The sequence below is a fragment of the Pseudomonas sp. NFACC56-3 genome, from assembly GCF_900100025.1.
Lineage (GTDB): Bacteria > Pseudomonadota > Gammaproteobacteria > Pseudomonadales > Pseudomonadaceae > Aquipseudomonas > Aquipseudomonas fluorescens_AA.
The window spans coordinates 76,414-121,389 of record NZ_FMTK01000021.1 but is presented as its reverse complement, the minus strand read 5'-3'; the positions used below and the strand labels follow the sequence as shown (position 1 = coordinate 121,389).

Annotated in this window: 44 protein-coding genes; 26 read left to right on the top strand and 18 right to left on the bottom strand. The window is 59.9% G+C overall.

The window, feature by feature from the left end; all coding sequences use genetic code 11:
- The 4 genes from BLO80_RS23525 to BLO80_RS23510 form a co-directional block, all read left to right on the top strand.
- The coding region (locus BLO80_RS23525; protein ID WP_175459542.1) for an RHS repeat-associated core domain-containing protein at positions 1-1,218 on the top strand (1,218 nt) is incomplete at its 5' end.
- Positions 1,215-1,610 carry a hypothetical protein gene (locus BLO80_RS23520; RefSeq protein WP_092333822.1) on the top strand — a complete coding sequence of 132 codons (396 nt, stop codon included), beginning with the start codon at positions 1,215-1,217 and terminating at the stop codon, positions 1,608-1,610. The genes BLO80_RS23525 and BLO80_RS23520, both read left to right, overlap by 4 nt.
- 216 nt (positions 1,611-1,826) lie before the next feature.
- The gene (locus tag BLO80_RS23515) at positions 1,827-2,225 is read left to right on the top strand and encodes a hypothetical protein (protein WP_092333820.1); all 399 of its coding nucleotides are present in this window, start codon (positions 1,827-1,829) and stop codon (positions 2,223-2,225) included.
- Between the two features lie 528 nt (positions 2,226-2,753).
- Complete coding sequence (locus tag BLO80_RS23510; RefSeq protein ID WP_092333818.1) at positions 2,754-4,028, top strand: glycoside hydrolase family 68 protein; 1,275 nt, start codon at positions 2,754-2,756, stop codon at positions 4,026-4,028.
- 17 nt (positions 4,029-4,045) lie between these two features.
- Here the strand turns inward: BLO80_RS23510 and BLO80_RS23505 are convergent, their stop codons facing one another.
- Positions 4,046-4,264 carry a hypothetical protein gene (locus BLO80_RS23505; protein ID WP_092333816.1) on the bottom strand — a complete coding sequence of 73 codons (219 nt, stop codon included), beginning with the start codon at positions 4,262-4,264 and terminating at the stop codon, positions 4,046-4,048.
- 361 nt (positions 4,265-4,625) lie between these two features.
- Here BLO80_RS23505 and BLO80_RS23500 point away from each other — a divergent pair, with 361 nt between their 5' ends.
- Positions 4,626-4,985 carry a DUF6124 family protein gene (locus BLO80_RS23500; protein WP_092333814.1) on the top strand — a complete coding sequence of 120 codons (360 nt, stop codon included), beginning with the start codon at positions 4,626-4,628 and terminating at the stop codon, positions 4,983-4,985.
- 128 nt (positions 4,986-5,113) lie between these two features.
- Here the strand turns inward: BLO80_RS23500 and BLO80_RS23495 are convergent, their stop codons facing one another.
- The 3 genes from BLO80_RS23495 to BLO80_RS23485 are packed head-to-tail and all read right to left on the bottom strand — an operon-like array spanning position 5,114 to position 7,416.
- Entirely contained in the window at positions 5,114-5,887 is a 774-nt protein-coding gene (locus BLO80_RS23495; RefSeq protein WP_092333812.1) for a GIY-YIG nuclease family protein, read from the bottom strand.
- A 55-nt stretch (positions 5,888-5,942) separates the two neighbouring features.
- On the bottom strand, positions 5,943-7,112 hold the full coding sequence (locus tag BLO80_RS23490; protein WP_072345454.1) for a DNA cytosine methyltransferase: 1,170 nt from the start codon (positions 7,110-7,112) through the stop codon (positions 5,943-5,945).
- On the bottom strand, positions 7,105-7,416 hold the full coding sequence (locus tag BLO80_RS23485) for a hypothetical protein (RefSeq protein WP_063324206.1): 312 nt from the start codon (positions 7,414-7,416) through the stop codon (positions 7,105-7,107). The genes BLO80_RS23490 and BLO80_RS23485 overlap by 8 nt, the downstream gene beginning before the upstream one ends.
- A 296-nt stretch (positions 7,417-7,712) precedes the next feature.
- On the opposite strand from BLO80_RS23485, the gene BLO80_RS23480 reads away from it, so the two are divergent.
- Together BLO80_RS23480 and BLO80_RS23475 are read left to right on the top strand one after the other, a co-directional pair.
- Positions 7,713-9,944 (top strand): Z1 domain-containing protein, encoded by a 2,232-nt coding sequence (locus tag BLO80_RS23480; RefSeq protein WP_175459541.1) that lies wholly within the window; start codon positions 7,713-7,715, stop codon positions 9,942-9,944.
- Between the two features lie 119 nt (positions 9,945-10,063).
- Complete coding sequence (locus BLO80_RS23475) at positions 10,064-10,477, top strand: very short patch repair endonuclease (RefSeq protein ID WP_371914589.1); 414 nt, start codon at positions 10,064-10,066, stop codon at positions 10,475-10,477.
- A gap of 581 nt (positions 10,478-11,058) precedes the next feature.
- Here the strand turns inward: BLO80_RS23475 and BLO80_RS23470 are convergent.
- From BLO80_RS23470 to BLO80_RS23425, 9 genes are all read right to left on the bottom strand, one after another.
- Positions 11,059-11,790 carry a LexA family transcriptional regulator gene (locus BLO80_RS23470; protein ID WP_092333808.1) on the bottom strand — a complete coding sequence of 244 codons (732 nt, stop codon included), beginning with the start codon at positions 11,788-11,790 and terminating at the stop codon, positions 11,059-11,061.
- A gap of 194 nt (positions 11,791-11,984) precedes the next feature.
- Positions 11,985-12,512, bottom strand: a complete 528-nt coding sequence (ppa, locus tag BLO80_RS23465) for an inorganic diphosphatase (RefSeq protein ID WP_092176062.1) — start codon at positions 12,510-12,512, stop codon at positions 11,985-11,987.
- A 112-nt stretch (positions 12,513-12,624) separates the two neighbouring features.
- Positions 12,625-13,437, bottom strand: coding sequence for a M90 family metallopeptidase (locus tag BLO80_RS23460; RefSeq protein ID WP_092333806.1), 813 nt, complete (start codon positions 13,435-13,437; stop codon positions 12,625-12,627).
- A gap of 6 nt (positions 13,438-13,443) precedes the next feature.
- A complete protein-coding gene (locus BLO80_RS23455; RefSeq protein ID WP_092333804.1) occupies positions 13,444-14,091 on the bottom strand; it encodes a DedA family protein in 648 nt (215 codons plus the stop codon).
- A 362-nt stretch (positions 14,092-14,453) separates the two neighbouring features.
- Positions 14,454-14,915 carry a GNAT family N-acetyltransferase gene (locus tag BLO80_RS23450; RefSeq protein WP_092333802.1) on the bottom strand — a complete coding sequence of 154 codons (462 nt, stop codon included), beginning with the start codon at positions 14,913-14,915 and terminating at the stop codon, positions 14,454-14,456.
- Positions 14,916-15,023: 108 nt separating this feature from the next.
- A complete protein-coding gene (eutC, locus tag BLO80_RS23445; RefSeq protein WP_092333800.1) occupies positions 15,024-15,848 on the bottom strand; it encodes an ethanolamine ammonia-lyase subunit EutC in 825 nt (274 codons plus the stop codon).
- Between the two features lie 11 nt (positions 15,849-15,859).
- On the bottom strand, positions 15,860-17,254 hold the full coding sequence (locus BLO80_RS23440) for an ethanolamine ammonia-lyase subunit EutB (protein ID WP_092333798.1): 1,395 nt from the start codon (positions 17,252-17,254) through the stop codon (positions 15,860-15,862).
- Between the two features lie 205 nt (positions 17,255-17,459).
- Positions 17,460-18,830, bottom strand: coding sequence for an ethanolamine permease (gene eat, locus BLO80_RS23430; RefSeq protein WP_092333794.1), 1,371 nt, complete (start codon positions 18,828-18,830; stop codon positions 17,460-17,462).
- A gap of 258 nt (positions 18,831-19,088) precedes the next feature.
- Entirely contained in the window at positions 19,089-20,609 is a 1,521-nt protein-coding gene (locus tag BLO80_RS23425) for an acetaldehyde dehydrogenase ExaC (protein WP_092333792.1), read from the bottom strand.
- Positions 20,610-21,102: 493 nt separating this feature from the next.
- Here BLO80_RS23425 and BLO80_RS23420 point away from each other — a divergent pair, with 493 nt between their 5' ends.
- The 4 genes from BLO80_RS23420 to BLO80_RS23405 all read left to right on the top strand — a co-directional run bounded on the left by BLO80_RS23420 (position 21,103) and on the right by BLO80_RS23405 (position 25,519).
- Positions 21,103-23,010 (top strand): sigma-54-dependent Fis family transcriptional regulator, encoded by a 1,908-nt coding sequence (locus tag BLO80_RS23420; protein WP_092333790.1) that lies wholly within the window; start codon positions 21,103-21,105, stop codon positions 23,008-23,010.
- Between the two features lie 253 nt (positions 23,011-23,263).
- Positions 23,264-24,613 (top strand): UDP-N-acetylmuramate:L-alanyl-gamma-D-glutamyl-meso-diaminopimelate ligase, encoded by a 1,350-nt coding sequence (gene mpl / locus BLO80_RS23415; protein ID WP_092333788.1) that lies wholly within the window; start codon positions 23,264-23,266, stop codon positions 24,611-24,613.
- A complete protein-coding gene (gene ubiX / locus BLO80_RS23410) occupies positions 24,610-25,242 on the top strand; it encodes a flavin prenyltransferase UbiX (protein ID WP_092205237.1) in 633 nt (210 codons plus the stop codon). Before mpl ends, ubiX begins: the two co-directional genes overlap by 4 nt.
- Positions 25,235-25,519 carry a YceK/YidQ family lipoprotein gene (locus tag BLO80_RS23405; RefSeq protein WP_072411944.1) on the top strand — a complete coding sequence of 95 codons (285 nt, stop codon included), beginning with the start codon at positions 25,235-25,237 and terminating at the stop codon, positions 25,517-25,519. The genes ubiX and BLO80_RS23405 overlap by 8 nt, the downstream gene beginning before the upstream one ends.
- A 151-nt stretch (positions 25,520-25,670) precedes the next feature.
- Here BLO80_RS23405 and BLO80_RS23400 read toward each other — a convergent pair whose 3' ends face one another.
- The 3 genes from BLO80_RS23400 to BLO80_RS23390 form a co-directional block, all read right to left on the bottom strand.
- The gene (locus BLO80_RS23400) at positions 25,671-26,312 is read right to left on the bottom strand and encodes an oxidoreductase (RefSeq protein WP_092333786.1); all 642 of its coding nucleotides are present in this window, start codon (positions 26,310-26,312) and stop codon (positions 25,671-25,673) included.
- Positions 26,313-26,339: 27 nt separating this feature from the next.
- On the bottom strand, positions 26,340-28,058 hold the full coding sequence (locus BLO80_RS23395) for a C13 family peptidase (protein ID WP_092333784.1): 1,719 nt from the start codon (positions 28,056-28,058) through the stop codon (positions 26,340-26,342).
- A gap of 102 nt (positions 28,059-28,160) precedes the next feature.
- Positions 28,161-28,616, bottom strand: coding sequence for a MaoC family dehydratase (locus BLO80_RS23390; RefSeq protein ID WP_092333782.1), 456 nt, complete (start codon positions 28,614-28,616; stop codon positions 28,161-28,163).
- 360 nt (positions 28,617-28,976) lie between these two features.
- On the opposite strand from BLO80_RS23390, the gene BLO80_RS23385 reads away from it, so the two are divergent.
- Genes BLO80_RS23385 through BLO80_RS23375 form a run of 3 tightly spaced genes read left to right on the top strand, consistent with a single transcriptional unit; the run spans position 28,977 to position 30,656 of the window.
- A complete protein-coding gene (locus tag BLO80_RS23385; protein WP_060740472.1) occupies positions 28,977-29,342 on the top strand; it encodes a CidA/LrgA family protein in 366 nt (121 codons plus the stop codon).
- Positions 29,339-30,055 carry an LrgB family protein gene (locus tag BLO80_RS23380; RefSeq protein ID WP_060740473.1) on the top strand — a complete coding sequence of 239 codons (717 nt, stop codon included), beginning with the start codon at positions 29,339-29,341 and terminating at the stop codon, positions 30,053-30,055. The genes BLO80_RS23385 and BLO80_RS23380 overlap by 4 nt, the downstream gene beginning before the upstream one ends.
- A 10-nt stretch (positions 30,056-30,065) precedes the next feature.
- Positions 30,066-30,656 carry an LON peptidase substrate-binding domain-containing protein gene (locus tag BLO80_RS23375; protein WP_092333781.1) on the top strand — a complete coding sequence of 197 codons (591 nt, stop codon included), beginning with the start codon at positions 30,066-30,068 and terminating at the stop codon, positions 30,654-30,656.
- Between the two features lie 154 nt (positions 30,657-30,810).
- Here the strand turns inward: BLO80_RS23375 and BLO80_RS23370 are convergent, their stop codons facing one another.
- The gene (locus BLO80_RS23370) at positions 30,811-32,127 is read right to left on the bottom strand and encodes a bifunctional DedA family/phosphatase PAP2 family protein (protein ID WP_092333779.1); all 1,317 of its coding nucleotides are present in this window, start codon (positions 32,125-32,127) and stop codon (positions 30,811-30,813) included.
- Between the two features lie 197 nt (positions 32,128-32,324).
- Positions 32,325-33,002: a DNA-3-methyladenine glycosylase gene (locus BLO80_RS23365; protein ID WP_092333777.1), complete on the bottom strand. Its 678-nt coding sequence runs from the start codon at positions 33,000-33,002 to the stop codon at positions 32,325-32,327.
- Positions 33,003-33,198: 196 nt separating this feature from the next.
- Between BLO80_RS23365 and BLO80_RS23360 the strand changes: the two genes are divergently transcribed.
- The 12 genes from BLO80_RS23360 to lipA all read left to right on the top strand — a co-directional run bounded on the left by BLO80_RS23360 (position 33,199) and on the right by lipA (position 44,633).
- A complete protein-coding gene (locus BLO80_RS23360; protein WP_092333775.1) occupies positions 33,199-34,470 on the top strand; it encodes a glutamate-5-semialdehyde dehydrogenase in 1,272 nt (423 codons plus the stop codon).
- A 1-nt stretch (position 34,471) separates the two neighbouring features.
- The gene (gene nadD / locus BLO80_RS23355) at positions 34,472-35,158 is read left to right on the top strand and encodes a nicotinate-nucleotide adenylyltransferase (protein WP_092333773.1); all 687 of its coding nucleotides are present in this window, start codon (positions 34,472-34,474) and stop codon (positions 35,156-35,158) included.
- Positions 35,159-35,229: 71 nt separating this feature from the next.
- On the top strand, positions 35,230-35,724 hold the full coding sequence (rsfS, locus tag BLO80_RS23350; protein ID WP_092333771.1) for a ribosome silencing factor: 495 nt from the start codon (positions 35,230-35,232) through the stop codon (positions 35,722-35,724).
- A gap of 9 nt (positions 35,725-35,733) precedes the next feature.
- Positions 35,734-36,201 carry a 23S rRNA (pseudouridine(1915)-N(3))-methyltransferase RlmH gene (gene rlmH, locus BLO80_RS23345; protein ID WP_047229490.1) on the top strand — a complete coding sequence of 156 codons (468 nt, stop codon included), beginning with the start codon at positions 35,734-35,736 and terminating at the stop codon, positions 36,199-36,201.
- 9 nt (positions 36,202-36,210) lie between these two features.
- Positions 36,211-38,106 carry a penicillin-binding protein 2 gene (gene mrdA / locus BLO80_RS23340; RefSeq protein ID WP_092333769.1) on the top strand — a complete coding sequence of 632 codons (1,896 nt, stop codon included), beginning with the start codon at positions 36,211-36,213 and terminating at the stop codon, positions 38,104-38,106.
- Positions 38,107-38,137: 31 nt separating this feature from the next.
- A complete protein-coding gene (gene rodA / locus BLO80_RS23335; RefSeq protein WP_170847670.1) occupies positions 38,138-39,241 on the top strand; it encodes a rod shape-determining protein RodA in 1,104 nt (367 codons plus the stop codon).
- 17 nt (positions 39,242-39,258) lie between these two features.
- On the top strand, positions 39,259-40,269 hold the full coding sequence (mltB, locus tag BLO80_RS23330; RefSeq protein ID WP_092205227.1) for a lytic murein transglycosylase B: 1,011 nt from the start codon (positions 39,259-39,261) through the stop codon (positions 40,267-40,269).
- Entirely contained in the window at positions 40,269-41,279 is a 1,011-nt protein-coding gene (locus BLO80_RS23325) for a septal ring lytic transglycosylase RlpA family protein (RefSeq protein ID WP_092333767.1), read from the top strand. The genes mltB and BLO80_RS23325 overlap by 1 nt, the downstream gene beginning before the upstream one ends.
- A gap of 168 nt (positions 41,280-41,447) precedes the next feature.
- Positions 41,448-42,605 carry a D-alanyl-D-alanine carboxypeptidase family protein gene (locus BLO80_RS23320; protein ID WP_092333765.1) on the top strand — a complete coding sequence of 386 codons (1,158 nt, stop codon included), beginning with the start codon at positions 41,448-41,450 and terminating at the stop codon, positions 42,603-42,605.
- An 81-nt stretch (positions 42,606-42,686) separates the two neighbouring features.
- A complete protein-coding gene (locus BLO80_RS23315; protein WP_053125656.1) occupies positions 42,687-42,962 on the top strand; it encodes a DUF493 domain-containing protein in 276 nt (91 codons plus the stop codon).
- Positions 42,962-43,609, top strand: coding sequence for a lipoyl(octanoyl) transferase LipB (lipB, locus tag BLO80_RS23310; protein WP_072411918.1), 648 nt, complete (start codon positions 42,962-42,964; stop codon positions 43,607-43,609). The genes BLO80_RS23315 and lipB overlap by 1 nt, the downstream gene beginning before the upstream one ends.
- 1 nt (position 43,610) lies before the next feature.
- A complete protein-coding gene (lipA, locus tag BLO80_RS23305; RefSeq protein ID WP_014340371.1) occupies positions 43,611-44,633 on the top strand; it encodes a lipoyl synthase in 1,023 nt (340 codons plus the stop codon).
- Positions 44,634-44,976 lie beyond the last annotated feature (343 nt).

Genomic DNA, 44,976 nt, shown 5'->3' with positions numbered 1-44,976 from the left:
GCCGGCAACCTGCTGATGCAGGACCGCCCCGGCCCGACCACCCTCAAGGGCAACCGCCTGCTGAGGGAGGGCGACCGCCACTACGACTACGATGCCTTCGGCAACCTGATCCGCGAACGCCGCGGCCAGGCCCTGGTCCGCGCCTACCGCTACGACAGCCAACACCGCCTGATCGGCGTCACCGACGCCGACGGCCGCGAAACGTCCTACCGCTACGACGCCTTCGGCCGACGCATCAGCAAGACCGTAGACGGCCTGACCACGGAATTTTTCTGGCAGGGCGACCAGCTCGTCGCCGAAAACAGCCCGCGCCACCACCGCAGCTACGTCTACGAACCGGGCACTTTCCGCCCCCTGGCCCTGCTCGACGGCGAAGGCCCCGACGCCCGCCCGTTCTACTACCACCTCGACCACCTGGGCACGCCCCAGGAACTGACCAACCCCGCCGGCCAGATCGTCTGGACGGCGCGCTACAACGGCTACGGCACACTCACCGAACTCACCCACGGCGGCGGCGAACAGTTGGAACAACCGCTGCGGTTCCAGGGCCAATACTTCGACCCGGAAAGCGGCCTGCACTACAACCGGCACCGCTACTACAATCCCGAGACCGGCCGCTATTTGACGCCTGATCCGAGCAAGTTGGCGGGTGGGCTCAATGGGTACCGCTACACGGTGAACCCGACGGGGTGGGTGGATCCGTTGGGGTTGGTGGATTGTCCGGGGCAGGGTGGGTGTCGACCGGCGGTTGGGGGGCAGGATCCGGCGGGGAAGGCAGCTGTTAGTCAAACGGAACCTAAGCTACCTACTCCTAAAAAAGAAGAGGATTTTCTGTATCGCGGTGATGAGCGAGATCCAGAAGATGTTTTTGAAAGTGGTTTTAAAAGTAAAGGTAAAAGCAAGAATCTGTTTTTACACTCTATGGATAGTGATTGGCCTCCTAGCTATTATATTAGTACCTCTTATTCAAGGGAGGTAGGGAAGAAGTTTGCTACCGGCGACTACACAAGAATAGGGTATTTGTACACGTTGCAAAAAATTCCAGGGCATGACCTGGCAAAGGAGTTGGGGGCTGCATACTTGTTCGGAGCAGAAAAAGAGATTGCGATTCCAGATCGCATAAGTAATGAAGATGTGCTTGGTGCAACCTTGATACTTGATAATGGGAAGGAGTTTGGTTATTCCATACCTAATCCTAATAGGAGGATAAAAAAATGATTTCTAAGGTTGAGGTGCATGTATCAAGAGGAGGAAAAAAAGAAATTGCCTGTCTCGTATGTGATTCTAGCAAAATTGCAATCACTTTCTGTACGGCAGATGGTGTCGAAAGAACTTATGTGGGTAGTAATTTTTATAAGTGCTTTGCGAGTCTTCGACGAGACAATCCAGATGTCACCTTTTTTTGTAAAGGTGCTAAGAAAAATGTTCATCCGTCCGGTATGGCGGCACAGATGTCGCTTGGGCTAAAAGCATATGAGCTGAGTATGGGGGGCACACCATCGCTCGATGATATTGTCTATATATTTGAATATGATGATAGTGACTTGGCTGGCGATCCAGATGAGCAAGAAGCTTTCTTTAAAGAATGGGTTGAGTCTCGTTTGATATAGCTGTGAACATGAGATGACAATTTTCTATCAACTCGGCTCATCAGTGATCGGGTTTAGTCGCCCGTCGTTGCTGAGTCGCTCAAGCCTCCATCAGTCAGGTATTCCCATCCCTGGAGAATTCCAGGGGACAGACCACGATTAAGAGAGCTTGTCACCAGTCAATTTCTAATCGTGGTCTGTCCCCGGTATTCGTGCCCAATTTTAATAGGTGATGACATGGATGTAAGAAAAGTTAATGTTGAAATTGATGGTGTTATGGATGATGCGTTTTTTGAGTGCGGCAAGAACCGCATTACTATGAAAGTTACCATGCCGGATGGTGTTATAAAAGATTATGCAGGGATGGATTATTATGTGTGTCTGGGAGAGGTTAGAAAGGATTTTCCTAACGTAAGATTTTTATGTAAGGGCGCGAAAATTAATGTATATCCTTCGCGAATGTGTTCGCAAATGGCTGGAGGAATAGTTGCCTACGAAGTTTGCTGGGGTGAGCCTGCGGATAACAACAATATAGTGAATATTTTTGACTATGAAGATCAAAACCTAACCCATGATATCAATGAGCAGGCAGATTACTACAGGCGATGGATGGGGTCTCTTGGATGTAAAGGCTGACGATATTGTTGGAGTGGCATCATTGAAGGGGATTGTACCTGCGTAGGTTATTTTTTTGTGCACCAGCGTTTTCGGAATCAGCCTCATCAAAACAACTGACCCAGCGCCACAGCAGACACTTCGCACATCCCCTGTGGGAGCGAGCTTGCTCGCGATAGCGATACACCAGCCAACCTCAGAACCGCTGACTCCCCGCCTTATGTTGAGCTTTGCACAGAACCCGCAGACTCAATTGACCAATCCCTCCATGCACTGCTTTCGCCCGTTGACCAGTTACGCGCGCTTTCCAAGAGTAGCGGCTCAGAGCACCAAGTGTGCACGCAACGTCGTCGATCTCCCCATGAATTAACTTCTGCAAACGTTCAAGGCTGAAACGTATCAGCTTCAAGAAAAAACTAAAATATGCACAAATGCATTTTTTCCTTGACCCGCAGGGGTGCGTCTCTATAAGGTGATTTCACTGTATGCGCATCCAGTATTCCTCAAGCATTATTTTTTTGAATCCATTCATGGACGAGGTATTACCTTATGAAAACCACCACTGAAAAATTCGGTGTAACCCCCCATCAACCCAGCCTGTGGACCCGCGCTGATGCGTTGAAAGTCCGAGCGGACGATCCCACCACCACTCAGCCGCTGGTCCGCGCGGATTTCCCGGTATTGAGCGACGACGTGTTCATCTGGGACACCATGCCCCTGCGCGACTTGGACGGTAACGTGACGTCCGTCGATGGCTGGTCGGTGATCTTCACGCTGACGGCCGATCGTCATCCAAACGACCCGCAGTACCTAGACGAGGACGGCAACTATGACATCCTCCGCGATTGGAACGATCGTCACGGTCGGGCAAAGATGTACTACTGGTTTTCTCGTACCGGCAAGAACTGGGAGCTCGGTGGCCGTGTGATGGCCGAAGGGGTTTCGCCGACCGCTCGCGAATGGGCTGGCACGCCGATTCTGTTGAACGACCGAGGTGAAGTGGACCTGTATTACACCGCCGTCACCCCAGGCGCGACCATCGTCAAGGTGCGCGGTCGGGTCGTGACCACTGAACACGGTGTCAGCATGGTCGGCTTCGAGAAGGTCAAGCCGCTGTTCGAGGCTGACGGCAAGATGTACCAGACCGAAGCCCAAAACGCCTTCTGGGGTTTTCGTGACCCATGGCCATTCCGCGACCCGAACGACGGCAAACTGTACATGCTGTTCGAGGGTAACGTGGCCGGCGAGCGCGGCTCGCACAAAGTGAGCGAGGCCGAAATCGGCGACGTGCCACCGGGTTATGAAGATGTCGGCAACTCGCGCTTCCAGACCGCCTGTGTCGGCATCGCCGTCGCCCGTGACGCAGACGGTGACGACTGGGAAATGCTGCCACCCCTGCTGACGGCCGTGGGCGTCAACGACCAGACCGAACGCCCGCACTTCGTATTCCAGGATGGCAAGTACTACCTGTTCACGATCAGCCACACCTTCACCTATGGCGACGGTGTGACCGGGCCGGACGGCGTGTACGGTTTTGTCGCGGACTCGCTGTTCGGCCCCTACGTGCCGCTCAACGGTTCCGGCCTGGTGCTGGGCAACCCGTCCTCCCAGCCATTCCAGACCTACTCGCACTACGTCATGCCCAACGGCCTGGTGACCTCCTTCATCGACAGCGTACCGACCGACGAAACCGGCACGCAGATTCGTGTGGGTGGCACCGAGGCACCCACGGTGGGCATGAAGATAAAAGGGCAGCAGACGTTCGTGGTGGCTGAGTACGACTATGGGTACATCCCGCCGATGCTCGATGTCACGCTTAAGTAATAGCTATACAGGGGTTTTCAGGCAGCGGGTTTGAGGTCGATGACAAAACCGTTGTGGATATGATCGAGATATCCCGTCTGATTTATTGCGATGTTGGTCGCAAGCCCATTGAACAACGAGTCGTAATCTTCTTCGCGACTGGCCGCAAGGACGCAGCCAGTCGCGAATGCATTTCCCTGCAACGTACGTACACAAGCGCCTCTGTGGGAGCGAGCTTGCTCGCGATAGCGGTGCATCCGCAACCTTCCAGCCGGCTGTTTATCGTGACTCCACGAGACTAGCCACGACCGACATCGCCTTGCGCCATTGCCTACAACTACGCCAGAATCCGCCGGCTTGTGCGTCTTGGGTCACGTCGGTAGTTTGGGTCCTGTCACTGCTCATCAGTGATCGGGTTTAGTCGCCCGTCTCAACCTAAGGCGTACCAAGTCCCCGTCGGACAGGCTTTGCTGTTCCTGTATTGATGGTGGCTGTGCGCAGGGCGCCCCCGGGCGCGCCGGGATTCTTAGGTTCACCGGTCGACTAACCTGCGCACAGCTGCCGCCCTCTCGTTTAGTCGCGAGGTGGTTGCAGCCTCACTTACAGGAACCTAAGTCGATGGCAAAAATTACACCGAACCCTCCAACTGCAGATGAGCATGTATCTCGCGCTCAGTCTGCTCGTAACAACAAGCTTGATGACGCTGCCAACCGGGCGTTGGATTACTACCTGAAGCCTACGCCGAAGAACGAAACGTCTGACAAACCCAACACCATCTTTCGTATCGCACCGGATGTTGATTCGGAATGTCTGCTTGCCAACCTCAGCGAAAACCTGGCTTCGGCCACTGCCATGATCAATGATTTGGCGTTTGGTCTTGAGGGATCACGACGGCATTTTGCGTTGGGGATTTTGCAGGTGATTGAGGTGAGTGAGCTGTTGGCGAATCGGGCTTTGGATATTGTTGAGGTGAGGTAGAGCGGGGCGTTGGCTTCCAACCTGGCGTAAAAAAGGTCTTGCTTGGCAAGACCTTTTTTACGGGGGAGGTGAAATAGCGGTGACATGTAAATGTATGCACCTTAAAGATTAGTCCATCCTATTCTCAGTTATAGGGGTTCAATAGTGATCCCTTCCTTGTAATTCGTTTTTTCGCGGTAAGCGATGACGTAGCCCGGAAGAGCTGTGATTTGCCAGTTGGGGCCGAGCGCTGTCTTGACCCTCCGAAGAATGTTCAAAACAGTGTCCGAGTCGTTGGGTAGATGCACCTGTGCGGCGACTAGGTCAGGATGTGGGCTTTTTGATTTAGCAGTTTCGCCTTCAAATCTAATATTGTAAGCAAGCTGCTCCTTTAGCTGGCTTAGCACTTCTGCTGCTGAGGCCATTCCATTTTTTGTGCCCAGATCAACTACCAAATCGAGATCAATGGGGTAGCTCTTATCGAAATGACCAGCTTTAAGTACTGTATGGTCACGGTTTCGGCCCGGGTCATTAGAGCCGAAGCCGCTAAGATTCCAGATTGGTGGGGTAAGCCCATTCTTGTAGTGTTTGATCAGCAGCTCTTCGAGATCCATTGCTGTGAATACAAAGACCCGCACAGCCTTGAATCCGATGGTGTCATGAGAAAGGTTGCGTCGTGATTGAATCTTATTTGCGTGACGTAGCAATCGCGCACGAAGCCCTGCTTGAGCATCGGTTTTCCCGATGTATACCAGCGATCCATTAAAAAAAAGCTGATATACGCCTTGGGCGTCATCAATACTTTGGACAGTGGCTGCATCCAGGGGCCCTTCGGGCATGTCGTCGAATAGCTTCACTAGCTGGCTAAGTAGCGCAGATGGCAGGTCGAATTCCAATTCTTCGAAGCATTGACGAGTAGGCATAAGCTCTCCATGTTTCGAGAGATTATGCCTATTTCTTTTGCGTATCGAAAGGTTGCTAGCCTTGTCCTGCTAATGCCGCAGCTACAGATGAAGCTACGACCTCAGCTAACCGAACCGGTACGGCATTTCCTAGTTGCTTCATCGTGTCGGACCACGATCCGTGGAAAACATAGTCGTCCGGAAATGTCTGGATCCTTGCTGCCTCCCGAACGGTGAAGTAGCGTACGCTGCCGTCGGTACGAACTAGCATGTTTTCGCCGCCAGGGACGCCATGATTACCCGCCTTTAGGGTTTTGGCTGGCTCATCTAAAGGGCTGCCAGTATGACCTGGATATGACCTGGCGCCAGGGTTGAATGTGTGGTTTGGCACCGGCAGCAGAGTTGGTTGCTCCGGGTCCGGAAGGCCTGCGATTGCGTCTCGCACCGTCGTCCATCGACGCAGCCTAGCCCGAGTTTCCAAAGACGCTGCTAGTAGAGATATGCGCTTGGCAAGTTTCTCTGGAGGGCGAGGCCTACCGCGTGACCGTATTCTGTGCTCTTCCCAATATGTACCTGTGACCCATTTTGAGATGAGCAGCTCATCTTCGGAGTGCGTAGGCTCAGGAAAGGACCATTGAATCCCTAAGTCAGCCCTGAACCCTACGAGGAATACCCGTTCTCGCTTTTGAGGAACACCGTAGTCGGCAGCGTTCAGAAGTCGAAACACCACGTGATAGGTGGGTTTCACTTTTCCTGATGTGTGCAGCCCTTCCAGGCGCGAAAGATGTTCGGTCCAAGTTTCGCCATGTCGTCTAGCAATTTCTGGGTAGCTGAGCTGAAGGTAAACGTATTCAAAGTAGCTAGCAAAGCTCTGACGTAAGAGTCCTTTTACATTTTCGAAAATGAAAGCGCGTGGCTTGGTCTCACGAACTGCCTGAACTGCTGTGGGGAACATGTCCCTTTCATCCAGGTTGCCTGCGTGTTTTCCACCAAGAGAGAAAGGCTGGCAAGGTGGGCCGCCGGAGATTACCTCTACGCCACCGGCGTATGGTGTGAAATCGAATGTCCGCGCATCCCCTTCATAAAGAAGGAAATCCTGACCCGCCTCGACGTAGTGAGCCTGGTTGTCGCGAATGGTTTGGCAGGCATCGTCATTCCATTCAATAACGGCCGAATGCTGGAAACCCGCCCGGGTCATGCCCATGGCAAGCCCGCCTGCGCCAGCAAATAATTCGATGCTACTCATTCGGGTCCTCGATGGTCTGGCTGAAGGCAAGAGGGGCTTGAGGGCTTCCGCCAAATTTGCCTTCTACCCCAGCGCCCCGTGGCTTCTTGGGCGCGATATCAATGCGCGAAAGCGCTTTTTTGAAGTCCAATTGGTATTCCGCCATCTCTGCCATCAAGGCTGCTATGACTGCTAGATGAGATGGGACTCCACCGCGTATTGAGCAGTTTGTGATCGAGTTAGGGTTCATTCCCAGTAACCCGGCAAACTCTTTTACGCTGATAGCGGCCTTCCCTAGCTGGCGTTGAAATTCTTCATAGGTCATGGCGGCGTAGGATACAGGTAATCAGCAGGAATCACACATTTATATTCTTGTAGCACATTAATATGTGTGTTTCGTGTTCTGTCAGTTTTCCGGCTGATCGGGTGCCTTACTTAAGCTCGGCGGCAGTGCTTGTGTCTGTAGGAAATGAGGCGCTGCCTTCGAAAACAAAATGCCCTTTGGCGTGGCCAGCGTCATAAGCAACCTCCGCCCCGGATAGGTAGATCACAAGTGGTCTGGTCTAGGCGGGGCGAAGGTGACAAGCGCTGCTATTGCTGAGACCCGAAATGCGTTCTTCCATGAAAGCGCTATCCTTTGCGAACAGCTTTGTTTTGATGGCAACATGCCATTTAACTATGTCCCACCACGGAAAGAGGGTATGTATGAGTCTTTATCCACGTCTCAGGGATCGCAGGGGAGATGATGAGCTTTTACAGCAGTGCGTCGAGAGCGTTGTTGATCAGCTAGACACCGCTGATGATCCAAATCGACCAGGCATGCTTCTGGGGAAAATCCAATCCGGTAAAACACGTGCGTTCCTTGGCGTCATTGCAAGGGCTTTTGACCGTGGGTATGACATTGCCATCGTCCTGACGAAGGGTACTAAAACTCTTGCAAAGCAAACGGTTAAACGGATTGGTCTGGATTTTAAAGAGTTCATAGAACAGGATGAAATTTTTCTGTTTGATATTATGTCCGCGCCAGATCGGCTGACTAACTCTGAGCTGCGCAGGAAGATCGTTATTGTCGCAAAGAAACAGTCGCAAAATCTCGCTAGAATTGAAGATTTATTTAATGCATATCCCTCGTTGAAGCAGAGAAGGGTGTTGTTGGTTGACGATGAGGCGGATATGGCTAGCGTTAGGTTTTCCAAGAAAAAAGGAAGCCGTGAAGTCGCCCAAGGAACAATAGCTAGCCAAATGGATGCACTTCGTGCGGGCTTATCTCGAATTTCTTTCCTTCAAGTTACAGCTACGCCGTATGCTCTTTATCTTCAGCCTGAAAGTTATGAGCAGGTTAATGAATCGCAAGAAGTCTTTTACCCTAAAAGGCCAATGTTTACTGAGGTTTTGCCTATTCATGGGGCATATATAGGAGGTGATGCCTATTTTGGCGGGCATGGGCCTGAAGATCCGAGGCACTATTTATTTATTGAGGTTGATGAGAAAGAGCATGATGCGCTAAGGTCAAGTGATGGGCGGGTGATCAGAAGTGACCGACTTTGGATAAGTGAAAATATTAAAACATTAAGGCTGAGTCTGATTACATTTATATTGGCGGTGGCCATACGTCGTGAGCAACAACAAGAGTTGGACCTTCCGCTGTTGAAATATGCAATGATTATTCATAATGATACACAGCGGGCTGCGCATAGCTGGCAGTGGGATACGGTTTTAAAGTTAATAACGGTGTTTGAAGACGCTGCAGTGAGCGCTGACGAAAGGCTGAAAACATTATTTGACGAGGCTTATGCGGACTTGAAAAGATCTGTGCATGCAAATCGAGGGCATTTACCTACTTCTCGAAAAGCCTTTAAAGCAGTATGCGAGCTTATTTCTGACGGGGAAGTGAACGTACAAAAAGTTAACTCCGATGTTGAACTTGAGTCTTTGCTAAATCAGGAGACTGCTGAGTTGCAGCTTCGGACAAAGGTTAATATCTTTATTGGGGGGAGTATCCTGGATCGTGGTATAACAGTGCCTAATCTCTTGGCATTTTATTACGGTAGAAATCCCAAGCGAATGCAAGCAGATACGGTGCTTCAGCACTCCCGTATGTATGGCGCTAGGCCAATCGCTGATTTGGCAGTAACTCGATTCTATACTTCACAAGGGGTCTACGCTCGCTTAGGTGTTATCCATGATTTGGAGACTGCTCTTCGGCAGGCCTTTGAGGGTGGCGCTCATGATAGGGGGGTTGTATTCATTCAGCGTAACGCGCAAGGCGGAGTTATTCCGTGTTCTCCAAGCAAAGTCTCATTAAGTGATCTAGTCGCGATTCGGCCGAACGTGATGCACCTTCCCATTAATTTTGACACAGTTGCTCAGTCAAAGCTGAATGTGGTCATGAAAAAAATTGAGGCATTAATACCTTTAGGTTGTGTAGGGACCAAAGCTTTTGTGAAGGTTCCTTTGGTGCAAGCACTTGAGCTAATTGATCTTATATCTAAAACTCTTGTGTCGGATGGCCGTAGCCCTTTTGATTGGGAGGCTATGAAGGGGTTGCTTGAATATTATGTAAGCAAGGCTGATGAAAAAGATCAGTATGTGCTGATAATGGCTGAAAAAGGTAGGCGTCTATCGAAGGATAAGTCGGGAGATCGCTCGGGCCTTTCTATTCTAGGTACTGATGAGTTTCGGAAAATAGCGCTGGCTCCGACTCGAAGGGCTCCAGCTATTATTCTTCTTAAACAGGAAGGTACTCCTGCGCTGGGTTGGAAGGCTGGGCCGTTTTGGTGGCCAATGCTTGCGAGTCCTCCGCAGGCTAAGGCTTGTGTTTTTGCAACAAAATACCCCGTTAGTCAGGCGTAAGTGAGGTGCGGAGTTTTTTGAGACTCCGCATTATTTAGTCTAGGGGGGAAAGTCACTCGGGCAGTATTCCAAGATTGGTTGTTTGGGTTGGAGCCTTATTGGTGATTGGCTATTGGTAGATGTTTATGATTGATACTGTGAGCTCGGCGAAGCGAAGCCACATAATGTCGCTCGTGAAAGGAAAAAATACGCGTCCAGAGATGACTGTGCGTCGTGTTTTGCATGCGGCAGGGTTTCGTTATCGGTTGCACGACAATAGTTTGCCGGGAAAGCCAGACATAGTTTTCGCCAAGAAGCGAAAGGTGATTTTTGTGCATGGCTGTTTTTGGCATAGGCATGTCGGATGTCATCTATGCAGGATGCCAAAAACAAATCAGCTGTTTTGGAGTGAAAAATTTGAAGCGAACGTTATTAGAGATAGTTTAAATAATAATCTCTTGATAGCGAGTGGATGGAGCGTACTTACAGTTTGGGAGTGCGAAATATCCGATTTAGAGCATCTCGAAAAGCGTCTTCATGATTTTTTGAGTTGATTTGGTTTTTGTAGGCGCCAAGTCATGTTTGCGAAATGTTTGCGAAATGTTTGCGAAATGTTTGCGACAGTTTGCCTGTATTTTTCCGCCCTCTGGGTTCCAGACTTGATTCTCCGCTGGACTCTAGAAATGGCGGATGGAAAAAGAAGGCTAAACCCTGATCTAGTGAGGCTCTAACGGATTTCAGTAGATGAGAGTTTGTTTCAAAAAGACATTAAAAAGCCGGCTTATGGCCGGCTTCTCGTTGACTAACTCAGTTCGTTTTTGACAAACCTCACCAGCCTTCAAAACGTACATCCGGCTCTTGCGGCCGGCTGTGGGACTTGGTCAGAAAGTGATCTGCCTTGTCGGTGCGAGGTGTGGGCTCGCAAATGTGGGGCGGAGGATACGCGGGTTTTTGGCAGAATCCCAGTGGTAAGTGGTGTGGAATCATTGGGTTAGAGTGATTCGGGTAAAAGCAGGGGCTGCTTCGCAGCCCAGCGGGAGCAAGCTCCCTCGCCACAAAAGCTCCTCATCACAAGCTCCTCAGTACAGAAGCTCCTCGCCACGAGGAGCTTTGCCTGTCTGCCCGTTCGGGTGGGTCAGTCGCACACCGGCGGCCTCTGTTTGTTAAGAGTGGACCACCAGAACACCCAGCCGATCACCCGTATGTTCTGCGCCTCGATCTGTTCGGCGCTGAAGACTTCGTCCGGGTAGGCCGCGCTGTTGTGGCTGCGCAGGCGCAGTCGGTTGCCGGGGATGCGGTGCAGGTATTTGATGCGGAGCATGCCGTCGTGTTCGAGGGCGTAGATTTGGCCGTCGACGATTTGGGTCAGGCCGCGGTCGATGGCGAGGGTGGAGCCGTCTTCGATGCGTTCGGCCATGCTGTCGCCGACCATGGTGAGGCAGATGGCGTCGTTGGGGTTTATTTCCAGGGTTTCGAGGTGGCTGCGGGGCAGGCGGATGGATTGGTCGGGGATTTCGACGATGTGGGTTTTGGTTTCGCCGGGGGCGATGGGGACCTCCTTATAGAAAGGCAGTTCGATGTCCGTGGGTTCCAGCACGCTGTAGACACCATCGTTTTCGGCCGCCTCGTAGGTGGTGCCGGGGCCGAGGCCCAATGGGGTTTGCGGGCCTTCGCCGTGGGCGAGCCACTCCGGGCTGACGGTCAGCAGGCTGGCGATGGAGTGGATGCGCCCTGGCGGGATGCCACGGTTGAACCAGTTGTTCACGTGTTGGGATTTCACGCCGTATAACTTCGCGAAGTCGGCGGATCGGATGTTCGCTTCTTTTAGAAGGGCTCGGAAGCGGTCGCCACTGGAAAGTATTTTCATAAACGGAAAGTTTAGGGGCGACTGTGTTTTCGGCAATAAACATGTCGTGCAAATATATAAGACGATCTTTCCGTTTTTGGGATTTGAAAGGCGCGGGCTAAACGTGGGTAAACGGTGTTAATACAGCTTCGTATTAGAAACCATTAAGGCATAAAAAAACCCCGGGGCAAACCGGGGTTCTTTTCAAGTTTGTTTCAGCCTTTGTAGGCGGCAACCGACTTGGTGATCGCTTCGCGGGCGGCGTCTGCGCCGGCCCAGCCTTCGATCTTGACCCACTTGCCTTTTTCGAGGTCTTTGTAGTTCTCGAAGAAGTGCTCGATCTGCTGGATCAGCAGTGGCGGCAGGTCGGTGTATTCCTTCACGTCGACGTACAGTTGCGACAGTTTGTCGTGTGGTACTGCGATGACTTTGGCATCGCCGCCGCCGTCGTCGGTCATGTTCAGGATGCCGACTGGACGGGCGCGGATGACCGAGCCAGGGGCAACCGGGTATGGGGTCACGACCAGCACGTCGAGGGGGTCGCCGTCGTCGGCCAGGGTGTTGGGGATGAAGCCGTAGTTGGCCGGGTAGAACATGGGGGTGGCCATGAAACGGTCAACGAACAGGCAGTCGCTGTCTTTGTCGATTTCGTATTTGATCGGGGCGTGGTTGGCCGGGATTTCGATCGCGACGTAGATGTCGTTCGGCAGGTCTTTGCCAGCCGGAATCTTGCTGTAGCTCATTGGGCGGTGCCCCCGTTAGTTGACCAAATGACTTGGTCGGATTGACCAAAAAGTGGCGGCGATTATAGGCATATTCGGCCGCTGTTGCCACGTTACCAGGGTCTTAGAGACCTTAGTATGACGCCTGATAGACCGGATCTTCGGCTTGAAGTTGCCGCAGCCGGGCCAAAGGATCCTGGCGGTAGAAGGCCTTGAGTTGTTCATAGACCCGTGGATAGGCCTGGTGCAGCAGGTCCGGGGCGCTGAAGAAGTATTCGCTGGTGACGGCGAAGAACTCCGCCGGGTTTTCCGCGGCGTAGGGATCGATGAGGGTTTCTGCGTCGGGGTTCTGGTCCAGTTGGCGGTCGAGGTCGTCGAAGGCCTGTTGCATGGCTTCGGCCCAGTCGCTGACGCGCATGCCGGGGTGCAGCGGTGGCAGGCCGTTGGCGTCGCCGTTGAGCATGTCGAGTTTGTGCGCCAGTTCGTGAATCACCAGGTTGTAGCCGTCCCAGCCGCCGCTGGCCATCACGCCGTCCCAGGCCAGGATGATCGGGCCCTGGGGCCAGGCTTCGCCGCTGTGTTCGCCGTCCCATTCGTGCTCGATGCCGCTGGCGTCGCGGTAGCGCTGGGGGCTGAGGAAGTCGTCGGGGTAGAGGACGATTTCGTGGAAGCCCTGGTACCAGTTCAGCTCGCCGAGGTGCATCAACGGCAATTGGGCCTGGGCGGCGAGGAGCAGGCGTTGTTCCTGGTGCAGTTCGACGCCGGGCAGGGCGGTGAGGTGTTTGTCATGCAGGAACAGCACGCAGGCTTCCCGCAGCCACTGGTCCTCGGCGGCGCTGATGCCGTCGAGGAAGCTCAGTTGATGGCGCACCCGCTGCCAGGTTTCGTCGGGGACGGGGTGTTTGGCGAGGGTGCGTTGGCGGCGCCAGCTGCTCAGGGACCACATGGGCGATCAGGCTTTCGAAGCGCGTTGGCCCATTTTGCTGCGGACCAGGCTGATGATCATCGGCAGCAGCGACAGCAGGATGATGCCGACCACCAGCAGCGACAGGTTCTGCTTGATGAAGGGTACGTTGCCGAAGAAGTAACCGAGGGTCACCAGGCCGCCGACCCACAGGACGGTGCCGAGGACGCTGAAGCCGAAGAAGCGCAGGTAGTTCATTTTGCCCACGCCAGCGACGAAGGGGGCGAAGGTGCGGATGATCGGCAGGAAGCGCGCCAGGGTCACGGTTTTGCCGCCGTGCTTGTCGTAGAAGTCGTGGGTTTGCTGCAGGTAGTCGCGGCGGAAGATTTTCGAGTTGGGGTTGCTGAACAGTTTTTCGCCGGCGGTGCGGCCGATGAGGTAGTTGGTGCTGTCGCCGAGGATGGCCGCGAGCATCAGCAGGCCGGCCAGCAGCAGTGGGTCCATGGCGCCACCGGCGGCGACGGCGCCGGCGATGAACAGCAGGGAGTCGCCGGGCAGGAACGGCATGACCACCAAGCCGGTTTCACAGAAGATCACCAGGAACAGGATGGCGTAGACCCAGGTGCCGTAGTTGGTCACCAGCAGGTCGAGGTACACATCGAGGTGCAGGATGAGGTCGAGGGGATTGAAATCCATGCATAACACCTGTGGTGGTGGCCTGGCTCGGCAGGCTTTGGGTCGGGCTTGGAGTATGGCTACAGAGTGTGTAGCTTTTTCTTACAAGCCGGGAAGAGCGGCATTATACGGGGTGGAGGGTAGGGAGCGGGGTGAGTTTGTAGCTAGGGATTTCGGTGGTGTTGTGGTTGGGTGCAGGCTGGGTGAAGGCTCTTGTGGTGAGGGAGCTTGCTCCCGCTGGGGCGCGAAGCGGCCCTGAAGCAGGCGACTCGGTCGGGCTGATACACCGCGTGCTCAGGTTTTGGAGCTGCTGCGCAGCCCAGCGGGAGCAAGCTCCCTCGCCACGGGGTTGGTGGTGTGTCAGGGGGACTCAGCCACAGGGATCAGATCCCTTCACTGATCGGCAACACGTAGTTCTTGAACTCGGTGTCTTCCTTGAAGCCGATCGATTCGTAGGTTTTCTGCGCCACTTCGTTGTTGCTGCTGGTGGAGACGCGCATGCGCACGGCGTTGGTTTCCTTGGCCATTTTTTTCGCGGTGCGGATCAGGTTGTCGGCCACCAGTTGGCGGCGGGCGTCTTCGGCGACGTAGATGTCGTTGAGGATCCATACGCGCTTGAGGGACAGGGATGAGTAGCTCGGGTAGAGCTGGCAGAACCCCAGCAACCGGCTGTTATCGTCGTCGGGCAAGGCCAGGTAGATCACCGATTCCTTGCGGCGCAGGCGCTTTTCGAGGAAGGCTCGGGACGAATCCGGGTAAGGCAATGAGCCGTAGAATTCCCGGTACTTGACGAACAATGGGGTCAGCAGGTCCAGGTGTTCCAGCGAGGCTTGAATAATCCGCATGGTAGGTCTCGTCTGCAAAGGTCGACAGATACTCTGACAACAACGTCGCGCTGCCGTGTTTTTTGATGCTGCCTGAAAGCGGATCAAAAACGCAATCGGATAAACGGATCAGTTTCGGGGCGGCGCCAGTAGGAAATTACCTTTCATATCGGCTCCGTTTTCCGTCTCTAGAGTGTTCACCTGGGCTTCGTCCTTCAGATTGACGCCCGAAAGCTGCCGGCGGCAGGCCTCGCGCATCAGGTAGATCAAGCGATGGGCCGCCATGCCGTAGCTCAGGCCTTCGAGGCGGACATTGGAGATGCAGTTGCGATAGGCGTCGGTCAGGCCGACCTTGGGCGCGTAGGTGAAATACAGCCCCAGGCTGTCGGGGGAGCTGAGGCCGGGGCGTTCGCCGATGAGGATCACCGACATTTTCGCGCCGAGCCGCTGCGCCACTTCATCGGCCACGGCGACGCGGCCCTGTTCCACCAGGATCACCGGCGACGTCGACCAGCCTTCAGTGCTGATCTGTTCTTCCAGCCGTGCCAGGAATGGCAAGGTATGGCGATGCACCGCCAGTGCCGACAGGCCGTCAGCCACGACGATGGCCAGGTCTACGCCGCCGGGATGGGCCGCGGCGTAGTCCTGCAGGACTTGCGCGGAGGCGTCGTCGAGCCGGCGGCCCAGGTCCGGGCGCTGTAGATAACTGTGCCGGTCAGCCGCGGCGCTGTGGAGCAACAGGCTTTCACGGCCGCGCTCGGTCAGCTGTGCGCGAATGCCCTGGTGATCGAAGGCCAGGTGCACGGCATCGCGGGCCTGGGCGTGGGCGTACTGGAAATCCAGTTGCGCCTGGGTCGGCAGGCTGGTGCCGGTGCGGCCCAGGGCGATGCGCGCCGGGGTGAGGTTGCGTAGATTCAGCCAAGGGTTTTGCGGGTCGACAGGTTTTTTATCCATGGGCAGTTCACTCATCCCAGATGTGCGAGGGCGTGACGGAACGCCGGTGGCAGGTTGTCGCCAAATCGCACCCGGCCATCGGCCTGGGTGAAGATGCCCATGTTCGCCAGCCAGGTTTCGAACTCCGGCGCCGGCTTCAGGCCCAGGGTCTGGCGGGCGTAGAGGGCGTCGTGGAACGAGGTGGTCTGGTAGTTGAGCATGATGTCGTCGGAGCCGGGGATGCCCATGATGAAGTTGATCCCGGCCACGCCCAGCAGGGTCAGCAGGGTGTCCATGTCGTCCTGGTCGGCTTCGGCGTGGTTGGTGTAGCAGATGTCGCAGCCCATCGGCACGCCCAGCAGCTTGCCGCAGAAGTGGTCTTCGAGGCCGGCGCGGATGATCTGTTTGCCGTTGTACAGGTATTCCGGGCCGATGAAGCCTACAACCGTGTTCACCAAAAACGGGTTGAAATGCCGTGCGACGGCGTAGGCTCGGGTCTCGCAGGTCTGTTGATCGACGCCGTGGTGGGCGTTGGCCGACAGCGCGCTGCCCTGGCCGGTTTCGAAATACATCAGGTTGTTGCCGAGGGTGCCGCGATTCAGGCTGAGCCCGGCGTCGTAGCCTTCCTTCAAGATGCTCAGGCTGATGCCGAAACTGGCGTTGGCCGCTTCGGTGCCGGCGATGGACTGGAACACCAGGTCCAAAGGCACGCCGCGGTTCGCCGCTTCGATGGAGGTGGTGACGTGGGTCAGCACGCAGCCTTGGGTGGGAATGTCGTAGCGCTGGATGATGGCGTCGAGCATTTCCAGCATGGCGCAGATCGAGGCGGTGCTGTCGGTGGCCGGGTTGATGCCGATCATGGCGTCGCCGTTGCCGAAGAGCAGGCCGTCGAGGATGCTCGCGGCGATCCCGGCGGGTTCGTCGGTGGGGTGGTTGGGTTGCAGTCGGGTGGACAGCCGCCCGCGCAGGCCGAGAGTGCCGCGGAATTTGGTGACCACGCGGATTTTCTGCGCCACCAGCACCAAATCCTGCACGCGCATGATTTTCGACACGGCGGCGACCATCTCCGGCGTCAGGCCGGGGGCCAGTGCCCGCAGGCTCTGTTCATCGGCGGCATCGCTGAGCAGCCAGTCGCGAAAACCGCCGACCGTGAGGTGGCTGACGGTGGCGAAGGCTTGTTTGTCGTGGGTGTCGACGATCAACCGGGTGACTTCGTCGGCCTCGTAAGGAATCAGCATTTCCTGCAGGAAATGGCTGAGGGGCAGGTCGGCCAAGGCCATTTGCGCGGCTACTCGCTCGCCATCGTTGAGCGCGGCGATTTCGGCGAGGAAATCCCCGGAGCGCGCCGGGCTGGCCTTGGCCATCAGGTCCTTGAGGCTGTCGAAGCGATAGGTCTGGGCGCCGACGGAATGGGCGAATGCGGCCATGGGCGGTGTCCTCCTGGTTCTAAATTACCTAAACACCGCAGATCCAACCTGTGGGAGCGGGCTTGCTTGCGAATGCGGTGTGTCATCCGATACATGTGCTGAATGACACACCGCATTCGCGAGCAAGCCCGCTCCCACAAGGGCGGAGCTGCGTGCACTTTTAAATGGCAGGCGCCAGGCCCTCAGCCCGGCGCCGGTGCAACGTTCAGATACCTGTGAGCATAGCGTCCGCCGGCGCATCGGAGCGTTGCTTGGCGGTCAGTTGGAAATACAGGTAGCCGACAATCATGAAGCCGAGGAACACCAAGCCAATCACCGTGTTGAACCACGCCATCGCCACCAGGCACACCACCGCCAGGAACAGCGCAATGCCCGGCACGATCGGGTAGCCCGGGGCGCGGAAGGTGCGTTCCAGGTTCGGTTCGGTCTTACGCAATCTGAACAGGCTGAGCATGCTGATGATGTACATCACGATGGCGCCGAACACCGACATGGTGATCATCGCCGCCGTCAGGCTCATGCCTTGCAGGTTCACCAGGCCATCGCTGTAGATCGCCGCGATGCCGATGACGCCGCCGGCCAGGATCGCCCGGTGCGGGGTCTGGAAGCGCGACAGTTTCGCCAGGCCACGGGGCAGGTAGCCGGCTCGGGCCAGGGCGAAGAACTGCCGCGAGTAGCCGAGGATGATCCCGTGGAAACTCGCCACCAGACCGAACAGGCCGATCCATACCAACATGTGCATCCAGGTTGAATTGTTGCCGACCACCGCCTTCATGGCCTGGGGCAGCGGGTCGTTGATGTTCGACAGGGTGCGCCAGTCACCCACGCCGCCGGCCATGATCATCACGCCGATGGCGAGGAACACCAGGGTCAGGATGCCGCTGACATAGGCGCGAGGAATGGTGCGTTTCGGGTCCTTGGCTTCTTCGGCGGCCATGGCCGCGCCTTCAATGGCGAGGAAGAACCAGATGGCGAAGGGGATCGCCGCGAAAATGCCCGGGATCGAGGCGAGGCTGAACTCGTTGGAGCCGGCCCAGCCATTGAGCACGAAGTTACTGAAGCTGAAGCCCGGCGCGACCACGCCCATGAACACCAGCAATTCGGCGACCGCCAGCACGGTGACCACCAGCTCGAACGCGGCGGCGATGCTGACGCCGAGGATGTTCAGGGTCATGAACACGATGTACGCGCCGACCGCCGCGAGCTTGGGGTCCAGTTCGGGAAATTGCACGTTGAGGTAGGCGCCAATCGCCATGGCGATGGCCGGGGGCGCAAAGACGAATTCGATCAGGGTGGCGATCCCGGCGATCAACCCGCCTTTCTCGCCAAAGGCCCGTCGGCTGTAGGCAAACGGCCCGCCGGCGTGGGGAATCGCGGTGGTCAGTTCGGTGAAACTGAAGATGAAGCAGGTGTACATCAGCGCCACCATGAGGGCGGTGACGAGAAAGCCCAGGGTCCCGGCGGTGCCCCAGCCGTAGCTCCAGCCGAAGTATTCGCCGGAAATCACCAGGCCGACGGCGATGCCCCATAAATGCAGGGTGCCGAGTGTGGGTTTGAGTTGGGTGGTAGAAGTCATAAGTCCTCTCTGTCTTTTTTATTGTTTGATCTATTGGACTTTCGGGTTTGCTGTGGAGCGGGCACGCAAGGCTCGTGCCAGAGCGGTGGGGCGGTGTTTTGATGTTGTCAGTGAGGGCGTCATCGCGAGCAAGCTCGCTCCCACAGTGGATCTATGCCAACCCAGAAAAAGAGTTATCCACAGACCCCTGTGGGAGCGAGCTTGCTCGCGATGGCTATCTAAAGGGCAAAGCAGGAGGCCCTGCCTCGCCCCAATGGCTTAGAAGAACCCCAACGGATTTATGTCGTAGCTCACCAGCAGGTTCTTGGTCTGCTGGTAATGGTCGAGCATCATCTTGTGGGTTTCACGGCCGACACCGGATTTCTTGTAGCCACCGAACGCGGCATGGGCCGGGTACAGGTGGTAGCAGTTGGTCCAGACGCGCCCGGCCTTGATCGCCCGGCCCATGCGGTAGGCGCGGTTGATGTCGCGGGTCCACAGGCCGGCGCCGAGGCCGAACTCGGTGTCGTTGGCGATCGCCAGGGCTTCGGCTTCGTCCTTGAAGGTGGTGATGCTCACCACCGGGCCGAAGATCTCTTCCTGGAACACGCGCATCTTGTTGGTGCCCTTGAGCAGGGTCGGCTGGATGTAGTACCCGGTCGCCAGGTTGCCCTCGAGTTTTTCCACTTTGCCGCCGGTCAGCAGCTCGGCGCCTTCGCCCTTGGCGATTTCCAGGTACGAAAGAATCTTGTCGAATTGCTGCTCGGACGCCTGGGCGCCGACCATGGTGTCGGTGTCCAGGGGGTCGCCGCGTTTGATCTGCAGGACTTTCTTCATCACCACTTGCATGAATTCGTCGTAGATCGATTCCTGCACCAGGGCGCGGGATGGGCAGGTGCAGACTTCGCCCTGGTTGAAGAACGCCAGCACCAGGCCTTCAGCGGCTTTCTCGATGAAGCTCGGTTCAGCCTGCATGATGTCTTCGAAGAAGATGTTCGGCGACTTGCCGCCCAGTTCCACGGTGGACGGGATGATGTTTTCGGCCGCGCATTTCATGATGTGCGAGCCCACCGGGGTGGAGCCGGTGAAGGCGATCTTGGCGATGCGCTTGCTGGTGGCCAGGGCTTCGCCGGCTTCCTTGCCGAAGCCTTGCACCACGTTCAGCACGCCGGGCGGCAGCAGGTCGCCGATCAGCTCCATGAGCACGCAGATGCCCAGCGGCGTTTGCTCGGCCGGCTTGAGCACCACGCAGTTACCGGCGGCCAGGGCCGGGGCGAGTTTCCAGGCGGCCATCAGCAGCGGGAAGTTCCACGGGATGATCTGCCCGACCACGCCCAGGGGTTCATGGATGTGGTAGGCCACGGTGTTGCCATCGATCTCGGCGGCCGCGCCTTCCTGGGCCCGCAGGCAGCCGGCGAAGTAGCGGAAGTGGTCGGCGGCCAGGGGGATGTCGGCGTTGAGGGTTTCGCGCACGGCCTTGCCGTTGTCCCAGGACTCGGTGATCGCCAGCAGTTCGAGGTTCTGCTCGATGCGGTCGGCAATTTTCAGCAGGACCAGCGAACGGGCCTGGGCCGACGTGGCCCCCCAGGCATCGGCAGCGGCGTGGGCGGCGTCCAGGGCTTTTTCGATGTCTTCGGCCGTGGAGCGCGGGAATTCGGCAATGGGCTGGCCATTGACCGGGGAAGTATTGGTGAAGTACTGACCTTTGACCGGCGCGACGAACTCGCCGCCGATGTAGTTACCGTATTTGCTCTTGAACGAAACGATAGCGCCTTCAGTACCGGGGTGAGCGTAACGCATGATGAGTTCTCCTTGGCTTTTGTGCTTATACGGGAGGCCGCGCAAAATCGAGCGCTGGTAGTAAAGCCTAGAGCAAAGGTCGGGCCATTGCCTTGCAGGGCCCGGAAATCAAGACTTTAGGAGGAGTTGGTCGGACAAACGGAGGGGGTGTGTGACGCTTGCGATACAGCGGGTGTGACAGTTTGTGCCAGATGCGAGACAGTCTGTGACTGGCAGGTCGCGCCAGCATTGCAAAGGCGGTTGGGCTGGAGGATGCTGGGCTTCGATCCTGGAATCTCTGGCAACTGTATTTTTGTGACAGGACAGCTTTTGTGGCGAGGGAGCTTGCTCCCGCTGGGCTGCGCAGCAGACCCAAAAGTGTTCACATCAGATCGAAGGCGACTGCTGCGCAGTCGAGCGGGAGCAAGCTCCCTCGCCACGGGGTTCAGTGTTCACAGTTGGATATTCGCCAGTTGCTCCAGTGAGGCAGGTCCTTCGGGGAGAATAATAAGAAATGCACAGCAACCATTTGAGTCGCCATGCCCAGCAAGTCCTCACGGTCACCCAGGGCAAGGCCCATTTGCAGGGCCCTGGCAGCGATCCGTCGATTGCCCGTTCCTGGCTGCGCTGCCTCGAGGACTATCACCTCGACCCGGCCCAGAACCTGGCGCCGACGGTGCTCGAGCATGGCCGGGTGCTGGAGAGCCGCGAGCGCTTGCAACAGGTGCTGCACATCGCCGGCAATGAAATGACCAGCCTGCACCAGCAACTGTCCGGCGCCGGCCACGCGGTGTTGCTGACCGACGCCCGGGGCGTGATCCTCAACTGCGTCACCGCCCCCAGCGAACGGAAGATTTTCGAACGGGCTGGCCTCTGGCTCGGCGCAGACTGGAGCGAAGCTTGCGAAGGCACCAACGGCATCGGCACCTGCCTGGTGGAACGCCAGGCCCTGACCATCCACCAGGAAGAACACTTTCGCGGCCGCCACACCGGCCTGACCTGTTCGGCCAGCCCGGTGTTCGATCCCCAGGGCGAATTGCTGGCGGTGCTCGACGTGTCCTCGGCGCGGCCGGACGTGTCGCGCCAGAGCCAGTTCCACACCATGGCCCTGGTCAATCTCTCGGCGAAGATGATCGAGAGCTGCTATTTCCTCCGTTGCTTCGACAATCAATGGCTGCTGCGCTTTCATTTGCAGGCCGAATCCGTAGGGCTGTTCAGCGAAGGCTTGCTGGCGTTCGACGGCGAAGGGCGGATCTGCGCGGTCAACCAGAGCGCCCTCAACCTGTTGGGGCATATTCGCGGCAGCTTGCTGGGCCAGCGGGTGGAAGACTTTTTCGACTGTTCACTGGACGAGTTGCTGGGGCGGGCCAGCCCCCAGGCCAGCGCCAGTTGGCCGCTGCGCACCCGTGATGGACGGCATTTGTTCGCGGTGTTGCGTGGGCAGCCGCGCAGTGTGCCGGTGCCGGTCGCGCCGGCGCTGCTCAAGGCCATCGAGCCCGCGCGGCTGCCGGGTATCTGCCTGGGGGACGCGGCGTTGCAGGAGCATTTTCGCAAGGCGCTGCGGGTGTTCGAACGCGATGTGCCGTTGCTGATCCATGGCGAAACCGGCTCCGGCAAGGAGGCGTTCGCTAAGGCCGTGCACCACGCCAGCCAGCGCGCCGGCAAGCACTTCGTCGCCCTCAACTGCGCGGCCATCCCCGAAAGCCTGATCGAGAGCGAGCTGTTCGGTTATCGCGGCGGCAGCTTCACCGGCGCACGCAAGGAAGGCATGCGCGGCAAGCTGCAACAGGCCGACGGCGGCACGCTGTTCCTCGATGAAATCGGCGACATGCCCCTGGCCTTGCAGACCCGTTTGCTGCGGGTGCTGGAAGATCGCCAGGTGGTGCCCATCGGCGGCGAGCCCGAGGCGGTGAACGTGCGCATCATCAGTGCCACCCACCGGCAGTTGCTCGACCGGGTGCGGGACGGCAGTTTCCGCGAGGATTTGTACTACCGCCTCAATGGCTTGGAAATCCCCCTCCCGCCGTTGCGCGAGCGCAGTGACAAGTCGCAGTTGCTGGACTTCCTGTTGGCTGAGGAGAGCGGGGCCGAGACGGTGCTCATCGACGAGCCGGCGCGCCAGGCGTTGCTGGGGTTCGACTGGCCGGGCAACGTGCGGCAACTGCGCAATGTACTGCGCACCCTGGCCGCGTTGTGTGACGGTGGGCGGATCGGGCTGGAGGACTTGCCGGCGATGATCCGCCAGCGCCCGGTGGCTGTGGTTGAAGCGGTGGCAGAACGGCCACTGGAAGATGCCGAGCGGCTGGCGTTGCTCGATGCACTGGAGCGCCAGCGCTGGCACATGACCCACACGGCGGAACAACTGGGGATCAGCCGCAATACCCTTTACCGAAAGTTGCGTAAACACGCTATCGCCCGATAAAGCACTGACTGCCTTTGTGGCGAGGGAATAAATCCCCTCGCCACAAAAGCCGGGTAGTACATTCAACTGTGGGAGCGAGCTTGCTCGCGATGGCAGTGTGTCATTCAACACCTGTGTTGGCGGTAAGACCGCTATCGCGAGCAAGCTCGCTCCCACAGGGTATTTGCGGTGTCCTGATGGCTGGCGTTCGAAACACAAGGTGCGATTTCCCCCTCCCTACGCTAACCTGCGGCCATGTTTTACGAGGTCGACTATGCACATCCATATTCTCGGTATTTGCGGCACTTTCATGGGTTCGATGGCGGTCCTGGCCAAGGAGCTGGGCCATCACGTGACCGGTTCCGACGCCAACGTCTATCCGCCGATGAGCACCCAGCTGGAAGCCCAGGGCATCGAACTGACCCAAGGCTACGACCCGGCGCAACTGGACCCGGCGCCGGACCTGGTGGTCATCGGCAACGCCATGTCCCGGGGCAACCCGGCGGTGGAGTACGTGCTCAACAAAGGCCTGCCGTACGTGTCCGGGCCGCAGTGGCTGGCCGATCACGTGTTGCAGGGCCGTTGGGTCCTGGCCGTGGCCGGCACCCACGGCAAGACCACCACCAGCAGCATGCTCGCCTGGGTCCTGGAACACGCCGGCATGAGCCCGGGTTTCCTGATCGGTGGCGTGCCGCAGAATTTCTCGGTGTCGGCGCGCCTGGGTGGCACGCCGTTCTTCGTGATCGAGGCGGATGAATACGACAGCGCGTTTTTCGATAAACGCTCGAAATTCGTCCATTACCGTCCACGCACAGCGATTCTCAACAACCTTGAGTTCGATCACGCCGACATCTTCCCTGATCTGTCGGCTATCGAACGGCAGTTCCACCATTTGGTGCGCATCATTCCGAGCGAAGGCCTGGTGATCCATCCGACCACCGAACCGGCCTTGCAGCGCGTCATTGAAATGGGCTGCTGGACCCCGGTGCAAACCACCGGTGCGGGCGGTCAATGGCAGGTGAAGTTGCTCAAGGATGACGGTTCGCAATTTGAAGTCATGTTCGAAGGCCAGTCCCAAGGCGTGGTCGAGTGGGACATGACCGGCCAGCACAACGTCGCCAACGCCCTGGCGACGTTGGCGGCGGCCCGGCATGTCGGCGTGGTGCCGTCCATGGGCATCGCCGCGTTGAGCGCGTTCAAGAGCGTGAAGCGGCGGATGGAGAAAGTCGCCGAGGTCAACGGCATCACCATTTATGACGACTTCGCCCACCACCCGACCGCCATCGCCACCACCCTCGACGGTTTGCGCAAGCGCATCGGCGAGGCGCCGCTGATCGCGATCATCGAGCCGCGCTCCAACTCCATGAAGCTCGGCGCTCACCGCGATGGCCTGCCGGAAAGCGTGGTCGATGCCGACCAGGTGATCTGGTACGCACCGGCCAACCTGGGCTGGGACCTCGGCGCCACCGCCGCGCTGTGCACGGTGCCGTCGATTGTCAGCGATTCCCTGGAGGGCATCATCGAACGCGTGAAGAGCCAGGCCCAGCCCGGTACCCACGTGGTGATCATGAGCAACGGCGGCTTCGGCGGCCTGCACGGCAAACTGGCCGAGGCGCTGCGATGAACAACAGTCCGGAACGCATCACCCTGGCGATGACCGGCGCTTCCGGCGCCCAGTACGGCTTGCGCCTGCTCGATTGCCTGGTGCGCGAAGACCGCGAGGTGCACTTCCTGATCTCCAAGGCCGCGCAACTGGTGATGGCCACCGAGACCGACGTGACCCTGCCGGCCAAGACCCAGATGATGCAGGCCTTCCTCACCGAATACACCGGTGCGGCGGCGGGGCAGATTCGCGTGTATGGCAAGGAAGACTGGATGTCACCGGTGGCCTCGGGCTCCGGCGCGCCGGCGGCCATGGTGGTGGTGCCGTGTTCCACCGGGACGCTGTCGGCGATTGCCACCGGGGCCTGCAACAACCTGATCGAACGGGCGGCGGACGTCACGCTCAAGGAGCGCCGCTCGTTGATCCTGGTGCCGCGGGAAGCGCCGTATTCGAGTATTCACCTGGAGCACATGCTCAAGCTGTCGAACATGGGCGTGACCATCCTGCCGGCCTCGCCGGGTTTCTATCACCAGCCGCAGACCATCGACGACCTGATCGATTTCGTCGTCGCGCGGATTCTCAACCTGCTGAACATCCCCCAGGACATGCTGCCGCGCTGGGGCGAGCATCATTTGAGCAGCGATGAATAAGCTGCTGATCGTGCTGCTGGCGCTGCAACTGACCGGCTGCGCCACCGCCCGCACCCTCGACGCGGCCAAGCCCGGTGCGCCGGTGGTGTATGCGGGCACGCGCCTGGATCTTTACGCGCTCAACGGCGGCTGCTGCGCCAAGGACCGCTTCGGGGCCGAGGCGCCGAGCTATCCTGGCGTCGATCTGCCGGGCAGTGCGCTGCTGGATACCTTGCTGTTGCCGTTGTCGTTGTTCACCGCAATCGGCGTGGGGTTCCGGGCGACTGGGGGGATGTAGCAAACACCGGAATGGGGGCTTGGCTTTGGGGCGGTGGTGCGCCCATCGCGAGCAAGCTCGCTCCCACATTCGACCTCATTCTTCCTGGCGAAACTCGGTCAACTGTGGGAGCGAGCTTGCTCGCGATGAGGCCCGGTCAGGCGCTGCAGAATCATTTGCCGAGCCTACGCAACTCATCCGACTCCACCACCCTCACCCCATCCTGCTCTTCCAGCGCCAGGCGCCACATGGCCCAGGCCAGTTGGCAGGCTTCGATGCCGTGGTACTTGCCTGGGATCAGCTTCGACAACGGCCCGGCCAGTTGCTCGGCCAGGCGCGGTTCGACGCGGTCGCCCAGCAGCAGGGAAGGGCGGCAGAGGGTCAATTGCGGCCAGTCCTGGGCCCTGAGGGCCGCCTCCATCTCACCCTTGACCCGGTTGTAGAAGATCGATGACTTGGCGTCGGCCCCCAGGGCACTGATGACCACCAGGTGCCGCGCGCCCAGTTCCCGGGCGCGCTTGGCGAACGCCACCACCAGGTCCAGGTCCACCGCGCGAAAGGCCGCTTCGGAGCCGGCTTTCTTGATAGTGGTGCCGAGACAGCAAAAGGCGATGTCGACCTGGCCGCTGAGCTGCGGCAACACCTGGGCCGGCTCCCCCACCGGGTTTTCCAGGCGCGAGTGTTCGGCCAGTGGCCGGCGGGTGGGGGCCAGGACCCGGGTGATGGTCGGCTCGTTGAGCAGCCGGTCCAGTAGATGTTCCCCGGTCAGCCCGGTAGCTCCGGCGAGCAAAACATGCTGAGGCGTCAAGTACATAGTGTTCCCCCCTTGATACGGTTCAGCTTAGTTGCTCTTTGTGGCCCCGTCGTTCAATGCAGTACTTTGCAATGCTTTTCGGGCCTGCTGTTTGCGCAGCAGTTGCCAGTGGGAAAGGACCGTCCTGGGCGCCCACATCTGCGGTTCGGAGGCTTCGAAATTGTCCGCCTGTTCCCGCTCGGCCACGGTGGCCTTGGCCCGCTTGAACGCCTGTTCCAGGTCGTCGGTCTGGTTCAAGGCCTGGGCGAACAGCGCATCGCCGAAGTAGGTGAAGTTGGCTTCCTCGGAGCAGCCGAAGGACACCCGGTCGGCCCGGGAGGCGGTCATGATCAAGGTGCGTTCATCCTTGAGCGCCGGGATGAAGCCGCCGGAGTAGCAGGCCGAGATCACCACGATCTTGTCGCGGTTCTTCAGCGGCGCCAGGACCACGGCCAGTTCATCGGCGGGCAGGTCGGCCAGTTCCATGCGCGGCTGATCCAGCACCAGTTCATGCTCGCTGGTACCGTGGCTGGTCAGGTAGATGAAAATCAGGTCTTCCGGGCCACTGCGCTCGGCCAGGGTCGCGGCGGCGCGGCGCAGGCTTTCGCGGCTGGCCATGGGCCGGTCGCCGAGGTGATCGCGGTGGTTCACCAGGCGGATCTGCCCGAACGCGCCGAAACGGCTGGCGAGCATGTTGGCGACATAGTCGGATTCGCGCAGGAACACGCTTTGCTTGCCGTCGCCGCCCAGGGTCAGGCTGTACAGCTCCACCGCCGGGGTCGAGGCCGGGATGTTGGCCAGGGCCTCCTCCAGCAGGCGGCCCTGGGCCAGCAGGCCAAGTTCGAGCACATCCGGCAACAGCCTGCCGTCCGCGTCGCGCACCCGTTGGCCCTTGGCCCAGGTGCCGCTTTGCACGGTGCCATCGGTCAGCACCAGGGTGCCGCGTCCGTGGTAGCTGTCGTTTTCGAACTGGCCGATGTAGAAACTGCCGTCGGGCAGGTTCAGGCGGCCCTGGCCGGTAAAGCGCCAATCATTGAATTGACCGAGGTAGTGGCTGCCGTCGGCGCCGATCAGTTCGCCCTTGCCGGTCAGCGCGCCGTCCTTGAACTGGCCGATCCAGACATCGCCGTCGGCATTTTCGTAGCGACCGTGACCGTTGAGCTGGTTGTTCCGGAAACCGCCGATGTAGACATCGCCATCGGCGCTGTTGAAGGTGCCCTTGCCCTGCAGTTGCCCGTCGACGAAATGGCCGGTGAACTGGTTGCCGCTGGCGTCGAAGCGCTGGCCTTCACCGTTGGGCTTGCCGTTGACGAAGGGGCCCTGGTACTGGCTGCCGTCGTCGAGTTCCAGGCGCCCGAGGCCGGAATAGCGGTCGGCCTTGAACTCGCCCCGGTAGGTCATGCCGTTTTCCTTGAGCGTCCCTTCACCGTCCCGTCGCCCCAGCTTGAAGCCGCCAGTGTAGCTGCTGGTGGGGGTGGTCAGGCTGCCCTGGCCGTGGAACAGGCCCTGGTGGAACTGGCCGCGATAGACCTCGCCATTGCTGCCGTGCCATTCCCCGGTGCCGTGCCACTGGCCCTTGTCGAACTGCCCGGCATACCAGCTGCCGTTAGGGTAGTCGATGCGCCCCTGGCCTTGCAGCAGCCCGTCCACCAGGTCGCCGCGATAGCGGCCGCCGTCGGGCAGGCGTGCGTCGGGAGGCAGCGGCGATTCGCCGCCGCCACAGGCGGTGAGCAACAGGGTCAGGGTCAGTGGGACGAATAAGCGCATAACGGGATCCAGGTCATCAGGCCACGAGTATGCCGCAGCTATGCGCATTGAATATAGGGAAGCGATGCGAAACTGCATGAGCGGTTTCGCGACCGCACAGGTTTACACGAAACAGAGCGACAGCGGCTCGGCGATGTAGGCCGGTTTTTCCGAACCTTCGATTTCCAGCGTGGCGGTGGCCTTGAGCAGCCATTGGCCGGGTTTTTTCTCGGTGACGTCCACCAGGTCGACCTTGAGCCGGACCTTGGAGTCGACCTTCACCGGTTGGATGAAACGCACGCTGTCCAGGCCGTAGTTGACGACCATCTTCACGCCTTCGGGCAGGATCAGGATGTCTTCCATCAGCTTGGGCATCAGCGACAGCGACAGGAAACCGTGGGCGATGGTGCTGCCAAACGGGGTCTGCGCGGCCTTGACCGGGTCGACGTGGATGAACTGAAAGTCGCCAGTGGCTTCGGCGAACAGGTTGATGCGCGCCTGATCGATGGTGAGCCACTCGGAACGTCCAAGTTCCTTGCCGACATAATCTTTGAGCGCTGCAACGGGGACGTAGGGCATTGAGACTCTCCTTGGGTTCATCGGTTTTACTTTTTCTGGAACGGGGATTGGCGTCCCCGAAAAACCACTGTAGATCAACATGGCGTGCAAGTAAGGTCACCGAACATGCTTTTTACGAATGCCGACCCATAGCGCGGGCATGCTTATAATGCCGGCGCATTCTTTGCAATTCCGTTCATTTAACGTGTGCGTTTGATTCCGTGGCGAGGGAGCTTGCTCCCGCTTGAGTGCGAAGCGCTCATGAAATGGGGCCGCTGCGCAGCCCAGCGGGAGCAAATTCCCTCGCCACATAATCACGCCGCTCGCTTGAGTGAACCGAATTGGCGCGTTCATTGGGGCTGTTGCAGGGGGAGAGAGCGGATGTTGCTACGGGGCCTGACCTGGCTGGTGTTTTTTCAATTGCTGGGCACTGCGATCAATCATTTGTTCTTGCCGGTGCTGCCTGGGCCGATCATTGGCCTGCTGTTGCTGCTGGGCTATCTGGTGATGCGCGGTGAAGTCAGCGAACCGTTGAACCTGGCCGCCAGTAGCCTGCTGCGTTACCTGCCCTTGCTGCTGGTGCCGCCGGCGGTGGGGGTGATGGTCTATGCCGGGGCGATTGCCGCCGATTTCTGGGCCATCGTTGGCGCGTTGACCTTGTCCTTGGTGCTGTCCGTGGCGCTGACGGGCGTGCTGATGCAGCGCCTGGCCCGCCGTCACGTCGCCGCCCCGGAGGACAGCCAATGATGCTCGACTGGCAGGGCGCCTGGACGTCGGTGATCCATCATCCGCTGTTCGGCATCGGCATTACCCTGGGTGCCTATCAGTTGGTGTTGGCGGCGTTCGAAAAGACCCGCTGGGTGTTCCTGCAACCGGTGTTGATGTCGATGGTGCTGTTGATCGGCGTGTTGGTCGGCTGCGGCATCGGCTATGCCGAGTACCGCAAGAGCACCGAGATCCTCAGCATTCTGCTGGGTCCGGCCACGGTCGCCCTGGCGGTGCCGCTGTATTTGAACCTGCGACGGATCCGGCAGTTGTTCTGGCCGATTTTTACTACGCTGGTGATAGCCGGGGTGTTTGCCACGGGCTCCGCGGTGGTGTTGGGCTGGGCCTTTGGCGCCGAGCACATGATCCTGATGACCATGGCGCCCAAGTCCGTGACTTCGCCGATCGCCATGCTGGTGGCCGAGCAGATCGGCGGCGTGGCGGCCATGGCGGCGGTGTTCGTGTTGATCACCGGTGTACTCGGGGCGATCCTCGGTCCGAGTATTCTGACCCGGTTGGGTGTCCATAGCCCCGAGGCCCGGGGCATGGCCCTGGGGCTGGCGGCCCATGCGGTGGGCACGTCGGTGGCGTTGCAGGAAAGCGAGGAGTCGGGTGCCTTTGCGGCGCTGGCGATGAGTCTGATGGGCGTGGCCACGGCGGTGCTATTGCCGTTGGTGGTGTCGATGACCGTTTAAGGATCTGGTTATGAGCTTGCCGCTTTTCCCGTTGAACACTGTGCTGTTCCCCGGTTGCATCCTCGACTTGCAGATTTTCGAGGCGCGTTACCTCGACATGATTGGGCGCTGCATGAAAAAGGGCGAAGGCTTCGGCGTGGTGTGCATCCTCGATGGCGAGGAAGTCGGCCTCGCGCCCGAAGGCTTCGCGCGGGTCGGTTGTGAAGCGCGCATCACCGATTTTTCCCAGCAGGACAATGGTCTGCTGGGCATTCGCGTGGAGGGTGGGCGGCGCTTTATCGTCCATGGCACCAGCGTCCAGGCGGATCAACTGATGCTCGCTGAAGTCGAGTGGCTGGAGGAGGAGCCGGAGCAACCGCTGCAAGAGGAAGACGCCGACCTGATGGCGCTGCTCAGGGCCCTGGCCGAGCACCCGATGGTCGAGGCCCTGAACATGGGCACCGAAGCGACCAGCCAGCAATCGCTGGCCAATCAACTGGCCTACCTGCTGCCGTTCAATGAGCTGGACAAGATCGACCTGCTGCAACTCGACGACCCGCAACAGCGCCTGGATGCGATCCAGGCGTTGCTTGATGAGCTGCAGGGCGAACTCTTCGCCTGACTCAACTCATATTTCACTGAATAACGCTGATCCTTTGTGGGAGCGGGCTTGCTCGCGAAAGCGGAGTGTCATCCGACACAGGTGTTAAATGATCCACCGCCTTCGCGAGCAAGCCCGCTCCCACATGGATCTCAAGTGTTCATTGGCCCGCCGCTCAATAGGCATACCGCAACATCGCATGGGGCAAATGCCGCAGCGCGAAGAAGCTGAACACCGCTACCAGCGCCGGCAGAATCAGCCACCAGATTTTCGGTGGCATGGCCGGCAGCGGTGTCTGGCGCTGGCTCGACCACAGGACGGCGGCGCAGACGCAGGCGGCCAGCATGGCGCCGGCGACGATGTCGCTCGGCCAATGGGCGCCCAGGTAGACCCGCGACAGGGCGATGGCCAGGGCCGGCAGGCAGCCCAGCAACAGCCAGGTCAGGCGCAGGCGTGGCGGTTGGCCGCGGCCGGCGAGGATGGCGAGGCTCAGGAACAGCGCGAATGCCCCGGAGGCGTGGCCGCTGGGCATGCTGTAGCTGGTCAGCGGGTCGGTGAGGATTTCCGGGCGCACGCGGGCAAAGAAGTGTTTGCTGCCGGTGTTGGCCAAGGAGGTGAGCAGCATCGTGCCACCGGCGAAGATTGCCTGGCGCCATTGGCGCGCCAGCAACAGCAACCCAGTCACCAGTGCGCTGAAAATCAGCATGTTGCGGAATTCGCCGATCAGCGTGAAGGTCACGGCGATTTCGTCCAGCGTCGGGCTGCGATGCTCCTGGACCAGGGTCATCAAGCCCTGGTCGAACGCCGTCAGGTAACGAAAGCCGATGAACAGGCCGATCAGGATCACCAGGCCGATACCGGCGATCAGCGCCGAGGCATGGCGATGGCGACGCAGGCTGCTGTTGACGCTCAGCCCGATCATCACCGCGATGCTGCCGATGACCACGCCGGCCTGCGGCCAGAACCCTTCGGGCAGTGGCAGGCGAAACGCCGCCCCGGTGGCCCAGCCCGGCAACAGGTAGGCCACGGTCCAGCCCGCCGCGGCCAACACGCTGACGGCGGCGAAGCGCGGGAACGGCATGTCGCACATCCCGGCCACCATCGGCAACATGGGCCGTAGCGGGCCGATAAAACGACCCACCAGCAGGCTGGCGATGCCGTAGCGCTGGAAATAGTTTTCCGCGGCGCTCATCCACTCGGGGTGATGGCGCAGCCCGGGCAGGCGCCGGATGTTCTGGTGGAAATGCCGGCCGAGGAAATACGACATCAGGTCCCCCAGCAAGCCGCCGAGCAGGCCCAACAGCAAGGTCTCGCCCAGGGACAACGCGCCGCTGCCGGCCAGCACGGCGATTGCAAACAACAGCACCGTACCCGGCACGATCAGGCCGGCAATGGCCAGGCATTCCACGCAGGCGACGATGAACACCGCCACCGCCAGCCATTGCGGGTTGACGGTCAGCCAGCCGGTGATGCTATCGAGCCATGGGCCCATAAGGACAACTCCATTGAATAGTGATTTGGCATGCACCGAACCCCCTGTGGGATTCTGTTGTGAACACAAAACCTGTGGCCACTGAAGATCAACTGTGGGAGCGAGCTTGCTCGCGATTGCGGTGTGTCAGTCAACCTCCATTCTGCTGACCCGACGCTATCGCGAGCAAGCTCGCTCCCACAGGTTGTGCGGTGTGTTCATGAAAGCAAAAAATAATCACGCCCTTCGACCTGCCCCCGTCGCAACGGGTTGCGGGTGCACCACGGGGCATAGGCGGCATCGACAAAGCGGTAGGGCAGGTGCTCGTCCCGTCCCAGGGGAATGCCCAGGCGGGTGGTCTGGATTACATTGACCGTTGGCACGCCCACGTCTTCCACCAGCAGGCGCTCGGGGTCGAAGCGTTTGGCGTCCCAGTCCGGCACTTTCAGCCCCAGCGCTTTGCACAGCAGGGTCTGGCCGGCGCAGAGTTTCTGCGGTGTGCGCGGCCGGCCTTGGGCGTCGGGGTTGTTCAACAGCATCTGCGCCAGGCTCGTCGGCCCGGAAAGGGCATCGACCCACGGGTAGGCCGATTTGATCAGCACCGCGTTGCCGGGACCCTGGGCGCTGAAATTCAGCGAATCGCCGCCCCGGGCGTAGTACATATAGATGTGTCCGCCATCCAGAAACAAAGCCTTACGTTTTTCCGTGTAGCCCAGCGAGGCGTGGCTGCCTTTTTCGGCAAAGTAATACGCCTCGGTCTCGATGATCCGCGCGCTGAGCCACAGGTCGCCGACCTTGTGGCGAATGACTTTGCCCAGCAGGTCTTTGGCAAGGACCTGGGCGTCGCGGTCGAAAAAGGCGTGGGGCAGGGCGTTGGGCGATGGCAAATCGGTCATGTCGATAGACGAAGTGAGGCCAGAGGAAGCGCGATGATAGCAATGGAAAGCTTAATCACCGCTGAACAGTCGCTTCAACCGGCTGTTTACGCCTGTTTTACTTCTCCGCCGGTCACCACTGCGAGTCCATGCTGTTAGTCGAGGGTTACGACAGCTATAATCTGCCGCTTTCCCCATCGCCAAGACCACACAGACCATGACTGAGTCCGTTCTTGACTACATGACCCGCCTGGGTCGCGCCGCTCGCGAAGCGTCGCGCATCATCGGCCGGGCCAGCACCGCGCAGAAAAACCGCGCCCTGCAGGCCGCCGCCAATGCGCTGGACGCTGCGCGCGCCGAGCTGTCCGCCACCAACGAGCTGGACCTGGCCGCCGGCCGGGCCAATGGCCTCGAACCGGCCATGCTCGAGCGCCTGGCGCTGACCCCGGCCCGTATCGACGGCATGATCGTCGGTCTGCGCCAGGTCGCGGCCCTGCCGGACCCGGTCGGGGCGATCCGCGACATGAGCTACCGCCCGTCGGGCATCCAGGTCGGCAAGATGCGCGTGCCCCTGGGCGTGGTCGGGATCATCTACGAGTCGCGGCCGAACGTGACCATCGACGCCGCGAGCCTGTGCCTGAAGTCGGGTAACGCGACCATCCTGCGCGGCGGCTCCGAGGCCATCCATTCCAACCGTGCCATTGCCGCCTGCATCCAGCGCGGCCTGGCCGAGGCCGATCTGCCGGCGGCCGTGGTGCAAGTGGTGGAGACCACCGACCGCGCCGCAGTCGGCGCCCTGATCACCATGCCCGAATTCGTCGATGTCATCGTGCCGCGTGGGGGCAAGGGCCTGATCGAACGGGTCAGCCGTGATGCCCGCGTGCCGGTGATCAAACACCTGGACGGCATCTGCCATGTATACGTCAGTGCCCACGCCGAATTGCCCAAGGCCCAACGCATCGCCTTCAACGCCAAGACCTACCGCTACGGTATCTGCGGGGCGATGGAAACCCTGCTGGTGGACCAGGCCGTTGCCCGGGACTTCCTGCCGTCGATGGCCGCCCAGTTCCGCGAAAAAGGCGTCGAGCTGCGCGGTTGCGAGCGTACCCGGGCAATCATCGAGGCCGTTGCGGCCACGCAAGAGGACTGGGACACCGAGTACCTGGCGCCGATCTTGTCGATCCGCGTGGTCGACGGGCTGGACCAGGCCATCGAGCACATCAACCGCCACGGCTCGCACCACACCGATTCCATCGTCAGTGAGCACCAGGGCGAAACCCGGCGTTTCGTGGCCGAAGTGGATTCGGCGTCGGTGATGATCAACACCCCGACCTGCTTCGCCGACGGCTTTGAATACGGATTGGGTGCCGAGATCGGCATTTCTACTGATAAGCTGCACGCCCGCGGCCCGGTGGGCCTCGAAGGCCTGACCTGCGAGAAGTACATTGTGGTCGGTGACGGCCAGTTGCGCGGACAGGAGCCGGTTTGACTTGGGCGACCTCGACCCGCCGACCGTTGTGACGACGACCACTGCGCCCCGGCGCATCGGTATCCTGGGCGGCACGTTCGACCCAGTGCACATCGGCCATTTGCGCGGTGCGCTGGAAGTCGCCGACGCCCTGGCCCTCGATGAGCTACGCCTGACGCCCAGCGCCAGGCCGCCTCACCGGGACACGCCGCAGGTGTCGGCGCAGGACCGTCTGGCGATGGTCGAGTGCGCGGTGGCCGGTGTGGCACCGCTGGTGGTGGACGCCCGCGAATTGCAGCGGGACAAACCGTCCTACACCATTGATACCCTGGAGCTGATACGCGCCGAACTGGCCGTTGATGCCCAGGTTTTTCTGCTTCTGGGCTGGGACGCTTTTTGCGGCCTGCCCACTTGGCATCGCTGGGAGGAGTTGCTCCAGCATTGCCACATCCTGGTGTTGCAACGCCCGGATGCCGACAGCGAGCCGCCGGATGCCTTGCGCAACCTGCTGGCGGCCCGCTCGGTGAGCGACCCGCTGGCCCTGAAAGGGCCGAGCGGACAGATTGCATTCGTCTGGCAGACGCCGCTCGCGGTATCCGCCACCCAGATCCGTCAACTGCTGGCCAGCGGTAAGTCGGTACGTTTCCTGGTGCCCGACGCGGTCCTGGCCTACATCGATGCGCACGGGCTTTACCGTGCGTCGAACTGAAAAAGGCGCGCTTCAAGGCACGTGAATGCGTGTAGCGAAGCGCCCGAACATACGAGCAAAACGAGTTTTATATGACTGACAAAGACGTAAGCAAAGTAAAGCGCAAGGGCACGTTCAAGAGCGCCCCGCTGCCTGTAGAGGCGCATACCGGCGTGGCGCTGGTCGGCGAAGAGCTGGTCAAGGTGGCCGTGGCGGCCCTGGAAGACGTCAAGGCCCAGGACATCCAGGTGATCGACGTTCGTGAAAAGCAAAGCATCACGGACTACATGATCATCGCCACCGGTACCTCCAACCGCCAGATTGGCGCGATGCTGGACAAGGTCCGCGAAGCGGTCAAGGCCCAGGGCGTCAAGCCGCTGGGTGAAGAAGGCAAGGGCGACAGCGACTGGGTGCTGTTGGACATGGATGATGTCATCGTGCACATGATGACCGCCTCGGCGCGTCAGTTCTATGACCTGGAGCGCCTGTGGGCCGGTGCCGAGCAGAGCCGTTCGGCCAGCGCCGCGCACCACAGCCCGGAAAACCCCCATGAGCACTTCACCAAGCTCAACAAAGACCAGCAATAAGGGACCGCTGTGCGACTGCGCCTGATCGCCGTCGGTTCTCGCATGCCCAAATGGGTGGAAGAAGGCTGGCATGAATATGCCAAGCGTCTTCCTTCCGAGCTGGCCCTGGAACTGGTGGAAATTCCGCTCAACACCCGTGGCAAGAACGCTGACGTGGCGCGTTTCATCCGCCAGGAAGGCGAAGCCATGCTGGCCAAGGTCGGGCCGAACGAGCGCATCGTCACCCTCGAAGTCCATGGCAAGCCCTGGAGCACCGAGCAGTTGGCGGTGGAACTCGATCGCTGGCGGCTGGACGCGCGCACGGTCAACTTCATGGTCGGCGGCCCGGAAGGGCTGGCGCCGGAAGTCTGTGCCCGGGCCGATCAGCGCTGGTCGTTATCACCGTTGACGTTGCCGCACCCGCTGGTGCGGATCCTGATCGGCGAACAGTTGTATCGTGCCTGGACAGTCCTGTCCGGGCACCCTTACCACAAGTAATCCTGCCCCATGCCCCAGCCGATTCGCATCAAGGACCACGAAAAAGACGCCCGTCTGGTACGGGGCCGCGTCGTGTTCGGTGCTATCACGGTGGTGACGCTGATCGGCGTGCTGATTGCGCGCTTGTATTTCCTCCAGGTGATCCAGTACGAGTACCACTCCACCCTGTCGGAAAACAACCGGGTGCACGTGCAACCGATTCCGCCGACCCGCGGGCTGATCTTCGACCGCAATGGCGTGGTGGTGGCGGATAACCGGCCCAGCTTCAGCCTGAGCATGACCCGCGAACGTTCTGGCGATTGGCAGCATGTGCTCGACGTGATCGTCGAAGTGCTGCAGTTGACGCCCGAGGACCGGGCGATTTTCGAGAAACGCATGCGCCAGGGCCGACGACCGTTCGAGCCGGTGCCGATCCTGTTCGAGCTGACCGAAGAGCAGATCGCCCTGATCGCCGTGAACCAGTTCCGCCTGCCCGGCGTCGAGGTGGTGGCGCAGTTGGTGCGGCATTATCCCCAGGGGGCGCACTTTGCCCACTCGGTCGGCTACATGGGGCGGATCAACGAGAAAGAGCTCAAGACCCTCGATCCAGTCAATTACAGCGGCACCCACCACATCGGCAAGACCGGCATCGAGCGCTTCTACGAGCCTGAGCTGCATGGCCAGGTGGGTTACGAAGAGGTCGAGACCAACGCCCGCGGCCGCGTATTGCGGGTGCTCAAGCGCACCGACCCGATCCCCGGCAAGGACATCGTCCTGAGCCTGGACATCAAGTTGCAGGAAGCCGCCGAAGCGGCGCTGGGCGGACGGCGTGGCGCCGTGGTGGCGCTGGACCCGAACACCGGCGAGGTCCTGGCGATGGTCAGTCAGCCGAGTTTCGACCCGAACCTGTTCGTCACCGGGATCAGTTTCAAGGCCTACTCCGAACTGCGCGATTCCATCGACCGACCATTGTTCAACCGCGTGCTGCGCGGCCTGTATCCGCCGGGCTCGACCATCAAGCCCGCCGTGGCGATTGCCGGGCTGGACTCTGGCGTGGTGAACGCCTCGAGCCGGGTCTACGACCCCGGTTACTACACGCTGCCCAACTATGACCACAAGTACCGTAACTGGAACCGCACCGGTGACGGCTATGTGGACCTGGAAACGGCGATCATGCGCTCCAACGACACCTACTTCTATGACCTGGCCCATAAACTGGGGATCGATCGACTGTCGTCCTACCTGGGCAAGTTCGGCATCGGTCAGAAAGTCTCCTTGGACATGTTCGAAGAGTCCCCGGGCCTGATGCCGTCCCGGGAGTGGAAGCGCGCGACCCGGCGCCAGGCCTGGTTCCCTGGCGAAACCCTGATCCTGGGGATCGGCCAGGGCTACATGCAGGCCACGCCCCTGCAATTGGCCCAGGCCACGGCCCTGGTGGCGAACAAGGGCAAGTGGTATCGCCCGCACCTGGCCAAGACCATCGAAGGCCAGAAGCCGGTGGACCCGAACCCGATGCCGGACATCATCCTGCACAATCCATCGGACTGGCAAAAGGTCAGCAACGGTATGCAGCTGGTGATGCACGGCGCCCGCGGCACCGCCCGCAAGGCGGCCATCGGCGCGCAGTACCGCATTGCCGGCAAGAGCGGTACGGCCCAGGTCGTCGCCATCAAGCAGGGCGAGAAGTACGACCGCTCCAAGGTCCAGGAACGCCACCGCGACCACGCCTTGTTCGTCGGTTTCGCGCCGGCCGACAACCCGAAAATCGTTGTGTCGGTGATGGTCGAAAACGGTGAGTCCGGTTCCGGCGTCGCCGCGCCGGTGGTGCGCCAGGTCATGGACGCCTGGCTACTGGATGAGCACGGCCAGCTCAAGCCTGAATACGCAAGCCCCATCACTGCGGAGGCTACGGCCCGTGAAGAATAATTTCGACCGGATCCTCTCCAGCGAAGACGTGATGCGCCGTCGCGCCACGTTGTTGCAGCGCATGCACATCGATGGCCCGTTGCTGATCCTGCTGCTGACCCTGGCCGCCGGCAGCCTGTTCGTGCTGTATTCGGCCAGCGGCAAGAGCTGGGACTTGCTGGCCAAGCAAGCCACTTCGTTCGGCATCGGCCTGGTGTCGATGGTCGTCATTGCCCAGCTCGAGCCACGATTCATGGCGCGCTGGGTGCCGCTGGCCTATGTGGTGGGCGTGAGCCTGCTGGTGGTGGTGGACGTGATGGGTCACAACGCCATGGGCGCCACCCGTTGGATCAACATCCCCGGGGTGATCCGCTTCCAGCCTTCGGAATTCCTCAAGATCATCATGCCGGCGACCATTGCCTGGTACCTGTCCAAGCGCACCTTGCCGCCGCAGCTCAAGCACGTCTGCATCAGCCTGTTGCTGATCGGTGTTCCATTCATTCTGATCGTACGCCAGCCAGACCTCGGCACCTCGCTGCTGATCCTGGCCGGCGGTGCCTTCGTGCTGTTCATGGGCGGGTTGCGCTGGCGCTGGATTCTCAGTGTGATTGCCACCGCCGTGCCGGTGTCGGTGGCGATGTGGTACTTCGTGATGCACGACTACCAGAAGCAGCGAATCCTGACGTTCCTCGATCCGGAGAGCGATCCGCTGGGCACCGGTTGGAACATCATCCAATCCAAGGCCGCCATCGGTTCCGGCGGGGTGTTCGGCAAGGGCTGGCTGATGGGCACCCAGTCGCACCTGGACTTTTTGCCGGAAAGCCACACCGACTTCATCATTGCCGTCATGGGCGAGGAGTTCGGCCTGGTGGGCATCTGCGTGTTGTTGCTGATCTATCTGTTGCTGATCGGCCGGGGGCTGGTGATCACCGCCCAGGCCCAGACTCTGTTTGGAAAATTGCTCGCGGGCAGCCTGACCATGACGTTTTTTGTTTATGTTTTCGTCAACATCGGTATGGTCAGTGGCCTGTTGCCGGTCGTGGGGGTGCCGTTGCCTTTCATTAGCTACGGAGGAACTTCGCTGGTGACCCTACTGTCAGCGTTTGGGGTTTTGATGTCGATTCATACGCATCGCAAGTGGATCGCGCAGGTTTGAATAAGGTGAAGAGTTCAATGCAAGCAATGCGTGGCTGGTCGACGCGATATGCGCCGTGGATCGGCCTGGTCGGCTTCCTGGGCAGTGCGTCGCAGGCCTTGGCCGGTGACTACGAAGGCTCGCCACAGGTGGCCGAATTCGTCGGTGAGATGACCCGCGACTACGGTTTTGCCGGTGAGCAGCTGATGGGGGTGTTTCGCGAGGCCGAACGCAAGCAGTCGATCCTCGATGCGATCTCCCGGCCCGCCGAGCGGGTCAAGCAGTGGAGCGAGTACCGGCCGATGTTCATCACCGAGGCGCGTATCGCCCGGGGCGTGGACTTCTGGCGCCAGCACGAGGCGGCCCTGGCCCGTGCCGAGCAGGAATACGGCGTGCCGGCCCAGTTCATTGTGTCGATCATCGGCGTCGAGACCTTCTTTGGCCGCAACACCGGGAATTTCCGGGTGATCGACGCGTTGTCGACCCTGGGCTTCGATTACCCGCCGCGTGCCGAGTTCTTCCGCAAGGAGCTGCGCGAGTTCCTGCTGCTGGCCCGTGAAGAGCAGGTCGATCCGTTGACCCTCAAGGGCTCCTACGCCGGGGCCATGGGCCTGCCGCAATTCATGCCCAGCAGTTTCCGCGCCTACGCGGTGGACTTCGACGGCGACGGCCACATCAATATCTGGACCAACCCGACCGATGCCATCGGCAGTGTCGCCAGCTATTTCAAGCGCCACGGCTGGGAAGCCGGCCAACCGGTGGTCAGCCGTGCCGACGTGCGCGGCGAGCACGTGGACGAGGGCCTGACCGAGGGTATCGAGCCGACGAAAACCGTCGGGGAGTTGCGGGCGTTGGGCTGGTCGAGTCATGATGCGCTGCGTGACGACATGCCGGTCACCGCGATGCGGCTGGAAGGCGAACAAGGCCCCGAATATTGGATGGGCCTGAAGAATTTTTACGCGATTACGCGTTATAACCGCAGCGTGATGTACGCCATGGCCGTATATCAACTGTCTGAAGAGCTGGTCAAAGCACGGGGCGTCAAATAATGCGGGCATTGCCTACCTATCAACCCCTGAAGCTCGTGGCGTTGGCCGCGCTGTCGCTGTTGGTCGTCAGTTGTTCGACCAGCCGCGCGCCGGCCCAGAAAAACACCACCGCCGTACGCGCGATGCCGGGCCTGGACATCAACCGGGCCCACAAGGACGGCGCGCCGTGGTGGGACGTGGATGTCTCGCGCATCCCCGACGCCACGCCGACCCTGCACACCGGTCCCTACAAGGCCAACCCGTACACGGTGCTGGGCAAGACCTATTTCCCGCTGTCCGACTCCAAGCGCTACGTGGCCTCGGGCACGGCGTCCTGGTACGGCACCAAGTTCCATGGCCAGAACACCGCCAATGGCGAGGTCTATGACCTGTATGGCATGAGCGCGGCCCACAAGACCCTGCCGCTGCCCAGCTATGTGCGGGTGACCAACCTGGACAACAACAAGAGCGTGATCCTGCGGGTCAATGACCGTGGGCCGTTCTATTCCGACCGCATCATCGACCTGTCGTATGCGGCGGCGAAAAAACTCGGTTACGCTGAAATCGGCACCGCCCGGGTCAAGGTCGAAGGCATCGACCCCCAGGAATGGTGGGCCCAACGTGGCCGTCCGGCGCCTTTGATGCTCAACGAGCCGAAAGTGGCGCAAAATGCCGCGCCGACCGTGACGGCGTCCACCGGCACGGTCGAGCAGTGGACACCACCGCCGCAGCAACACGCCGCGGCCGTGCTGCCCGTGCAGATCGATGCAAAAAAAAACGCTTCTGCACCAGCGTCTGGCCAGTTTCTGCAAGTGGGCGCGTTCGCCAACCCGGACGCTGCCGAGCTGCTGAGGTCGAAGCTCAGCTCGATGGTGAGCGCCCCGGTGTTCATCAGCTCGATCGTGCGCAACCAGCAGACACTGCATCGGGTGCGCCTGGGGCCGATCGGTTCTCCGGGTGAAGTCCAGCAGGTACAGAACAGCGTGCGCCTGGCCAATCTCGGTTCGCCGAGCCTGGTCACCGCTGAGTGATTGAATGAGCCCCGCTTGCGGTTGGAGCGGGTCAGGTTGCTGGCTCCATGAATAATAAAAGCCCGGCATGGGCAGTGAGTGAGCAACTTAAATACGCGGCAGCTCGTTAGAAAGCTGCCTGTTTCAGTTTTGCCTTCGGGCAGTCCCATTAGCGATTTCGAGAGACGGATGAACATCACCACCTTTGCCAAACGCCTTTGCCTGCTAGTCCCGCTGCTTCTCTCACCGGCCGCATTCGCGGTCGAGATGATGCCGGCTCCTCCTCAATTGGCCGCCAAATCCTTTGTGCTCATGGATGCCAGCAGTGGCGAGGTGCTGGTAGAGAACAACGGTGACCAGCGCCTGCCACCGGCCAGCCTGACCAAGCTGATGACCGCCTACATCGCCACGCTGGAGATCCGTCGCGGCCAGATCGGTGAAAACGATCCGGTGACCGTCAGCGAAAACGCCTGGCGCACCGGCGGTTCGCGGATGTTCATCAAGGTCGGTTCGCAAGTGACCGTCAGCGACCTGCTGCACGGCATCATCATTCAGTCCGGCAACGACGCCAGCGTCGCCCTGGCCGAGCACATCGCCGGCAGCGAAGATGCGTTCGCCGACATGATGAACAAAACCGTGGCCGACCTGGGCATGACCAACAGCCACTTCATGAACCCCACCGGCTTGCCGAACCCTGAGCACTATTCGTCGGCTCACGACATGGCGCTGCTGGCCCGGGCAATCATTCATGAAGACCCGGCCCACTACGCGATCTACTCCCAGAAGGAATTTTTCTGGAACGGCATCAAGCAGCCTAACCGCAACCTGCTGCTGTGGCGCGACAAGACCGTCGATGGCCTGAAGACCGGTCACACCGAGGAAGCCGGCTACTGCATGGTGTCTTCGGCTGTGCGTGACGGCATGCGCCTGATCGCCGTTGTCTTCGGCACCAGCAGCGAAGCGGCCCGTGCCGCCGAGACCCAGAAACTGTTGACCTACGGCTTCCGCTTCTTCGAAACCCAGACCTTCTACCAGAAGGGCACCGAACTGGCCCAGGCCCAGGTCTGGAAAGGTTCGAGCAGCCAGGTCAAGGCCGGCCTGGCCCAGGACCTGACCATGACCCTGCCCAAAGGCCAGCTCAAGAAGCTCGCTGCCAGCATGACCATGAACCCGCAACTGACCGCTCCCATCGCCAAGGGCGACGTGATCGGTAAAGTCGAAGTCAAACTGGACGACAAAGTGGTGCACAGCGCTGACCTGATCGCTCTGGACGCGGTCGAGGAAGGTGGTATCTTCCGCCGCATCTGGGATAGCATCCGTCTATTCTTCTACGGCTTGTTCAACTGATCGAAGTGTTGACCTGCATGGCCTCGTTCCCATTCGGAGCGGGGCCATGTGCGTTACCACGGCTTACGAGGCCGTTACGCCATGACAGACTCTGAAGTAAAGGCGCCAAAAATCGAATTTCCCTGCGCGGATTACCCCATCAAGGTAATCGGCGACACCGGCGTGGGGTTCAAGGACAAGATCATCGCGATCCTTGAAAAACATGCCACCGTCGACCACAAGACCCTGGCCGAGCGCCAGAGTACCAACGGCAAGTACACGACGATCCAGTTGCACATCATTGCCACCGGTCAGGAACAGCTCTACGACATCAACAGCGAGCTGCGAGCGACCGGTTTCGTGCACATGGTGTTGTGATGCCGGGCACGCTGGGCTTTCGCGAGCTGGGCACGATGGCCTACGAGCCGGTCTGGCATGCCATGCAACGCTTCACGAACGAACGCGGTAGCACCGCCGACGATGAAGTCTGGCTGGTGGAACACCCACCGGTGTTCACCCAGGGCCAGGCCGGCAAGGCCGAGCACCTGTTGCTGCCGGGAGATATCCCGGTGGTGAAGGTCGACCGGGGCGGGCAGGTGACCTACCATGGCCCTGGCCAGTTGGTCGCCTACCTGTTGCTGGATGTGCGCAAGCTGGGGTTTGGCGTGCGCGAGCTGGTCACCCGCATGGAAACGTGCCTGATCGAGCTGCTGGCCAGCTATGGTGTGACGGCGGCGGCCAAGCCGGATGCGCCGGGTGTCTACGTCGATGGGGCGAAAATCGCCTCCCTCGGCTTGCGGATCCGCCATGGCTGTTCGTTTCATGGCCTGGCGCTGAACGTGGACATGGACCTGGCGCCATTCCGACGGATTAATCCCTGTGGCTACGCGGGACTGGCGATGACCCAGTTGAGCGAGCACGCAGGATCGATTGAATTTGCCGAGGTAAGTGCCCGGCTGCGCGCGCAGCTCGTCAAACACCTCGACTATGCTGAGCAGACGACCCTCACGGGCGGAATCGACTGATATGACTACTGATGCAGTGCAAACCATGATCCCGACGCTGGACGTCACCGAGCGTCCGGCCCCGCGTGCCAAGGTAGAGGCCGGCGTCAAGCTGCGCGGCGCCGAGAAGGTTGCACGCATCCCGGTCAAGATCATCCCCACCACCGAGCTGCCGAAGAAACCCGACTGGATCCGCGTGCGCATCCCGGTTTCCCCGGAAGTCGACCGCATCAAGGCCTTGCTGCGCAAGCACAAGCTGCACAGCGTTTGCGAGGAGGCGTCCTGCCCGAACCTGGGCGAGTGCTTCTCCGGCGGCACCGCCACGTTCATGATCATGGGCGACATCTGCACCCGTCGTTGTCCGTTCTGTGACGTCGGCCACGGCCGTCCGAAGCCATTGGACACCAACGAACCGGAAAGCCTGGCCATCGCCATTGCCGACCTGAAGCTCAAGTACGTGGTCATCACCTCGGTGGACCGTGACGACCTGCGTGACGGCGGTGCCCAGCACTTTGCCGACTGCATCCGCGAGATCCGCAAGCTGTCGCCGAACGTACAGTTGGAAACCCTGGTGCCCGATTACCGTGGCCGCATGGACATCGCCCTGGAAATCACCGCCGCCGAGCCGCCGGATGTGTTCAACCACAACCTGGAAACCGTGCCGCGCCTGTACAAGGCCGCGCGTCCGGGGTCGGATTACCAGTGGTCGCTGACCTTGCTGCAGCGCTTCAAGCAGATGATGCCGCACATTCCGACCAAGTCCGGCTTGATGCTGGGCCTGGGTGAGACGGATGAGGAAGTTATCGAGGTCATGAAGCGCATGCGTGAGCATGACATCGATATGCTGACCTTGGGGCAGTACTTGCAGCCGTCCCGTAGTCACTTGCCGGTGCAGCGTTTTGTGCACCCCGATACCTTTGCCTGGTTTGCCGAGGAAGGGTACAAGATGGGGTTCAAGAACGTGGCTTCGGGGCCGTTGGTGCGGTCTTCGTATCATGCGGATGAGCAGGCTAAGTTGGTCAAGGCTGAGCTTTTGGGGTCCTGATTTAGCGTTTGGGTGGTGTGTTGGTGGATCGGTGTGAATATCCGTTGCTGCGGTAACGGCCACTGGCGGTTCCGCTCTTACAGCGGGTCACTTTTGAAGAGCGCAAAAGTAACCAAAACGCTCTTGCCCCACCACTCGGCACCTCGCTTAGGCTCGGTGTGCCCGAACGCAGGCATTGCTCCGTGGGCCGCCGCGAAGGGCCATCCATGGCCCAGCGCGGCTACCTCGGCATCCATGCCGAGGTGCCCACTGCGCAATACCTGCGTTCGGCCATCGTGGTTAACGGGGCGCCCCAGATCAAAAGCCAGCGCGAGGCGGCCTTATAGCCGGCCTGGTTCTTGAT

What these genes read in the sequence shown, in the direction of transcription:
- BLO80_RS23520 (WP_092333822.1), top strand. Translation starts at nt 1,215, where the DNA reads ATGATTTCTAAGGTTGAGGTGCATGTATCAAGAGGAGGAAAAAAAGAA.
- BLO80_RS23515 (WP_092333820.1), top strand. Translation starts at nt 1,827, where the DNA reads ATGGATGTAAGAAAAGTTAATGTTGAAATTGATGGTGTTATGGATGAT.
- BLO80_RS23510 (WP_092333818.1), top strand. Translation starts at nt 2,754, where the DNA reads ATGAAAACCACCACTGAAAAATTCGGTGTAACCCCCCATCAACCCAGC.
- BLO80_RS23505 (WP_092333816.1), bottom strand. Translation starts at nt 4,264, where the DNA reads ATGCACCGCTATCGCGAGCAAGCTCGCTCCCACAGAGGCGCTTGTGTA.
- BLO80_RS23500 (WP_092333814.1), top strand. Translation starts at nt 4,626, where the DNA reads ATGGCAAAAATTACACCGAACCCTCCAACTGCAGATGAGCATGTATCT.
- BLO80_RS23495 (WP_092333812.1), bottom strand. Translation starts at nt 5,887, where the DNA reads ATGCCTACTCGTCAATGCTTCGAAGAATTGGAATTCGACCTGCCATCT.
- BLO80_RS23490 (WP_072345454.1), bottom strand. Translation starts at nt 7,112, where the DNA reads ATGAGTAGCATCGAATTATTTGCTGGCGCAGGCGGGCTTGCCATGGGC.
- BLO80_RS23485 (WP_063324206.1), bottom strand. Translation starts at nt 7,416, where the DNA reads ATGACCTATGAAGAATTTCAACGCCAGCTAGGGAAGGCCGCTATCAGC.
- BLO80_RS23480 (WP_175459541.1), top strand. Translation starts at nt 7,713, where the DNA reads ATGAAAGCGCTATCCTTTGCGAACAGCTTTGTTTTGATGGCAACATGC.
- BLO80_RS23475 (WP_371914589.1), top strand. Translation starts at nt 10,064, where the DNA reads ATGTTTATGATTGATACTGTGAGCTCGGCGAAGCGAAGCCACATAATG.
- BLO80_RS23470 (WP_092333808.1), bottom strand. Translation starts at nt 11,790, where the DNA reads ATGAAAATACTTTCCAGTGGCGACCGCTTCCGAGCCCTTCTAAAAGAA.
- ppa (WP_092176062.1), bottom strand. Translation starts at nt 12,512, where the DNA reads ATGAGCTACAGCAAGATTCCGGCTGGCAAAGACCTGCCGAACGACATC.
- BLO80_RS23460 (WP_092333806.1), bottom strand. Translation starts at nt 13,437, where the DNA reads ATGTGGTCCCTGAGCAGCTGGCGCCGCCAACGCACCCTCGCCAAACAC.
- BLO80_RS23455 (WP_092333804.1), bottom strand. Translation starts at nt 14,091, where the DNA reads ATGGATTTCAATCCCCTCGACCTCATCCTGCACCTCGATGTGTACCTC.
- BLO80_RS23450 (WP_092333802.1), bottom strand. Translation starts at nt 14,915, where the DNA reads ATGCGGATTATTCAAGCCTCGCTGGAACACCTGGACCTGCTGACCCCA.
- eutC (WP_092333800.1), bottom strand. Translation starts at nt 15,848, where the DNA reads ATGGATAAAAAACCTGTCGACCCGCAAAACCCTTGGCTGAATCTACGC.
- BLO80_RS23440 (WP_092333798.1), bottom strand. Translation starts at nt 17,254, where the DNA reads ATGGCCGCATTCGCCCATTCCGTCGGCGCCCAGACCTATCGCTTCGAC.
- eat (WP_092333794.1), bottom strand. Translation starts at nt 18,830, where the DNA reads ATGACTTCTACCACCCAACTCAAACCCACACTCGGCACCCTGCATTTA.
- BLO80_RS23425 (WP_092333792.1), bottom strand. Translation starts at nt 20,609, where the DNA reads ATGCGTTACGCTCACCCCGGTACTGAAGGCGCTATCGTTTCGTTCAAG.
- BLO80_RS23420 (WP_092333790.1), top strand. Translation starts at nt 21,103, where the DNA reads ATGCACAGCAACCATTTGAGTCGCCATGCCCAGCAAGTCCTCACGGTC.
- mpl (WP_092333788.1), top strand. Translation starts at nt 23,264, where the DNA reads ATGCACATCCATATTCTCGGTATTTGCGGCACTTTCATGGGTTCGATG.
- ubiX (WP_092205237.1), top strand. Translation starts at nt 24,610, where the DNA reads ATGAACAACAGTCCGGAACGCATCACCCTGGCGATGACCGGCGCTTCC.
- BLO80_RS23405 (WP_072411944.1), top strand. Translation starts at nt 25,235, where the DNA reads ATGAATAAGCTGCTGATCGTGCTGCTGGCGCTGCAACTGACCGGCTGC.
- BLO80_RS23400 (WP_092333786.1), bottom strand. Translation starts at nt 26,312, where the DNA reads ATGTACTTGACGCCTCAGCATGTTTTGCTCGCCGGAGCTACCGGGCTG.
- BLO80_RS23395 (WP_092333784.1), bottom strand. Translation starts at nt 28,058, where the DNA reads ATGCGCTTATTCGTCCCACTGACCCTGACCCTGTTGCTCACCGCCTGT.
- BLO80_RS23390 (WP_092333782.1), bottom strand. Translation starts at nt 28,616, where the DNA reads ATGCCCTACGTCCCCGTTGCAGCGCTCAAAGATTATGTCGGCAAGGAA.
- BLO80_RS23385 (WP_060740472.1), top strand. Translation starts at nt 28,977, where the DNA reads ATGTTGCTACGGGGCCTGACCTGGCTGGTGTTTTTTCAATTGCTGGGC.
- BLO80_RS23380 (WP_060740473.1), top strand. Translation starts at nt 29,339, where the DNA reads ATGATGCTCGACTGGCAGGGCGCCTGGACGTCGGTGATCCATCATCCG.
- BLO80_RS23375 (WP_092333781.1), top strand. Translation starts at nt 30,066, where the DNA reads ATGAGCTTGCCGCTTTTCCCGTTGAACACTGTGCTGTTCCCCGGTTGC.
- BLO80_RS23370 (WP_092333779.1), bottom strand. Translation starts at nt 32,127, where the DNA reads ATGGGCCCATGGCTCGATAGCATCACCGGCTGGCTGACCGTCAACCCG.
- BLO80_RS23365 (WP_092333777.1), bottom strand. Translation starts at nt 33,002, where the DNA reads ATGACCGATTTGCCATCGCCCAACGCCCTGCCCCACGCCTTTTTCGAC.
- BLO80_RS23360 (WP_092333775.1), top strand. Translation starts at nt 33,199, where the DNA reads ATGACTGAGTCCGTTCTTGACTACATGACCCGCCTGGGTCGCGCCGCT.
- rsfS (WP_092333771.1), top strand. Translation starts at nt 35,230, where the DNA reads ATGACTGACAAAGACGTAAGCAAAGTAAAGCGCAAGGGCACGTTCAAG.
- mrdA (WP_092333769.1), top strand. Translation starts at nt 36,211, where the DNA reads ATGCCCCAGCCGATTCGCATCAAGGACCACGAAAAAGACGCCCGTCTG.
- rodA (WP_170847670.1), top strand. Translation starts at nt 38,138, where the DNA reads ATGCGCCGTCGCGCCACGTTGTTGCAGCGCATGCACATCGATGGCCCG.
- mltB (WP_092205227.1), top strand. Translation starts at nt 39,259, where the DNA reads ATGCAAGCAATGCGTGGCTGGTCGACGCGATATGCGCCGTGGATCGGC.
- BLO80_RS23325 (WP_092333767.1), top strand. Translation starts at nt 40,269, where the DNA reads ATGCGGGCATTGCCTACCTATCAACCCCTGAAGCTCGTGGCGTTGGCC.
- BLO80_RS23320 (WP_092333765.1), top strand. Translation starts at nt 41,448, where the DNA reads ATGAACATCACCACCTTTGCCAAACGCCTTTGCCTGCTAGTCCCGCTG.
- BLO80_RS23315 (WP_053125656.1), top strand. Translation starts at nt 42,687, where the DNA reads ATGACAGACTCTGAAGTAAAGGCGCCAAAAATCGAATTTCCCTGCGCG.
- lipB (WP_072411918.1), top strand. Translation starts at nt 42,962, where the DNA reads ATGCCGGGCACGCTGGGCTTTCGCGAGCTGGGCACGATGGCCTACGAG.
- lipA (WP_014340371.1), top strand. Translation starts at nt 43,611, where the DNA reads ATGACTACTGATGCAGTGCAAACCATGATCCCGACGCTGGACGTCACC.